At 64.3% G+C, this 56,516-nt stretch carries 59 protein-coding genes and 1 pseudogene (2 of these 60 only partly in view); 47 read left to right on the forward strand and 13 right to left on the reverse strand.

Annotated elements, in window-relative coordinates; translation table 11 throughout:
• Positions 1-16 carry the 5' end (the start) of an ATP-binding protein gene (locus BQ7471_RS05020; protein ID WP_076464698.1) on the reverse strand. The gene continues 1,328 nt to the left of window position 1, outside the view, so only the first 16 of its 1,344 coding nucleotides appear in the window; it begins with the start codon at positions 14-16; its stop codon lies off the left edge, out of view.
• A complete protein-coding gene (locus BQ7471_RS05025) occupies positions 16-726 on the reverse strand; it encodes a LytR/AlgR family response regulator transcription factor (protein ID WP_076464699.1) in 711 nt (236 codons plus the stop codon). The genes BQ7471_RS05020 and BQ7471_RS05025 overlap by 1 nt, the downstream gene beginning before the upstream one ends.
• 203 nt (positions 727-929) lie before the next feature.
• Between BQ7471_RS05025 and glf the strand changes: the two genes are divergently transcribed.
• The 4 genes from glf (at position 930) to BQ7471_RS11100 (ending at position 4,363) form a co-directional block, all read left to right on the forward strand.
• Positions 930-2,072, forward strand: coding sequence for a UDP-galactopyranose mutase (gene glf, locus BQ7471_RS05030; protein WP_076464700.1), 1,143 nt, complete (start codon positions 930-932; stop codon positions 2,070-2,072).
• 63 nt (positions 2,073-2,135) lie between these two features.
• Positions 2,136-2,345, forward strand: coding sequence for a hypothetical protein (locus BQ7471_RS05035; protein ID WP_076464701.1), 210 nt, complete (start codon positions 2,136-2,138; stop codon positions 2,343-2,345).
• Positions 2,346-2,603: 258 nt separating this feature from the next.
• A complete protein-coding gene (locus tag BQ7471_RS05040; protein ID WP_076464703.1) occupies positions 2,604-4,214 on the forward strand; it encodes a sodium-dependent transporter in 1,611 nt (536 codons plus the stop codon).
• Entirely contained in the window at positions 4,211-4,363 is a 153-nt protein-coding gene (locus BQ7471_RS11100) for a methionine/alanine import family NSS transporter small subunit (protein WP_076464705.1), read from the forward strand. Before BQ7471_RS05040 ends, BQ7471_RS11100 begins: the two co-directional genes overlap by 4 nt.
• A 29-nt stretch (positions 4,364-4,392) precedes the next feature.
• Here BQ7471_RS11100 and BQ7471_RS05050 read toward each other — a convergent pair whose 3' ends face one another.
• The 4 genes from BQ7471_RS05050 to BQ7471_RS05065 all read right to left on the reverse strand — a co-directional run bounded on the left by BQ7471_RS05050 (position 4,393) and on the right by BQ7471_RS05065 (position 7,678).
• Positions 4,393-5,268: a TrmH family RNA methyltransferase gene (locus tag BQ7471_RS05050; protein ID WP_076464707.1), complete on the reverse strand. Its 876-nt coding sequence runs from the start codon at positions 5,266-5,268 to the stop codon at positions 4,393-4,395.
• Entirely contained in the window at positions 5,265-6,323 is a 1,059-nt protein-coding gene (locus BQ7471_RS05055; RefSeq protein WP_076464708.1) for a quinone-dependent dihydroorotate dehydrogenase, read from the reverse strand. Before BQ7471_RS05055 ends, BQ7471_RS05050 begins: the two co-directional genes overlap by 4 nt.
• Positions 6,324-6,341: 18 nt before the next feature.
• Entirely contained in the window at positions 6,342-6,851 is a 510-nt protein-coding gene (locus tag BQ7471_RS05060; protein ID WP_076464710.1) for a hypothetical protein, read from the reverse strand.
• 230 nt (positions 6,852-7,081) lie between these two features.
• Positions 7,082-7,678 (reverse strand): DUF3043 domain-containing protein, encoded by a 597-nt coding sequence (locus BQ7471_RS05065; protein ID WP_235821242.1) that lies wholly within the window; start codon positions 7,676-7,678, stop codon positions 7,082-7,084.
• Between the two features lie 95 nt (positions 7,679-7,773).
• Here BQ7471_RS05065 and BQ7471_RS05070 point away from each other — a divergent pair, with 95 nt between their 5' ends.
• The 5 genes from BQ7471_RS05070 to BQ7471_RS05090 all read left to right on the forward strand — a co-directional run bounded on the left by BQ7471_RS05070 (position 7,774) and on the right by BQ7471_RS05090 (position 12,119).
• Positions 7,774-9,150, forward strand: a complete 1,377-nt coding sequence (locus BQ7471_RS05070; RefSeq protein ID WP_076466171.1) for a M20/M25/M40 family metallo-hydrolase — start codon at positions 7,774-7,776, stop codon at positions 9,148-9,150.
• Positions 9,147-10,130 carry a glycerate kinase gene (locus BQ7471_RS05075; RefSeq protein ID WP_083663272.1) on the forward strand — a complete coding sequence of 328 codons (984 nt, stop codon included), beginning with the start codon at positions 9,147-9,149 and terminating at the stop codon, positions 10,128-10,130. The genes BQ7471_RS05070 and BQ7471_RS05075 overlap by 4 nt, the downstream gene beginning before the upstream one ends.
• Positions 10,131-10,256: 126 nt before the next feature.
• Complete coding sequence (gene erpA, locus BQ7471_RS05080) at positions 10,257-10,610, forward strand: iron-sulfur cluster insertion protein ErpA (protein WP_076464713.1); 354 nt, start codon at positions 10,257-10,259, stop codon at positions 10,608-10,610.
• 4 nt (positions 10,611-10,614) lie between these two features.
• The gene (locus BQ7471_RS05085) at positions 10,615-11,598 is read left to right on the forward strand and encodes an FKBP-type peptidyl-prolyl cis-trans isomerase (RefSeq protein WP_076464715.1); all 984 of its coding nucleotides are present in this window, start codon (positions 10,615-10,617) and stop codon (positions 11,596-11,598) included.
• Positions 11,599-11,726: 128 nt separating this feature from the next.
• The gene (locus BQ7471_RS05090; RefSeq protein WP_076464716.1) at positions 11,727-12,119 is read left to right on the forward strand and encodes a response regulator; all 393 of its coding nucleotides are present in this window, start codon (positions 11,727-11,729) and stop codon (positions 12,117-12,119) included.
• On the opposite strand, the gene BQ7471_RS05095 is transcribed toward BQ7471_RS05090, so the two are convergent.
• A complete protein-coding gene (locus BQ7471_RS05095; RefSeq protein ID WP_205408256.1) occupies positions 12,073-12,816 on the reverse strand; it encodes a 3'-5' exonuclease in 744 nt (247 codons plus the stop codon). The genes BQ7471_RS05090 and BQ7471_RS05095 overlap by 47 nt on opposite strands.
• Positions 12,817-12,865: 49 nt before the next feature.
• Here BQ7471_RS05095 and BQ7471_RS05100 point away from each other — a divergent pair, with 49 nt between their 5' ends.
• The 3 genes from BQ7471_RS05100 (at position 12,866) to BQ7471_RS05110 (ending at position 16,449) form a co-directional block, all read left to right on the forward strand.
• The gene (locus BQ7471_RS05100) at positions 12,866-13,696 is read left to right on the forward strand and encodes a lysophospholipid acyltransferase family protein (protein WP_076464719.1); all 831 of its coding nucleotides are present in this window, start codon (positions 12,866-12,868) and stop codon (positions 13,694-13,696) included.
• A 111-nt stretch (positions 13,697-13,807) separates the two neighbouring features.
• Complete coding sequence (locus BQ7471_RS05105; protein WP_076464721.1) at positions 13,808-15,025, forward strand: pyrophosphate--fructose-6-phosphate 1-phosphotransferase; 1,218 nt, start codon at positions 13,808-13,810, stop codon at positions 15,023-15,025.
• Positions 15,022-16,449: a class II 3-deoxy-7-phosphoheptulonate synthase gene (locus BQ7471_RS05110; protein ID WP_076464722.1), complete on the forward strand. Its 1,428-nt coding sequence runs from the start codon at positions 15,022-15,024 to the stop codon at positions 16,447-16,449. Before BQ7471_RS05105 ends, BQ7471_RS05110 begins: the two co-directional genes overlap by 4 nt.
• 57 nt (positions 16,450-16,506) lie before the next feature.
• Here the strand turns inward: BQ7471_RS05110 and pknB are convergent, their stop codons facing one another.
• Positions 16,507-18,396 carry a Stk1 family PASTA domain-containing Ser/Thr kinase gene (gene pknB / locus BQ7471_RS05115; RefSeq protein WP_076464724.1) on the reverse strand — a complete coding sequence of 630 codons (1,890 nt, stop codon included), beginning with the start codon at positions 18,394-18,396 and terminating at the stop codon, positions 16,507-16,509.
• 250 nt (positions 18,397-18,646) lie between these two features.
• On the opposite strand from pknB, the gene BQ7471_RS05120 reads away from it, so the two are divergent.
• On the forward strand, positions 18,647-18,994 hold the full coding sequence (locus BQ7471_RS05120; protein WP_076464726.1) for an Rv2175c family DNA-binding protein: 348 nt from the start codon (positions 18,647-18,649) through the stop codon (positions 18,992-18,994).
• A gap of 30 nt (positions 18,995-19,024) precedes the next feature.
• Here the strand turns inward: BQ7471_RS05120 and BQ7471_RS05125 are convergent, their stop codons facing one another.
• The gene (locus tag BQ7471_RS05125; protein WP_076464727.1) at positions 19,025-20,119 is read right to left on the reverse strand and encodes a polyprenyl synthetase family protein; all 1,095 of its coding nucleotides are present in this window, start codon (positions 20,117-20,119) and stop codon (positions 19,025-19,027) included.
• Between the two features lie 205 nt (positions 20,120-20,324).
• On the opposite strand from BQ7471_RS05125, the gene BQ7471_RS05130 reads away from it, so the two are divergent.
• From BQ7471_RS05130 to BQ7471_RS05210, 17 genes are all read left to right on the forward strand, one after another.
• On the forward strand, positions 20,325-21,815 hold the full coding sequence (locus BQ7471_RS05130) for an RNA polymerase sigma factor (RefSeq protein WP_205408257.1): 1,491 nt from the start codon (positions 20,325-20,327) through the stop codon (positions 21,813-21,815).
• 81 nt (positions 21,816-21,896) lie between these two features.
• Positions 21,897-22,238, forward strand: a complete 342-nt coding sequence (locus BQ7471_RS05135) for a hypothetical protein (RefSeq protein ID WP_076464729.1) — start codon at positions 21,897-21,899, stop codon at positions 22,236-22,238.
• Between the two features lie 68 nt (positions 22,239-22,306).
• A complete protein-coding gene (gene ftsY / locus BQ7471_RS05140; RefSeq protein ID WP_083663274.1) occupies positions 22,307-23,572 on the forward strand; it encodes a signal recognition particle-docking protein FtsY in 1,266 nt (421 codons plus the stop codon).
• 98 nt (positions 23,573-23,670) lie between these two features.
• Positions 23,671-25,257 (forward strand): signal recognition particle protein, encoded by a 1,587-nt coding sequence (gene ffh / locus BQ7471_RS05145; protein WP_076464732.1) that lies wholly within the window; start codon positions 23,671-23,673, stop codon positions 25,255-25,257.
• On the forward strand, positions 25,254-26,363 hold the full coding sequence (locus BQ7471_RS05150; protein ID WP_076464733.1) for an amidohydrolase family protein: 1,110 nt from the start codon (positions 25,254-25,256) through the stop codon (positions 26,361-26,363). Before ffh ends, BQ7471_RS05150 begins: the two co-directional genes overlap by 4 nt.
• A gap of 201 nt (positions 26,364-26,564) precedes the next feature.
• The gene (gene rpsP, locus BQ7471_RS05155; protein WP_076464735.1) at positions 26,565-27,026 is read left to right on the forward strand and encodes a 30S ribosomal protein S16; all 462 of its coding nucleotides are present in this window, start codon (positions 26,565-26,567) and stop codon (positions 27,024-27,026) included.
• Positions 27,027-27,028: 2 nt separating this feature from the next.
• Positions 27,029-27,268: an RNA-binding protein gene (locus tag BQ7471_RS05160; protein ID WP_076464736.1), complete on the forward strand. Its 240-nt coding sequence runs from the start codon at positions 27,029-27,031 to the stop codon at positions 27,266-27,268.
• 122 nt (positions 27,269-27,390) lie between these two features.
• A complete protein-coding gene (gene rimM / locus BQ7471_RS05165; protein WP_076464738.1) occupies positions 27,391-27,915 on the forward strand; it encodes a ribosome maturation factor RimM in 525 nt (174 codons plus the stop codon).
• Positions 27,912-29,243 (forward strand): tRNA (guanosine(37)-N1)-methyltransferase TrmD, encoded by a 1,332-nt coding sequence (trmD, locus tag BQ7471_RS05170; RefSeq protein WP_076464739.1) that lies wholly within the window; start codon positions 27,912-27,914, stop codon positions 29,241-29,243. The genes rimM and trmD overlap by 4 nt, the downstream gene beginning before the upstream one ends.
• A 180-nt stretch (positions 29,244-29,423) precedes the next feature.
• Complete coding sequence (gene rplS, locus BQ7471_RS05175; RefSeq protein WP_076464741.1) at positions 29,424-29,780, forward strand: 50S ribosomal protein L19; 357 nt, start codon at positions 29,424-29,426, stop codon at positions 29,778-29,780.
• 90 nt (positions 29,781-29,870) lie between these two features.
• Entirely contained in the window at positions 29,871-30,617 is a 747-nt protein-coding gene (lepB, locus tag BQ7471_RS05180) for a signal peptidase I (protein WP_076466175.1), read from the forward strand.
• A 62-nt stretch (positions 30,618-30,679) separates the two neighbouring features.
• A complete protein-coding gene (locus tag BQ7471_RS05185; protein ID WP_083663387.1) occupies positions 30,680-31,273 on the forward strand; it encodes a ribonuclease HII in 594 nt (197 codons plus the stop codon).
• A gap of 58 nt (positions 31,274-31,331) precedes the next feature.
• A complete protein-coding gene (locus BQ7471_RS05190; protein ID WP_076464744.1) occupies positions 31,332-31,631 on the forward strand; it encodes a DUF2469 domain-containing protein in 300 nt (99 codons plus the stop codon).
• A gap of 96 nt (positions 31,632-31,727) precedes the next feature.
• Positions 31,728-32,141: a YraN family protein gene (locus BQ7471_RS05195; RefSeq protein WP_076464745.1), complete on the forward strand. Its 414-nt coding sequence runs from the start codon at positions 31,728-31,730 to the stop codon at positions 32,139-32,141.
• Complete coding sequence (locus BQ7471_RS05200) at positions 32,138-33,703, forward strand: YifB family Mg chelatase-like AAA ATPase (protein WP_083663275.1); 1,566 nt, start codon at positions 32,138-32,140, stop codon at positions 33,701-33,703. Before BQ7471_RS05195 ends, BQ7471_RS05200 begins: the two co-directional genes overlap by 4 nt.
• Positions 33,684-34,829 carry a DNA-processing protein DprA gene (gene dprA, locus BQ7471_RS05205; RefSeq protein ID WP_076464748.1) on the forward strand — a complete coding sequence of 382 codons (1,146 nt, stop codon included), beginning with the start codon at positions 33,684-33,686 and terminating at the stop codon, positions 34,827-34,829. The genes BQ7471_RS05200 and dprA overlap by 20 nt, the downstream gene beginning before the upstream one ends.
• A gap of 13 nt (positions 34,830-34,842) precedes the next feature.
• A complete protein-coding gene (locus BQ7471_RS05210) occupies positions 34,843-35,757 on the forward strand; it encodes a tyrosine recombinase XerC (RefSeq protein ID WP_076464750.1) in 915 nt (304 codons plus the stop codon).
• Positions 35,758-35,771: 14 nt separating this feature from the next.
• On the opposite strand, the gene BQ7471_RS05215 is transcribed toward BQ7471_RS05210, so the two are convergent.
• Positions 35,772-36,269 (reverse strand): murein hydrolase activator EnvC family protein, encoded by a 498-nt coding sequence (locus BQ7471_RS05215; protein WP_076464751.1) that lies wholly within the window; start codon positions 36,267-36,269, stop codon positions 35,772-35,774.
• Between the two features lie 353 nt (positions 36,270-36,622).
• Between BQ7471_RS05215 and rpsB the strand changes: the two genes are divergently transcribed.
• The 9 genes from rpsB to BQ7471_RS05260 all read left to right on the forward strand — a co-directional run bounded on the left by rpsB (position 36,623) and on the right by BQ7471_RS05260 (position 44,834).
• Entirely contained in the window at positions 36,623-37,474 is an 852-nt protein-coding gene (gene rpsB, locus BQ7471_RS05220; RefSeq protein ID WP_076464753.1) for a 30S ribosomal protein S2, read from the forward strand.
• A 29-nt stretch (positions 37,475-37,503) separates the two neighbouring features.
• A complete protein-coding gene (gene tsf, locus BQ7471_RS05225) occupies positions 37,504-38,331 on the forward strand; it encodes a translation elongation factor Ts (RefSeq protein ID WP_076464754.1) in 828 nt (275 codons plus the stop codon).
• An 80-nt stretch (positions 38,332-38,411) separates the two neighbouring features.
• A complete protein-coding gene (pyrH, locus tag BQ7471_RS05230; protein WP_076464756.1) occupies positions 38,412-39,128 on the forward strand; it encodes a UMP kinase in 717 nt (238 codons plus the stop codon).
• A 17-nt stretch (positions 39,129-39,145) separates the two neighbouring features.
• Entirely contained in the window at positions 39,146-39,703 is a 558-nt protein-coding gene (gene frr, locus BQ7471_RS05235; RefSeq protein WP_076464757.1) for a ribosome recycling factor, read from the forward strand.
• 5 nt (positions 39,704-39,708) lie between these two features.
• Positions 39,709-40,599, forward strand: a complete 891-nt coding sequence (locus BQ7471_RS05240) for a phosphatidate cytidylyltransferase (protein ID WP_076466178.1) — start codon at positions 39,709-39,711, stop codon at positions 40,597-40,599.
• Positions 40,596-41,813, forward strand: coding sequence for a dual-specificity RNA methyltransferase RlmN (rlmN, locus tag BQ7471_RS05245; RefSeq protein WP_076464759.1), 1,218 nt, complete (start codon positions 40,596-40,598; stop codon positions 41,811-41,813). The genes BQ7471_RS05240 and rlmN overlap by 4 nt, the downstream gene beginning before the upstream one ends.
• Entirely contained in the window at positions 41,810-42,361 is a 552-nt protein-coding gene (locus tag BQ7471_RS05250) for a DivIVA domain-containing protein (RefSeq protein ID WP_076464760.1), read from the forward strand. Before rlmN ends, BQ7471_RS05250 begins: the two co-directional genes overlap by 4 nt.
• An 8-nt stretch (positions 42,362-42,369) precedes the next feature.
• Complete coding sequence (dxr, locus tag BQ7471_RS05255; protein ID WP_076464762.1) at positions 42,370-43,596, forward strand: 1-deoxy-D-xylulose-5-phosphate reductoisomerase; 1,227 nt, start codon at positions 42,370-42,372, stop codon at positions 43,594-43,596.
• Positions 43,596-44,834: a M50 family metallopeptidase gene (locus BQ7471_RS05260; RefSeq protein ID WP_076466177.1), complete on the forward strand. Its 1,239-nt coding sequence runs from the start codon at positions 43,596-43,598 to the stop codon at positions 44,832-44,834. Before dxr ends, BQ7471_RS05260 begins: the two co-directional genes overlap by 1 nt.
• Before the next feature lie 52 nt (positions 44,835-44,886).
• Here the strand turns inward: BQ7471_RS05260 and BQ7471_RS05265 are convergent.
• Positions 44,887-46,245, reverse strand: a pseudogene (locus tag BQ7471_RS05265) (anaerobic C4-dicarboxylate transporter).
• A 369-nt stretch (positions 46,246-46,614) separates the two neighbouring features.
• Complete coding sequence (locus tag BQ7471_RS05270; RefSeq protein ID WP_076464763.1) at positions 46,615-47,610, reverse strand: aldo/keto reductase; 996 nt, start codon at positions 47,608-47,610, stop codon at positions 46,615-46,617.
• Between the two features lie 163 nt (positions 47,611-47,773).
• Here BQ7471_RS05270 and ispG point away from each other — a divergent pair, with 163 nt between their 5' ends.
• The 5 genes from ispG (at position 47,774) to def (ending at position 52,387) form a co-directional block, all read left to right on the forward strand.
• On the forward strand, positions 47,774-48,922 hold the full coding sequence (gene ispG / locus BQ7471_RS05275) for a flavodoxin-dependent (E)-4-hydroxy-3-methylbut-2-enyl-diphosphate synthase (protein WP_076466180.1): 1,149 nt from the start codon (positions 47,774-47,776) through the stop codon (positions 48,920-48,922).
• Between the two features lie 53 nt (positions 48,923-48,975).
• Positions 48,976-49,437, forward strand: a complete 462-nt coding sequence (locus BQ7471_RS05280; RefSeq protein WP_235821243.1) for a hypothetical protein — start codon at positions 48,976-48,978, stop codon at positions 49,435-49,437.
• 124 nt (positions 49,438-49,561) lie between these two features.
• Positions 49,562-50,026, forward strand: a complete 465-nt coding sequence (locus BQ7471_RS05285) for a hypothetical protein (RefSeq protein ID WP_076464766.1) — start codon at positions 49,562-49,564, stop codon at positions 50,024-50,026.
• 58 nt (positions 50,027-50,084) lie between these two features.
• Positions 50,085-51,893 carry a proline--tRNA ligase gene (locus BQ7471_RS05290; RefSeq protein WP_076464768.1) on the forward strand — a complete coding sequence of 603 codons (1,809 nt, stop codon included), beginning with the start codon at positions 50,085-50,087 and terminating at the stop codon, positions 51,891-51,893.
• A 2-nt stretch (positions 51,894-51,895) separates the two neighbouring features.
• A complete protein-coding gene (gene def / locus BQ7471_RS05295) occupies positions 51,896-52,387 on the forward strand; it encodes a peptide deformylase (protein ID WP_076464770.1) in 492 nt (163 codons plus the stop codon).
• A 5-nt stretch (positions 52,388-52,392) separates the two neighbouring features.
• Here the strand turns inward: def and BQ7471_RS05300 are convergent, their stop codons facing one another.
• On the reverse strand, positions 52,393-53,400 hold the full coding sequence (locus BQ7471_RS05300) for a LacI family DNA-binding transcriptional regulator (RefSeq protein WP_076464771.1): 1,008 nt from the start codon (positions 53,398-53,400) through the stop codon (positions 52,393-52,395).
• A gap of 290 nt (positions 53,401-53,690) precedes the next feature.
• Between BQ7471_RS05300 and BQ7471_RS05305 the strand changes: the two genes are divergently transcribed.
• The 3 genes in view from BQ7471_RS05305 to BQ7471_RS05315 are tightly spaced (at most 23 nt apart) and all read left to right on the forward strand, a layout consistent with a single transcriptional unit that may run on beyond the window.
• Entirely contained in the window at positions 53,691-55,199 is a 1,509-nt protein-coding gene (locus BQ7471_RS05305) for a sugar ABC transporter ATP-binding protein (RefSeq protein WP_076464773.1), read from the forward strand.
• Positions 55,199-56,179: an ABC transporter permease gene (locus tag BQ7471_RS05310; protein WP_076464774.1), complete on the forward strand. Its 981-nt coding sequence runs from the start codon at positions 55,199-55,201 to the stop codon at positions 56,177-56,179. Before BQ7471_RS05305 ends, BQ7471_RS05310 begins: the two co-directional genes overlap by 1 nt.
• A gap of 23 nt (positions 56,180-56,202) precedes the next feature.
• Positions 56,203-56,516, forward strand: the beginning of a protein-coding gene (locus BQ7471_RS05315; RefSeq protein WP_076464776.1) for a substrate-binding domain-containing protein. The gene runs 793 nt beyond the window's last position; 314 of the gene's 1,107 nt are visible here — the first part of the coding sequence; it begins with the start codon at positions 56,203-56,205; its stop codon lies off the right edge, out of view.

A 56,516-nucleotide genomic window follows, 5' to 3' on the forward strand; every position in this document is an offset into this window, starting at 1 on the left:
GGAGCGGCTCGTCCATCAGCGGATCCCGCCCGCGTAGGTGGCAAGGGCGGTCATGAAGAGCTTCTTACGAGGCCGGGAGATCCTCAGATCCATGCCACCGGTCATGATGCACGACTGATCGCGCACCCCCTGCACATGCGCGAGGTTGACGAGGTAGCAGGAGTTCGAACGGAAGAAGTCGTGTCCGTCGAGCTGGGCCTCCATGTCCTTGAGGGTCCCGGAAATCGAGTAGGCGCCATCAACCGTGTGGATCTCGAGACGGTGCTTGACGGATTCCACGTAGACGACGTCCTCGATGGATAAGCGGATGACGTCGGTGCCGGACTGGATGATGAGGGAGGAGTTCTTGCGCTTGCGGACGGTCGCGATGGCGCGGGTGAGTTCCTGCTCGAAGGCGAACCAGGGGAGGGGCTTGAGCAGGTAGGAGGTCGCGTCGACCTCGTACCCTTTGATGGCGAATTGGGGGGAGGAGGTGATGAAGACGAGGACGACCTGCTCATCGATGGAACGGATGTGCTTCGCCGCACTCATGCCGTCGACGTCGGGCATCTGGATGTCGAGGAGGATGATGTCGAAGCGGGGCCGGTAGTTCCGCACGATTTGCGAGCCGTCTTCGAAGACCGATACGTCGAAGGACTCGTCGTGCTCTGATTCATACCTGGTGAGGTAGTCAAGGATGAGTTTGCGACTGATAGCGTCGTCTTCAACAATGCCCACGCGGATCATGGATCCCCCTCGCTTCGGCTTCACGGTCAATCGCGATGCGACTCCCAGTGTATGCGAGGACAACGTTTTCACATGCTATAGCCGTTCTTGAGACGGTCGTAATGAGGCGAAAGGCTTACTCCGTAATGAGTCGCATGCCCTATTTCCATGAGAGCGCTGCCGCGTAGGATGGGGGAATTGTCACCGCAAGGAGAGGACTCGCAGTGGATCTCATCGTCGTCGGCTCAGGCTTTTTCGGATTGACCGTTGCGCGCCAGGCTGCAGAAGAATTCGGCATGGGCGTGACCGTCATCGAACGGCGCGACCACATCGGCGGCAACGCATGGTCGTCCATCGATCCCGACACGGGGGTCGAGGTCCACCGGTACGGCACCCACCTGTTCCACACCTCTAATGAGCGCGTGTGGGATTACGTCAACCGCTTCACCTCTTTCAACTCCTACCAGCATCGTGTCTACGCGAACTACCGTGGTGAGATCTATCCGCTGCCGATCAACCTCGGTACCATCAACCAGTTCTTCCGTGCCGCCTACTCGCCCGACGAAGCGCGCGCCCTCGTCGCCGAACAGGCTGCCGAGCTGGGCGGCAAAGAGCCCGCCAATCTCGAAGAGAAGGCGATCAGTCTCATTGGGCGCCCCCTCTATGAGGCGTTCATCAAGGGCTACACGGCGAAGCAGTGGCAGACTGACCCGACGCTGCTCGACCCTGCGATCATCTCCCGCCTGCCCGTGCGCCTCACCTACGACAACCGCTACTTCCGCGACACCTACGAGGGGCTTCCCATTGACGGCTACGGCGCCTGGCTCGAGCGTCTCGCCGACCACCCGAGGATCGAGGTGCACACCGGCCTCGACTTCTTCGACGACTCCCACGAGTTCTCCAAGTCGAGGACCGTCGGCCAGATCGGCGTCGTCTACACGGGCGCGGTGGACCGCTACTTCGGATACGAGGCGGGCCGCCTCAAGTGGCGCACCCTCGATTTCGAAACGAAAGTCGTGGAAACCCCCGACTACCAGGGTTGCTCCGTCATGAATTACTCCGACGAGGACGTGCCTTTCACCCGGATCCACGAATTCGCGCACCTCCATCCCGAGAGGGAGCGGCCCGGTGCGACGAACACCGTCATCATGCGCGAGTTCTCGCGATTCGCGACGGGCGACGACGAGCCCTACTACCCGGTGTCGGATCCCTCGGACCGCGAAATGCTCGCCGCATACCGCCAACTCGCGCAGGCGGAGGACAAGGTCCTCTTCGGAGGGCGCCTCGGATCGTACAAGTATCTCGATATGCACATGGCGATCGCCTCCGCCCTCAATCGAGCCGACGAGGTCGTCTCCACCTGGTGACCCACGAGGGCCGGGCTTCGAACGCGCCACCCGTGCCCGCGTGGATCCCGGTACTCTGCCCGCGTGGGCACCATTATCTGGAGAATCTGCGCGATCGGCATCGTCATTGCGATCGGATGGACGGTAAGACGCTCGGGCGTCGTCGCCGCCGGGTCGGGCATCGGATACGCCCTCGTCTCGATCATGACGACCGTCGTTCGCAACCCCATGGTCATCGCCGCAACGATCGCCTGCCCCATCGGAATCGCGCTCGATATGACGCCGAACTCATGACTGTCATGATCATGGCGGGCCTGTCGACCGCCTAGAATGCGCTCATCGCGGCGACGAGGGCGGGCAGCGGGATCCGCATCGCGTAGGGGACGGTTCTCGTCACGACGCTCGCATCACTGCTGTTGACGGTGGCCACCGCGTGGATCTTCCATGTCGTGTTGGGGCTCTGATCGGCGCGCTGTCTACGGTATGGACGGTCATTTGACATCCATTACCAGCCGATTACCCTGGGTGCGATTCCTGAGAAGGAGAAATCCCATGTCAACACTCACTGCAACGACCGAGCATCCCGGACGTTCCGATACATGGACCGGCCAGACGGGTTTCCTGCTCGCCGCGATCGGTTCTGCCATCGGTCTGGGAAATATCTGGCGCTTCCCCGGAGTCGCTTACTCTAACGGCGGCGGCGCCTTCCTCGTCCCGTACCTCGTCGCCATCCTCTTCGTGGGCATCCCCATGCTGTGGCTCGACTATGCACTGGGCCATAAATTCCGCGGGTCACCGCCGTGGGCGTTGCGGCGCCTCAAAGCCGGAGGCGAGTTCATCGGCTGGCTCCAAGTGTTCGTCTGCTTCGTCATCCTCATCTACTATGCCGCAGTCATCGCCTGGGGAGCGCAATACACCATCTTCTCAGTGAATCAGGTGTGGGGTTCAGACCCCATGGCCTTCTTCGTCTCCGACTTCCTCAAAACGGTCGACTCTGACACCTTCTCGTGGACGCCGGTCCTCGCAGTAATGATCCCCCTCGCCCTCATCTGGCTGTTCGTCCTTCTCATCATTGGGCGCGGCCTGTCGAAAGGTGTTGAAGCGGCGAACAAAGTCTTCCTGCCCCTGCTCGTCATCCTCTTCGTCATCATGGTCGTCCGAGCTATTTTCCTTGACGGAGCCGTCGACGGGCTCAACGCCTTCTTCACACCCCAGTGGAGTGCACTCGCCGACCCGAAGGTCTGGCTCGCCGCCTTCTCACAGGTCTTCTACTCGCTGTCCGTCGGTTTCGGTATCATGCTGACCTACGCATCCTATCTCAAACCGAAGACGAATCTCACGGGAACCGCACTCGTCGCAGGGTTCGCAAACTCCTCCTTTGAGATTCTTGCCGGTATCGGCGTCTTCTCGGCCCTCGGCTTCATGGCACACACTCAGGGCGTTGCCGTTGCAGATCTCGATGGCCTCACCGGTCCGATCCTCTCTTTCGTCACCTTCCCCCAGATCGTGTCGATGATGCCGGGCGGGTCGCTTTTCGGCGTCCTCTTCTTCGCTTCCCTTGTCCTCGCAGGGATCACATCGCTGCTCTCTCTCCTCCAAGTCGTCTCCGGCGGCCTGCAGGACAAGTTCGGTTTGAGTCCCGTCATGGCCGCCCTCGCTTTTGGTATTCCTGCAATGGTTTTGTCGCTGTCCCTGTTCGGAACCCGCTCGGGCCTGAACAATCTGGACATCATTGACAACTTCATCAATAACATCGGCGTCGTGTCGACGGCCGTGCTCATGGCGATCCTCGCAGGGCTGTACGCCCCGCGTTTGAAAGGGCTGCGAAACCATCTCAATGCCGTGTCCTCGGTGAAGGTGCCGCGCGCGTGGGACATCCTCATTGGCGTCGTCATCCCCGCGGTTCTCATTTTCATGCTGTTCTCCGCAGTCGTCGGATACATCACCGATGGTTACGGTGGTTTCAAGACGAGTTTCGTTGTCATCCTCGGCTGGGGCTCTGTCGCCTTCGCTATCATCGCATCGATCGTGTTCACCCTCATCCCGTGGCGCCATCATGCGGTATCGGCTGAGACTGTTGCCGCGATCATCGGCGATGACGCGAGTCCGGCATCTGATGCGCTCGACGCATCGACTGGAGTTGTGGAAGGAGAATACCGATGAGTGCAGCAGCCGTTGTGATGATGCTCGTGACGATCCTGCTCATCTGGGGCGGCCTGGTCGCCTCGGTCGTCCTCTTGAAGGTGCTGACAGTCCCCGGCGATGATGAGGACGCAGTTCCGGCTCCTCGCGTCGCAGACTCGCAAGAGTAGGATGCGCCGCCCCCGCGCATTTCGTGGCGTCAGGGGCGTGCGCCCCCTACGCCCCTGGTCGCCCAGAAGACGACTGCGGATGCGGCCGCGACATTGAGGGAGTCGACTCCACCGGACATGGGGATCTTCACGACCGCGTCGCACTCATGCACGGTCCTGCGATGCAGGCCATGGCCCTCGGTCCCCATGACGAAGGCGACTGCTGAGTCGGGCGAGGAGCACACCGGGGAGTTGACGAAGTCGTCGAGGCTGATGGAGTCATCCGATAGGGCGAGTGCAGTGACGATGAATCCCGCATCGTGCAGATCGTCGATCGCGGGCCAATAGGGGAGTCTCGTCCACGGCACTTGGAAGACGGTGCCCATGGAGACCCTCACGGAGCGTCGGTACAGGGGATCGGCACAGCTCGGTGTGACGAGGACGGCATCAACGCCGAGGGCGGCGGCGGAGCGGAACACTGCGCCGACATTCGTGTGATCGACGAGGTCCTCAAGGATGACAACCCTGCGCGCGGGGGCGCCGTCTCGCGCCGTCGCGAGCAGGTCGGCGAGCGCGGGCAATTCGGGGCGCTGCATCGCCGCTAACGCACCCCGGTGGAGATGGAAGCCGGTGATCTCTTGAAGCAGGGCCTCATTTGCGACAAAGATCGGCACATCAGCGCCATCCGCGGCGCCCGTCGACTCTTCAATGAGTGGAGCCAAGCCCTCCAGCCAGCGGGGAGCCATGAGGAAGGAGCGCGGACGGTGACCGATCTGGAGGGCGCGCATGATGACATTCGTGGATTCGGCCATGTAAAGGCCCCGCTCGGGTTCGAAAGCGGATCTCAGGGCGACGTCTTTGAGGGACGTGTAGTCCGCGAGGCGGGGATCGGAGGATAGATCCGACGTCTCAAGGGGGATGATCATGAGCGGATCCGTGCAAGAGCCCGATTGACGTGCCCCGGCCAGGAGGGGCCCTCAAAGACGAAAGCCGTGAACGCCTCCACCAAGTCTGCGCCCGCGTCGAGCATCCGCAGGGCGTCGTCCTCGGTGAAGACTCCGCCCGCTCCGATGAGGATCTGATCATCGTCGAGATGGTCGGCGACGAGTCGAACCACCTCAAGGGCCCGGGATGCCAGAGGCGCACCGGACACTCCGCCCTCGCCGAGCTCGTGGGCGATCGTCGTATTCGTCGCGACTATGCCTGCCAGGCGGAGCTCCTTCGTCAATTCGACGATCTCAATGATCTCCTCGTCGTCGAGATCCGGTGCGATCTTCACGAATAGTGGGATCTGCCGGTCGACGGCATCCTCGCATCCGCGCCGGGCGGCCTCCAGGATGGGGCGAAGGTGTTCGACCGATTGCAGGTCCCGAAGCCCGGGGGTATTCGGAGAGGAGACATTGACGACGACGAAATCGACCCACGGCGCGAGCGTACGCGCACAGTACTCGTAGTCTCCGGCGGCGTCCGCTTGTGGCGTCGTCTTATTCTTTCCGATATTCGTTCCGACGATCGCGCAGCGCCCCGCCTTCGACCGCCGCAGCTTCTCGAGGCGCTGAGCCGCCGCATCCGCGCCCTCGTTGTTGAACCCCATGCGGTTGCGCAGGCCCCGCGCTTCCATGAGCCGCCACAGGCGGGGCCGCTCATTGCCCGGCTGGGGGCGGGGCGTGATCGTTCCGACTTCGACGAAGCCGAAGCCGAGGGCGGTGAGTCCGAGCACCGCCTGAGCGTCTTTGTCCATCCCGGCTGCGAGGCCGAGTTTGCCGGTCACGAGCCGATTGCCGAGGAAGACCTGGCGGCGCTGGGCCAGTTCATGAGTCGGAATGGCATCGAGATGGCCGATCGTGGCGCGCATGAGGCCGCGGGACAGCGGGCAACGCCCGGCGGCGCTAATGGCCCCAAGCCCGACGTGATGAGCCACCTCCGGATCCGAGTAGTGGATGAGGTGCGTGAACAACCAGGAGTACGCTGCGCGGATCATGCTTCAAGAGTAGGCGCTCTAGTCCCACCAGAGCCACCATGCCAGGTCATCTGCATGTGTGGGCACTGCGATGATCTCGTCCGGCATTGCCCGTGCGCCTCTCAGAGGCAGCCCTTCTTTGAGGCGCGGCCACGCCAAATGTGCAACGGGCCCGTGGAGGCACGGAGCGGGCAGGCCATCTTGCGCGGGGATGAAACACCCGTCGATGCTCAGTCGCTCATCCCAGCGGGGACTTTTGACGATATAACCGGACAACAGGACGCCCGGCCGCTTGATGGCGAGTGTCAGCAGTTCGGCAACAGTCGGCCCGTTGTTCTGTCGATCCGCCAAGTTCCCCCGCGGCAGGATCTCAACGAGCGCTGCGGCCTCGTCGGCGCCGACCCCCTCGAATCTCGCGAAGTCATCGGCGAAGGACGGGGCGCACAGGCACGGGGCAATGAGGGAGGAGACTCCGCAGTCGTCGATCCACCCGGCGGGGCCGTACAGGCCCGGGGAGGAGGCGAGGGGGAGTGGTATGGCAGTGGACACGGCTTTTCCTTTCGACGCCTCCACTCCATCACCGGACCCTGCGGGTCGAGAACCCCGGGAGTGCGTTCCTGTGGATGCCCGCCGCACGCGGCCCGATCCTGTGAATGGGCAAGTATGGTGATAATGAACCGCAAGCGTCGTCGACTCGCACCGATCGGGCGCACGCCGTCTCACGCAGATGGGGGCCGCGCGAACTCGACCCCTCATCTAATGCGCCTGTATGTCGTGCGCTACTTCTTCGCCACTTTCGCCCCTGGGAACTCGCCGCGCTTGACCTGCGGCTTCGGGCTGCGCCAGCGCCTTGCCATGATCATCCGCGAATAGCAGTAGTACCAGGTGCCCTTGATGATCTCCTCATTGGGGAAGCGCTCGCGGATGCGGCGTTTGAGACGCTGCCACACGATGACGCCCTCGACGATGGAGATCCCGAACAGGGAGTAGAGGGCGAGAGTTACGCAGATCGTCGCATATGCGGACAGAGTCGACTGAGACGGGTCGAAGAGGGAGGCCGCCATCATCGCAACGAGGAAGAGGATCATGAGGGGGAGGAGGAACTCCGAGAATGACCAGCGCGCATCCACCCAGTCGCGCACATAGCGGCGCACCTTGCCCTTGTCGCGCAGCGGCAGGTAGCGCTCATCCCCGGTTTCGAGGGCGTGCTGCTCGCGCTGGAACTGCGCATCCCTTTTCGCACGTGCCTGCCTCTTCGCCTCTTTGCGATCTGCTGGCACGAGCGGGCGGGCATTACGCGCCTCGGCCTCCTTGCGTGTCGGCGTGGGGCGGCCCTTCTTGCCAGAGGCCGACGGCTGCGTGTCGTTGTTAGACACCTGGGATCTCCTCATGTCTGCGCGTGAGTCGGATTATCACCTTAGGCTAGCCGATGCGATCGCCGCCACCGGCGTTCGTCCACTACTCTGGCCCCATGTCCGTTCGTGAAACATCATCCCCATCCGCCCAGACACTGATCGCCAGACTCGATGAGTCCTTCGAATCACTCGTCGAAGAGCTTGCAGCCCTCGTCGCGATCCCCTCGGTGTCCTCCGACCCCGAACACGCCTCCGACCTCGACCGTTCCGCCCAACACGTCCGCTCGTCCTTCGAGGCCCTGGGACTGGATGCGGAGATCCTTCAGACCACCACTGACGACGGACTCATCGGCAAGCCCGCGATCGTGGCCCGCTCCAGGCGCATTGACGGGGCGCGCACCGTTCTTCTCTACGCCCACCACGACGTGCAGCCGGTCGGCGAGGCGGGGCGCTGGACATCCGATCCCTTCACCGCGACGATTCGCGGAGAGAGGATCTACGGGCGCGGCACTTCCGACGACGGCGCAGGAATCGTCGTCCACCTCGGTGCCCTGTCGATCCTCGGCGAGGACCTTCCCGTCAATGTCGTCGTCTTCATCGAGGGCGAAGAGGAGTTGGGCTCGCCGTCCTTCACGGCCTTTCTCGACGCGTACAGGGAGAGGCTGCGCGCGGATGTCATCGTCGTCGCCGACTCCGACAATTGGAAGGTCGGCGAGCCCGCCGTCACCTCCTCGCTTCGGGGCAACTGCGTCGCCACCGTTGACGTCATCATCGCGGACCATGCGGTCCACTCCGGGATGTTCGGCGGCCCCATCCTCGATTCAGTCACCGCTGCGGCCATGTTGATCTCCTCCATGTACGACGCCAATGGAGACCTCGCCATCGAAGGCTTGGGCGGCGACTCCACTGCGGATGTCGACTGGCCCGAAGAGGAGTTCAGGGCGGCGGCCGGACTCGTTGATGGCGTCGAACTCATCGGGACGGGAGACCTCGCCGCGCGGGTGTGGACGAAGCCCTCCGTCACGGTCATCGGTTTCGACGCGCGGCCAGTCGCCGAGGCCTCCAATACGATCAGCCCCCGCACTCGTTTCAAGCTGTCGCTTCGCACAGCGCCCGGGACGGACCCGCGTGAGTCGATGGATGCACTCGTGGCGTTCCTCGAATCGCACGCCCCCTTCGGCGCCCGCGTGATCGTGACTCCCGACGAGTACGGGCCCGGATATCGTGCGGATATGGACTCGCCCGTGACCGCTCTCGTCCACGAAGTCCTCAGCGAAGCCTGGGGCCGTCCGTCCGTTAATATCGGAGTCGGCGGCTCCATCCCCTTCATCTCCGACTTCCAACGATTCTTCCCCGACGCGCAGGTCGTTGTTACGGGAGTCGAGGATCCGATGACGAATGCGCATTCTGAAGATGAGTCGCAGTCGCTGACGGACCTTCGCGCCGCCATTCTCGCTGAGGCCCTCCTGTTGACGCGAGTCGCGCGGCTGTGACGCGAAGAGTCGCCATCCTCGGGCACTGGGAGTCGGCGGGCGGCGACCCGATCTGTCCGACCCGCGCCCTCGCTCGCATCGCACAGGGATTTACAGAGGCACGGCCCCACTGGGCTGCGGATATCATCCCCTTCGGGGTGGGGTCGGCCTTCGTGGAGGCGATGAATCAAGCGCCGGGGCACTCGTGGGCGCCGATCAGCGTGGAGCGCTCCGAGGATTCCACTGCGAGAGCCGGGCGGGAGGCGAAAGAAGCCCTCGATGCGGGCCTGACCCCTCTCGTCGAGGGCGGCCACTTGGACGATCCGGACTGCGGATTCGGATTCATCAACGCCTTCACCCCAGCGCCCCTGGGCGCTTCTCCCACGGTCGATGAACTCACCACGGCCCTCGAAGCGGTGCGTCGAGCGTTCACGGGGCGCGACGTCATTTGCGCGGCGTCGACCAGGCGCCCGCTCCTGGGAATGACCTCGGTCCTCGCTGTCGACCCCGATCTTGGGGCGCGTATGGGAACGGATAGGGATCGGCTCGCCGTGCTCGCGCGCTCACTAACGGTAAGAACCCGGGGCCTCCCTCTGGCGCCGGACCCCACCCGAAGCCGTGAGTCGAATAACTGGGGGAGAATCGACGGTTCGGGAGCCGCGGGGGGAGTGGGGGCTATCATCGCTGCCGCAGGAGGACGGATCATCCCCACCGGGCACTTCCTGCGCGCCGCGCTTGATCTCGACGCGCGCCTCGACGGCGCCGACCTCGTTATCGTCGCCGAGCCCCGTCTGCACTCGCCCGCCCTGGCTGATGCGCTCCTCGACGCCATAACGAGTGCTGCCGCCGATCTGGCTCTTCCCGTCGTCGCCGTAGGGGAGGAGTCCTCCCTGTCCGCCCACGAGCTCGCCGAATGGGGGATGCACGGACAGTTCGTCACCGGCACTGATATCCCGCTCGACGAGGCCGGGGCAAGGGTCGCCAAAACATGGGCGATATAGCCGAAACACAGCGTTCCTGATTGTTTCCTCGGTCTCATCTGCCGTGTCCGCTGTGGCCAGGATCGGCGAGTGGACGTAGGCTGACTACCCGTAACACGACTGTTTCATATCAATGAATGGAGCATCATGTCTGACGTTGACATCGAAGCGCCCACCCACGAGGTTCTGCTCACCGACGTCGCAGCTGCGAAGGTGAAGAGCCTGCTCGAACAGGAGGGCCGTGACGACCTGCGTCTGCGCATCGCCGTCCAGCCCGGCGGTTGTTCGGGTCTCATCTATCAGCTCTACTTTGATGACCGCATCCTTGACGGAGACGCCCTGCGCGACTTCGACGGCGTCGAGGTCGTCGTCGACCGCATGAGCGTCCCCTACCTCAATGGCGCCACCATCGACTTCGCGGATTCCATCGAGCGTCAGGGTTTCACTATCGACAATCCGAACGCCAAGAACACCTGTGCGTGTGGAGAGTCCTTCCACTGAGCCTATGAAGATCACATTGCGCACTGCCGCCGCAGTCATCGCCCTGTCCATGACCGTCACACTGGGGTCCTGCTCATCGACTGACCCCTCCCAATCCAGCGGGGCGCAGTCCCAGTCGCAGTCCTCGGCGTCCGCCCCCGAGGTCGATCGCTCTGGGAACGGGAACTTCCCCGAGGCCACCGGAGGGTTCGGCGATGACCCGGAGATCTCAGCGGGCAGCGGAGACACCCCTGAGAAGATCTTGGTCAAGACCCTCGTCAAGGGCTCGGGAGGCGAGATCCGAGCCGGCGACACCATCGCCGTCAATTACGAGTTGGCGCTGTGGGACGGCACGAAGATCGAGTCCTCATTCGAAAACGGTTCACCGTTGGTGACGCCTCTGGCGAATCTCATCCCCGGATGGACCCACGGGCTCGCCACCCAGCACGTGGGCGATCGGCTCATGCTCGTCATCCCCGCGCAATACGGCTACGGGGACAAGACGTCGGGCTCAATCCCCGCCGGGTCGACACTTGTCTTCGTCATCGACATCCTCAACTCCTCCAGCGCCGTCACCGTTGATGAGGAGCTCATGGGGCGGGGCGCCCCCACCGGTGAGTCCCTGCCCGATGGGATCACCGTCACCGGAGATCCCGGCACAGAGCCGACCATCGCATTCGCAGACGGCGTCGCCATCCCCGATGCGGATTCGCAGACCACGCTCATCACGGGCGCGGGCGCGCAAGCGCAATCCGGAGACTACATCGTCTATCAGGGGGTTGGAGCCCCCATCGGCGACGCATCGAAGGCCGTGTCGACATGGTCCGCTGAATCGCCGCAGGTGATCGCTGCAGATGCGCAGAACCTGGTCGGGACGACAGTCGGCTCGAGAGTCGCATTCATCCTCGGCACTCAATCGCAGCAGTCGGGATCCGCCTCCTCGGCGTCGCCGACGCTCATCGTCGTCGACGTCATCGGCATCATGAAGCTCGACGGCTCACAGGGCTGACGACGCACACTACGACTCGAGGGCGCTCCCCCGCACCGGCGGACCGCCCTCGAGTGCGTACGCGCGTACAATGGACCCGGTTCCAGTCCGATGGATCGTCGGTATCCGCATCACAGGAGGACATAACAGTGAGCGAATCATCTGCCCGCATCCTCGTCTTCAGCGGTGACGCCGCCAAGCGGCGGGCCGTTATCAAAGGCGTCGGCGTGCGCGCCTCCAAGAATTCCCCCACCATCGAGTGGTCCGAGGCGGCCACCCCCTTTGGGGCGAGGGAACTCGTGGAGAATACCGATTTCGCGCTCCTCATCCTCGATGCGGAGACCACAAAAGAGGGCGGCATGTCGCTCGCGCACGAGTTGGCGAACACGATCGACACTGTCCCCCCGATCGTCTTCCTCACCGCCCGTCAGCAGGACGACTGGTTGGCAACCTGGGCAGGAGGGGCTGCGGCGATTCCAGATCCCCTCGACCCCCTCACCCTTCAGGAGACGGTCGCGGACCTTCTGACGTCGGGGCGCTGAGACTGTGCATAAGGGCAGACGCACGGTGCCCGCCCTTATCGCTGCCCGAGCACCGCTCCTCGTTGATGAGGGCCAAGGCGAGGAGCACTTGCCACGTCGTATAGGCGTCCGATAGGGCGCGGTGCGCGTGGGGCTGGGCGATCTCGAAGTAATCGGCGAGGGTGGCGAGACGGTGGTTCGCAATGCGCGGTCTCGGCAGGAGAACGCGCGACAGGGCGAGGGTGTCGATGATGCCGACATTAGGGAATGGCCGGTTGCAGGCCAGTGCCGCCCTCGTGAGGAAGCCCATGTCGAAGGGCGCGTTATGAGCGACAAGTGTGGGGGCGGGGCCGTCCTCATCGATGCGGGACCAGTCGATGAAACGCGGGAAGACGACATCGATCGGGTCGGCGTCGGCGACCATCTCAGTCGTGATGCCCGTGAGTTCGGTGATGCGCCGGGGGATGGGGAGAGTCGGGTTCACCATCGAGTGGAATTCGTCGGCGATCCTCCCACTCATGACCAGCAGCGCCCCGATCTCGGTGATCGCAGAATCGGCCCCCAGACCCGTGGTTTCCACGTCGATGATGACGAAATCTGAATCGAGCAGTGAGGACAGGGTCGCTCGAGTGCTCACCTGTGCGCGAGCGGGCGCACGAGTGTCCGGACCTGGATGCCCGCTATCGCGGCTAACGGGCATCGGGGCAGACTTAGGCATAGAGTTGATTCTAATTCGTGAACTCGTCCTCTTTCCCCAAGGAGGGACCATGGCGTTCTACCAGGCACTCAAGGCTACGGGAGGCCCGATCCTCAAAGCGGCGTACAAGCCGTGGATCCGCGGCAAGGCGAATATCCCCGCCAAGGGTCCCGCCATTCTTGCCTCGAATCACAATGCCGTATGGGATTCCGTATTTCTGCCCATGATGCTCGACCGGGAAGTCGTCTTCATGGGGAAGGCCGACTACTTCACGGGGACTGGCGTCAAGGGCTGGGTGACGAAAGAATTCATGCGCGCAGTCGGTACCATCCCCGTCGACCGCTCCGGGGGGCGTGCTTCCGAGGGCGCACTCAAAGCAGGACTCAAGCGCCTGGGAGAGGGCGAGCTCTTCGGCATCTACCCCGAGGGGACCCGCTCCCCGGATGGACGCTTGTATCGTGGCAAGACGGGGGTCGCCAGGCTCGCGCTGTTGTCGGGAGCGCCCGTCATCCCCGTCGCAATGATCGGCACCCATACCGCCCAGCCCATCGGTCAGAAGATCCCATCGCGCACGAATATCGGGATGGTCATCGGCGAGCCCCTCGACTTCAGCCGCTACAAGGGCCTCCACAAGGACCGCTTCGTGTTGCGGGCCATCACCGACGAGATCATGTACAACCTCATGCTGTTGTCCGGGCAGGAGTATGTCGACCTCTACGCGGCGGATGTCAAGGCGAAGCTCGCTGCCGAGGGCAATTTCGACGGCCCCGTGCCGACCAATGGAAGGGCCGCACCGGGCGGCCGCACAGCCCCCGTCGTCGACGTGCCCCAGCGTCCCGATGATCAGCCGCCCGTCCCCCTCACCGAGGAGGAACTGCGCTTCATCGACCCATCGGCGTGACCCATCCCATGGGACGGGCGCCCTCTCGCCCGAACGTCATCTGACGCTAAGATGAGCACGTTGCGTGCGCGCCGTCCGGCCGCACGAAATATTGGTTGAAAGGTGTCATCCATGTCGGTTCGCCGCGTCGCTCTGCTCACCGCCGGCGGTTTCGCCCCGTGCCTCTCCTCCGCTGTCGGAGGCCTCATCGAGCGCTACAACGAGATCGATCCCTCTGTTGAGATCATCGCCTACCAGAACGGCTACCACGGCCTGCTCACCGGTAACTACGTCGTCGTCGACGAAGAGGCCCGCACGCACGCAGCCGTCCTCCACCGCTACGGCGGTTCCCCGATCGGGAACTCCCGCGTGAAGCTCACCAATGCGAAGAACCTCGTCGAGCGAGGCCTCGTCGCCGAGGGCGAGGACCCCCTTGAGAAGGCTGCCGAGCAGCTCCGCAAGGACGGCGTCGACGTGCTCCACACCATCGGTGGTGACGATACGAACACCACCGCCGCCGACCTGGCCGCCTACCTCGAAGAGCACGACTACCACCTCACCGTTGTCGGCCTTCCCAAGACCATCGATAACGACGTCATCCCGATCCGCCAGTCCCTCGGCGCATGGACCGCCGCCGAAGAAGTCTCCGAGTACGCTCAGAACATCATCGGCGAGCACCGCTCCAACCCCCGCATGCTCATCATCCATGAGATCATGGGCCGCCATTGCGGTTGGCTCACCGCCGCGGGCTCAAAGGAATACCACGAATGGCTTAAGACCCAGCAGTGGGTCCCCTCCATCGGATTGTCGAAGGAGCGCTGGGACATCCACGCCGTGTTCCTGCCCGAAATGGCCCTCGACATCGATGCCGAGGCCAAACGCCTCAAGGCGATCATGGATGAGCAGGGCAATGTCAACATCTTCTTGTCCGAGGGCGCCGGCGTTCCCGAGATCATCGCCGAGATGGAGGCCGCGGGCGTCGAGGTCCAGCGCGACCCCTTCGGCCATGTCAAGCTCGATACGATCAACCCCGGCCAGTGGTTCGCGAAGCAGTTCGCCTCGAAGATCGAGGCCGAGAAGGTCATGGTTCAAAAGTCCGGCTATTTCTCGCGCTCCTCGCGCGCGAATGCCGACGATCTGCGCCTCATCAAGTCGATGACCGACCTCGCCGTTGAATGCGCCCTCAAGGGAGAGTCCGGCGTCATTGGACACGACGAGGAGAACGGCGACCGCCTCTGTGCCATCGCCTTCCCGCGCATCGCCGGGGGCAAGCCCTTCGACATCACGCAGGAGTGGTTCACCGACATGATGGCCGAGATCGGCCAGAGCGTGAAGCCTGCTGCCAATTGAATCTCCCCGTTCAGCCGGGTCGCGGCGCCAGCAGATTCTCATCGGATCCGCGGCGCCGCGACCCGGAACAACTGTGGTCCCCCGAGGGCGGTGCTGAAGCCCCCTGGGACTCCTGGCGCTCCCGCGAAGCACTTCAGCAGCCGCAGTACCCCGACGAGGACGCTCTCGTCGACGTGACCGCACAGCTGCGCAAACAACCGCCCCTCGTCTTCGCGGGCGAGGTCGACGACCTGCGGGCATGGATGGGCGCGGCAGGTCGGGGCGAAGCATTCATCCTCACCGGCGGTGACTGTGCGGAGACATTCGCGGAGGCGACTGCGGACCACCTGCGCCTGAAGATCCAGACGATCCTTCAGATGGCGGTCGTCCTCACCTATGGCGCGTCGCTGCCCGTCGTGAAAATCGGAAGGATCGCCGGCCAGTATGCGAAGCCGCGGTCCTCCGACCTGGAGACGCGGGACGGGGTGACGCTCCCGTCCTATCGGGGCGACGCCGTGAACTCTTTCGAATTCACCGAAGAGGCTCGCACCCCCGACCCGATGCGCCTCATGGAGACGTACCATCACGCATCGTCGACGCTCAACCTCATCCGCGCCTTCACGAAGGGCGGGTATGCGGACCTGCGGCTCGTGCACCATTGGAACCGCGGATTCACCTCGAATCCCGCCTATGCGCGTTATGAGTCCCTCGCCGAGGAGATCCACCGCGCCGTTAAGTTCATGGCCGCCGCTGGCGCCGACTTCGATTCGCTGCGCGAGGTGGACCTGTATTCAGCGCACGAGGCGCTGCTGCTCGAATATGAGTCGGCGATGACGCGCATCGACTCGCGCACGAGTCTTCCCTACGACACCTCAGGCCACTTCCTGTGGATCGGGGAGCGCACCCGTGACCTCGACGGCGCCCATATCGAACTTCTGGCGCGCGTGCGAAACCCCGTCGGAGTCAAACTCGGCCCCACCACCTCGGTCGAGCAGATGCTCGGCCTCATTGAGCGCCTCAACCCCGATGGTGAGGGGGGTCGCCTGACTTTCATCACCCGCATGGGTGCCGACCGCGTCACGGATACCCTTATCCCGCTGCTTGAAGCGTCGAAGGCCGATGGGCGGCCCGTCACGTGGGTCACCGACCCCATGCATGGCAACACGATCACCTCTTCGACGGGCTACAAGACGCGCCGCTTCGAGACGATCATGGATGAGGTGCGCGGCTTCTTCGAGTCGCACAACGAGGTCGGGACGGTGCCCGGCGGGATTCACGTCGAGCTGACAGGCGATGACGTTACGGAAGTAGTCGGAGGGTCGCTCCACCTCGACGATGAGTCACTCGAGTCGCGGTATGAGACTCTCGTCGATCCGAGGCTCAATCATCAGCAGTCCCTCGAAATGGCGTTCCAGGTCGCCGAATACCTCAGGCGCGACGCCTGATCGCTCACCCGTACAGCCCCCGCCCGATAATGATGGTCGGCTGTACGGATCAATGGATCACACGACGTAGAGAGTGATGATCGACCCCTTCCTCGCTGATGAACCTGCTTCGGGATCCGTGTAGCGCGCCGTCCCGAAGACCCCTCCGAGGACGCGCGCCACCCGCACCTCGAAACCGGTGGATTCCAGGATCGATGTCGCCTCCGACTCCGACTTGCCCGTCACATCGGGGACCTGCACCATCTCAGGTCCCTTCGACACGGTGTAGGTGACCTCGTCGCCCTTGTGGAGGACCGTATCGGCGGCCGTCTCCTGGGAGATGACCGAGCCCGCGGCGATGGAATCCGAAAACGCCTCAGTCGGCTTGGCGATGAGGCCGAGGGCCTCGATCGCCGCGCGCGCCCTCTCCGCCGTCATCTCCGACAGGTCGGGCGCCTTCAAGGGCTCGCGCCCCTTCGACACGACGATGTCGACGCGAGTGTCATGGGGGACCGACTCGTCGGCGTCGATCGACTGGGAGATGACGAGCCCCTCTCCGACCTCTTCCGAGTATTCGGTGCTCGTCGTCCCTATGGCGAGTTTCTCCGCCGTCAGCACTCGCACCGCCTCGTCCTTGGCCATGCCCACCAGTGAGGGTACGGTGCGCATGTCGACGCCGAGGGAGACGATGAGGCGCACGTCGGCATCCCGGTGGACGAGTTCGCCCCCTGCGGGATCCGTCTCGATCACCACCCCCTTGGCAACGGTGTCCGAGAAGTCCTCTTCGATGAGGACTTCCAGGCCCATCGCCTTGAGGTCGGATTCCACGGCATTGGCGGAGCGCCCGGTGGTCTGCGGCATGGTGAGGTAGGAGCCCGGTCCGTATGCGTTCCACCACCAGTACGCGGATAGGCCGCCCGCGATGAGGAGCAGCGCGATGAGGGCGAGTATCTTGCCGACTTTGGATTTCGTCTTGGAGGGGTGCTCCATCGGCGCGGGGACGTGGCCCGATGCGTGGACGATGGTTTCAGAGGTGGCGGGGATGCGCGCGGGAAGTGCGGTTGTGGCGCCGCGGGAGTTCCATGCGACGGTCTGGGTTCCAGACTCCTGGGGTTCGACCTCGGCGCGCATGGCGCCCACATCCGCGGGGATCGCTGCAATGACCCTCGCCACGAGGTCGAGAGCGTGATCGGCGTCCTGGGGGCGCTCATCGGGGTTGCGCGCGGCGAGGGAGGCGATGAGGTCGTCGACCTCGCGGGGGATCCACGGTTCAGATTCGGAGGGCAGGGGGATCGAATCGTTGACGTGGTGCTGGGCGATCTGCAGGGCATTCTCACTCTCCCAGGGGACGTGGCCCGTGAGCATCTCGTAGGCCATGATACCGACCGCGTACAGGTCGGTCCGCGCGTCGATTCCACCCGATGAGGCGACTTCCGGCGCTATATAGGCGATGGTGCCGAGCATGGTCCCGGTCGTCGACATCGACACTTCGGATGCTGCGCGGGCCAGGCCGAAGTCGGTGACCCTCACCGGGGGGTCTGCGGGAACGAGGACGTTCTCGGGTTTGATATCACGGTGGACTACACCGACGCGGTGCGCTGCACGCAGGGCGTCGAGGACATCGCGGGTGTAACGAAGGCTCTGTTCGAGTGTGAAGGCGCCCTGTCGGCGCAACAGTGTGCGCAGGTTGGGACCGTCGACGAGCTCCATGACGAGGAATCCCTGACCGTGGACGACTCCCTGATCGAAGACGGAGACGACGCCGGGGTGGAGGATACGAGCGGCTGAGCGCGCCTCGCGGCGGAAACGCTGCACGAAGTCCGCGGACTCTGCGAGGTGGGGGTGCATGAGTTTGAGGGCGACTGGACGCTCGAGGCGCTCGTCGTGGGCGACGTACACGGTCGCCATCCCGCCTCGGGCGAGGCGGCGTTCGATCCGGTAGCGCGAATCTACGACGAGCCCGATCATGGGGTCGATCGGCTGGAAAGCGGGAGCCGATTCATCCGCATCCGGGGCATCGGGCAGCGGCGGAAGAGCCGATAGGGGAACGGTCTGCCGCGTTGAGATCTCATCGCCTGTCGGCTCTAAGTCGTGTTCTGCCACGTCTGGGATTGTAGGGGAGGGGAGTGCCGCGGGCGCGTCTGGCACTCGGCGCGCCCGCGGCTCCGGCGGCGCTCTCCCGCTCGATCGCACATCGGCAGTGGTTTAGGCTGACTCCATGACTGTTTTCCCCGAGACCTACTCCGTCGAAGAGGCGGCGCGCCTCTTGGGCGTTGACCCCCGTCGGATCAAGCAGCTGATCCGAGATCGTATCCTCTTCACTATGCCCGCTGAATCGGGAGGAGGAATCCCTCGGGAGATACTCGTCAAGGGCGAGAACGGGTGGGAGCCCCTGGTGAACCTGCAGGGCACCCTCACGCTGCTCGCCGACGACGGGTACTCGCCGGAGGAAGCGGCTCATTGGCTGTACACGATGCAGGACGAGTTGGAGGAGACGCCGATGGAGGCTCTGCTCAAGGGGCGACACCACCGGGTCAACGCCATCGCCTCCGCCCTCGCGTTCTGAATCCCGCGCACCGGTCGCGAATCGTCGCGGCTAAGCGGAGCGCGCGGTAATGATGGCGGCGAGTTCGCCGAGCAGCTCGCGGTGCTCCTCGGTGAAGGGATGGTGCTCCATGGCTGCGGTTCCCTCATTGACGAGGGAATCGATGAGCCCTTCATGGGCGGCTCGGCCGCGTTGGTCAATGACGTCGGTCGCGTCGGCGATATCGGGCCCGCCGACCGAGGCACCCATGAGGACGCGGGCGAGGAGTGTGCGTTCGTCCTCGTCGGCGCGTTTCCACGTGAGAGCGAGAAGGACCGTGCGCTTGCCCTCACGCAGGTCGTCCCCGGCTGGCTTTCCCGTGGTCTCCGGATCGCCGAAGACTCCGAGGTCGTCGTCGCGCAACTGGAAGGCGATTCCCCACGGCGTGAGCACCTCGGACAGGGATGCGAGAAGCTCGTCCTCCCCTCCCGCTGCGATCGCCCCGAGCAGTGCCGGGTAGACGATCGAATAATGCGCGGATTTGTGGACGATGACCTTCATCGCATCGTCGGCCCTCAAGGAATCGGGGTCATCGGCATCGAGGGGGAGATGCTCCGCTCGCACATCGAGGTACTGACCGAGGGCGACCTCAGCGTGCATCATCGTGTAGCGGTCGAGAAGCCGTGTCGCGGTTAGCGCGTCGAGTGCCGCGCATTGGCGGCCCATCGCGTATTCGGCGGCGGAGAAGAGCATGTCACCGACGAGGACGGCCCCTGCAGCGCCGAAATTCGTTGAGGACCCGATCCAACCGTGGTCCCGGTGGATGCCGGTGAGCCGGACGTGGGGGGTGGGGGCGCCTCGGCGCGTCAGTGCATGATCGATGAGGTCATCATGGGCGAGTGCACTGGCCTGGTAGAGTTCAAGCGCCGCCGCAAGGTCGGCGACGGGCGCCTCCTCCACAGCGTAGCCGCCCGCCAGGCTCGCCCCGACGTGGGCGAGCAGGCCCCTGAAGCGCTTGCCCGAACGGGTCGCGCGGATGCACGTGTCGATGAAGTCGTCGCAACCGATCGACGGGTCGAGCCTGCGGACCAGGGAGGCGAGGGCGTCATCGGTGGCCGCATCGATACGGGGGCGCAGTACGGTGAGCCTCTCCTTGAGATCAGTCATGTGCCCCAGCCTAGGGGTACGGGGCGACCATGTGGCGACTCTCACCGCGCGAGTGGGCCGTGAAGGTGACATGAGCCACCTGCTCGGTGATGGGCCTGGGTTCTTCGTCGGGAAAACTGGGCGGACTCGACTATAATTGTTCGCAGTGCGTGCCAAGCGTCCGGCGCTCGGTCTATTGTTCCCGTCTTCTGAGAAAGGCACAGGTGTGGTTGCATCAAGCACTGCCAAAGGTTCATCCCGTAGGAAGAAGACAGTAGAGGCCGATGCATCAGCCGAGGTCGTTGAAGCCGCCAGGCCCGCCCGCAAGAGGGCTGCGTCGCGCAAGAAGACAGCCGTAAAGGAAAGGGCCGCACAGACGACTACGGGTGTCGATGCCGCTGAGGAGACGTCCGCCGCTCCGCGTCGCACGAAGAAGAAGGACGCTGCAGCGGAGCCCGCCGAACCCGTGAAGAAGAAGCCGGCTCGAAAGAAGCGGACGGCGAAGGCCTCGAAGGCAGCGGAAGTGGCTCCCGCAGAGGACGCCATCGAGCCGACTGACGAGCAGGATGCCCCCGACGAGGACATCGAGCCCACGGACGAGGACATCACGCAGAGCGAAGAGGTCGAAGCCGCTGAGGAAGAGAACGACTCCGGCGAGGAGGAGTCCGAAGAAGAGGCCGACGAGGCGAAGAACGCTGCGGCTCTGCGCGAGCGCACCTCCGCCGGGATCCAAGTCAAGGGCGGCTTCGTCGTCTCCGATTCCGATGAGACGGACGAGCCCGTCCAACAAGTCACCGTTGCCGGTGCGACAGCTGACCCGGTCAAGGACTACCTCAAGCAGATCGGCAAGGTATCGCTGCTGAACGCCGAGCAGGAGGTCGACCTCGCCCGTCGCATTGAGGCCGGACTCTACGCCGAGTACAAGCTCAAGAACGAAGCCGAGACGATGACCTCCAAGGAGCGTCGCGAACTGCACTTCCTCGCTCAGGACGGCCAGCAGGCGAAGAACCACCTCCTCGAGGCCAACCTGCGACTCGTCGTCTCTCTCGCCAAGCGCTACACGGGCCGGGGAATGCAGTTCCTCGACCTCATCCAAGAGGGCAACCTCGGCCTCATCCGCGCGGTTGAGAAGTTCGACTACACGAAGGGTTACAAGTTCTCCACCTACGCGACGTGGTGGATCCGCCAGGCGATCACCCGCGCCATGGCCGACCAGGCCCGCACCATCCGCATCCCCGTGCATATGGTCGAGGTCATCAATAAACTCGCCCGCGTCCAACGGCAGATGCTGCAGGACCTCGGGCGCGAGCCCACCCCGGAGGAGCTTGCCAAGGAGCTCGATATGACCGCGGAGAAGGTCGTCGAGGTCCAGAAGTACGGGCGCGAGCCGATTTCCTTGCACACGCCGCTGGGCGAGGACGGCGACTCCGAGTTCGGCGACCTCATCGAGGATTCCGAAGCGATCGTCCCCGCGGACGCGGTCTCCTTCACACTGCTGCAGGAGCAGCTCCACCACGTGCTCGACACCCTGTCCGAGCGCGAGGCGGGCGTCGTGTCGATGCGCTTCGGCCTGGGGGACGGCCAGCCCAAAACCCTCGACGAGATCGGCAAGGTGTATGGCGTCACCCGTGAGCGGATCCGTCAGATCGAGTCGAAGACCATGTCGAAGCTGCGCCACCCCTCGCGGTCCCAGGTGCTGCGCGACTATCTCGACTAAGTCTGTCCGACATCTCTCACGATATGGGCAACGCACTGGGCGCTGCTAGCGGATCGATGCACGAGGATGGACGATAGACACATGGTCGAGGGATTCGCAGTCATGTTCTTCCTACTGATCGTCATCGTCCTCTTGGCGATCGGCGTCATCGTCGTGCTCGCACTCATGCGCAGGCCCGCACAGGCATGGCAGACCCACCTGCGCGAGCAGAACGAGCAACTCACCGCGCCACAGCCGACGGATGGGGAACCCGAGGTCAGCCCCACTGAGGCCTCCCTCGAGACTCTCATGAGTGAAGCCACGACGACCATGTCCGCCTACTTCGATGCGGACCGCCTGCCGGGCGTCGATCGCATTGAAATCGTCACCGACAAGATCGAAGCCCTCCAAGACAAGCGCGCCTCATCATCGGAGAGGCAATGAGGCCGGTGTGACGAGCCGCTCCGGCTCTCGCTGGCATCGCAATGCGTCCATGGGGGATGATGAACCCCATGGACGCATTCGTTTCCCTCTTCTCAGACCCGCTCGTACTGGCGGCATCGATCGTCGTTCTCCTCGCCCTCGTTGCGGCAGTCGTGTGGGCAGTGCACAGGTCGAAGACGCCCTCGGCCCCCACCCCCACGGCCATGCCATCCGCGCCCGTCGAGGCCGCGCCCGACGCTGCGGAAGACCTTGAGCCGACCAGTGCGGGCCCCGCCGACGAGCCCGCCGAATCCATCGAGGAGCCCGAAGAACCAACCGGCGAATCGGTCGAAGAGGCTGAGGCGCCCGCCGGACCCGTCGAAGAAGGCGCCCCCGAAGAACCCTCCCGAGACGTCCCCGAATCACTGCCGTCGCGCATGCGGCGCCTCAGGTCGCGCCTTGCGGGCTCCGGAGCCCTTGGCCGCGCCATTGTCCGAGTCCTGTCGCGCGGCGACCTCGAAGCCGCGGACTGGGAGGAGATCGAGGACTCCCTCCTCATCGCCGACCTCGGACTCGACGCCACCGACACCCTCATGGAGTCGCTGAAGAATCGAGTCGCCATCGAGGGCACACGCGATGGCGCGAAAATCCGTGAGCTCCTTGCTGACGAGCTCCTTGCCCTCGTCGACGAGTCGATGGACCGCTCGCTCCACCTCGACCCCCACGAGGAGAATGGGCGCCGCCTACCGGCGACCGTCCTCATGGTCGGTGTCAACGGTACCGGCAAGACGACCACGGTCGGCAAGCTCGCCCGCGTCCTCGTCGCGCAGGATAAGACTGTCCTGCTCGGCGCGGCGGACACGTTCCGCGCCGCCGCAGCCGATCAGCTGTGCACGTGGGGCGAAAGGGTCGGCGTCGATGTCGTCCGATCCGAGCGCGAGGGCGCGGATCCCGCGTCGGTCGCATTCGACGCTGTGCGCGAGGGCGCTGAGCGCGGCGTTGACGTCGTCCTCGTCGACACCGCCGGCAGGCTCCAGACGAAGTCCACTCTCATGGACGAGCTCGGCAAGGTCAAGCGCGTCATGGAGAAGCAGGCGTCGGTCGATGAGGTTCTCCTCGTCCTCGACGCCACCACTGGCCAGAACGGCCTCAAGCAGGCGGAGGTTTTCGCCGAGGTCGCCGGTGTGACGGGCATCGTACTGACGAAACTCGACGGTTCGGCCAAGGGCGGGATCGTCGTGTCCGTGCAGCGCGCACTCAAAGTCCCCGTGAAGTTCGTCGGCTTGGGCGAAGGCCCCGATGACCTCGCGCCCTTCGACCCCGCTGGTTTCGTCGACGCCATCGTCAACGCCTGATCGCTCCGGGCCGCTCACACAGGGGAGGTCGATCCTGCGATAGGCTGGTGACAGTCCCCAGGGGCGCGCCCCTCATCCACACACCACGGGAGTCCTCAGTGTTCGGGAATCTATCCGATCGGTTGACCCAGTCCTTCAAGCAGCTTCGCAGCCGCGGCGTCCTGACAGAATCCGATGTCGACCAGACGATCTCCGAGATCCGTCGCGCCCTCATTGACGCCGACGTTGCGCTGCCCGTGGTCCGCCAGTTCACGAACGAGGTCCGTGAGAAGGCCTACGGAGCCGCCCGCTCGAAGGCGCTCAATCCCGGCCAGCAGGTCATCCGCATCGTCCACGACGAGCTCGTCGAGATCCTCGGCGGCCAGACCCGTGAACTCCACTTCGCGGACCGCGGACCCACGGTGTTCATGCTCGCGGGCCTCCAAGGCGCCGGTAAGACGACGCTGGCCGGGAAACTCGGCAAGTGGTTGCGCGAAGAGGGCAAGACCGTTCTGCTCGTGGCGTCGGACCTCCAGCGCCCCAATGCTGTCCAACAGCTGCAGGTCGTTGCACAGAGGGCGGGCGTCCAGGTGTGGGCGCCCGAGCCCGGCAATGGTATCGGAGACCCGGTTGCGGTGGCGCGTTCGGGCCTCGCGCGCGCCATCGAGACCGGCACGAATGTGGTCATCGTCGATACCGCCGGGCGCCTCGGCATCGACGAGGAGATGATGACGCAGGCGAGGAACATCCGCGACGCCGTCAACCCCCACGAAGTGATGTTCGTCCTCGACGCCATGGTCGGTCAGGACGCGGTGAGCACCTCAACGGCATTCCGCGACGGAGTCGGCTTCACCGGTGTCGTGTTGTCCAAACTCGACGGCGATGCGCGCGGCGGTGCCGCGCTGTCGGTGCGCGGCGTGACGGGCGCACCCATTCTCTTCGCCTCCACCGGTGAGGGCGTTGACGACTTCGAGCGCTTCCACGCCGACCGGATGGCGGGCCGGATCCTCGACATGGGAGACGTCCTCACACTCATCGAACAGGCCGAAAAGCGTCTCGACGCCGAAGAGGCGGAGAAGATGGCCGCCAAGGTCATGTCCGGTGAACTCACGCTGGCCGACTTCCTCTCCCAACTCCAGCAGGTCAAGAAACTCGGCTCGATGAAGAAGATGCTCGGGATGATTCCGGGGGCTGCGCAGATGCGCGAGCAGATCGAGAACTTCGACGAGCGGGAAGTGGATCGAGTCGAAGCGATCGTCCGCTCCATGACCCCCGCCGAGCGCGAAGACGTGTCCATCCTCAACGGCTCGCGCCGCATGCGCATTGCGAAGGGATCGGGAACGACCGTCGCTGAGGTCAACGGACTCGTCAAACGCTTCGAAGCGGCGAAGACGATGATGGGGCAGATGGGCCAAATGGGCGGCATGCCCGGGATGGGGGCCCTCCCCGGTCAGGGAGGTCGCGCAAAGCAGAAGGCGAACGCCCGCAAGGCACAGTCCGACCGCAGGAAGATGAAGAAGGCCGGCAAATCGGGTAATCCTGCGAAGAGGCGCCAACAGGAACTCGAAGCCCTCCTTCCCCCCGAGCAGCGCAAGGGGACAGCGCCCGGATCCGCCTTTTCAGCCGAGCCCGCCGCCTCTGCGGCACGCCCCACCATGGATGACCTGCCCGACGACATCAAGCGCATGCTCGGCGGCATGAGGTGATCTTCACCGGCCGCCTGTTGTGGGCCGAAGCCCCCGATGCCGACTCGTCATGGGTGGAGGGCGCGTGGCGCATCGACGAGGGGATCATCCGCCGCGCAAACGGAAATGAAACGGCTGATATGTCGGGTTACGCGATCCCGGGCCTCGCCGATTCTCATGCGCATATCGCGATCGGAGCTGACGGCCCGGTCGATCGTGCCCAACAGGAGCGCCACCTGCTGGCACAGCGCCGCACCGGCGTCCTTGCGTTGCGCGACTGCGGATCGCCGCTGGACACATCATGGGCGGATCAGCGCGACGACCTCCCGCGCGTCGTGAGGTCGGGCGCCCATATCGCCCGCCCCATGCGCTACCTGCGAGGACTGCCCGTCGAGGTGGAGGATCCGCGCGACCTCCCGGACGAGGTCGCGCGCCAAGCGGAGGATTCGAATGGGTGGGTGAAACTCGTCGGAGACTGGATCGACCGCTCGAAGGGCGCCGACTCCGACCTCGATCCGCTGTGGCCCGGAGAGGCTCTCACGGATGCGGTCGCAGCGGCTCACGAGGCCGGGGCGCGCGTCGCCGTGCACGCCTTCGGACACGGCGTCATCGACTCGCTCCTCGAGGCGGGAGTCGACGACATCGAACACGGGACGGGGATGGATGAGGATCAGGCGCTCGAGGCCGCACGCCGGGGCATCATCGTGACCCCCACTGCACTGCAGGCGGAACTCTTCTCCGGATTCGCCGCACAGGCCGGGCGCAAGTACCCCGCGTATGCGTCGACGATGATGCGCATGTACGAGGGGCGACGCGAGCATTTCGCAATGCTGCGCGATGCGGGCGTCACCCTCGTCATGGGCACCGACTCGGGAGGCTATCAAGCACACGGGACGATGGGCTCAGAACTCGCCCTGTGGTCGCAGCTCGGAGTGCCCGCCTCTGAGATCATCGATATCGCCACATGGCGCACCCGCCGCGCCCTCGACCTGCCCTCCCTCTTCGAAGGGGCGCCCGCCGATCTCCTCATCTACTGGGAGGATCCCCGGGGCGATGCGTCGCTCATCGCCTCGCCTTCCCGGATCATCCTCGCGGGACGCGAAACAGGCAGCGTCGACGTTTCGTGACCGATTCCACGGGCATCGTCGCGGGATAGTTCACGATGAATTGGGGAGGACTCGTCGTTTCATGGCAGAATGTATGGCTGTACCCGGTCATTCGAGGACCCTCTCGCCTCCCATGGTCGTGTCCCGGAGCAATCGCAGACCCGTGTTCCCACCGGTGATGCCTGCGCTCCACACCGTTGAGAATCAGGAGTGACCACTCAAGTGGCAGTTCGTATCCGTTTGAAGCGCGTGGGCAAGACCCATGCCGCCGCCTACCGCGTCGTCGTCGTCGATTCGCGCAAGAAGCGCGATGGTCGCGTCATTGAGGAACTGGGCATCTACGATCCCCAGCCGAACCCCTCGGTTATCCGTATCGACTCCGAGCGCGCACTGTACTGGCTCGGCGTGGGGGCCCAGCCCTCCGACCCGGTCCGTAACCTTCTCGTGCTGACCGGCGACATCGCCAAGTTCCACGGCAAGAAGGACGCGGTGTCCCGCGTCGAGGTGTCCGAGGCCGACAAGGCTGTGCAGGCCGCTGAGGCGGTGAAGGCCGCTGAGGCTGAGGCCGAGAAGTCCAAGGCGAGCCAGGCAGCGGCCAAGGCCGAGGCGAAGGCCGTTGCTGAGGCGAAGGCTGCTGAAGAAGCCGTCGAACCCGCAGCCGACGGGGCCGACGAGGAAGCCTGATCATGCTCGCAGATGCGCTCGAACACTTGGTCGGCGGCATTGTGGACCACCCGGAGGACGTGTCGGTGACGGCGCGTTCACTCCGCAGGGGACGGCTTCTCGAGGTCCGGGTCAACCCCGATGACCTCGGTCGCGTCATCGGACGCAATGGCCGCACCGCTAGATCGCTGCGCACCGTCATGGGCGCCTTGTCCACGCGGGGTCCGGTTCGCATCGACGTCGTCGACACCGACCGCGAATAAGACCGTGTAGACGGACGCGCAGGGGGCCCGGGCATCCGGGCCCCCTGCGCACGTCACAGCGCCGTATGCGCCAATGCGGCGCCTGTGGTGAAATGGGCGCGACACGTCGAGGAGGCACACGAATGAAGATGACGGCCGGAATCATCGGACCCGCGCATGGCTTGCGAGGCGAAGTGATCGTGGATATCCGATCCGATGATCCGGACGTCTGGAGTCCGGGCAGCGCCATTGAAGCCGATACCCGGCCCCCTCGAGAATTGACCGTGAGCAGAACACGCGTCCACAAAGACAGGGTCTTCGTCTCCTTTTGCGAAGTAACGACGCGTGAAGAGGCGGAGGCGCTTCGCGGCGCCGCCCTGCTTGTTGACGCGCACGATGAGCATGACGCCTGGTACCCGCATCAACTTGATGGATGCATGGCCGTCACCGTCTCGGGAGAAACTCTGGGGACGGTTGTAGGGCTCCGATTCGGCGCCGCACAGGACCTCCTCGTCGTGTCGACCGACCGCGGTAGGGTCCTCGTGCCATTCGTGTACGCCCTCGTCCCTGACGTCGATGTCGACGCCGGCACCGTGACCATCGACGCACCCCCGGGACTTTTCGACGATTCCTACATCGATGCGGACGACCGTGGGGAAGAGCAATGAGGATCGACCTCGTCTCCATATTCCCCGCATACTTCCAGCCTCTTGAACTGTCCCTCCTCGGCAAGGCGCACGACGTCGGCCTCGTTGACGTCCATATTCACGACTTGCGGGACTGGACCCACGACCGCCACCGCACCGTCGACGACACGCCCTACGGCGGCGGCGCCGGAATGGTGATGAAGCCCGATATTTGGGGCGCCGCCCTCGACGAGATCCTTGCAGCTGATATCGGGTTGCAAGGCGAGCGTGTCCTCGCGATCCCCACCCCCTCGGGCGTTCCACTCACCCAGGCGATCGCGGAGGATCTCGCCAGGGAGTCGGACCATCTCGTCATCGCCTGTGGGCGCTACGAGGGCATCGATCAGCGGGTGGCGGACCATTATCGAAACCGCGGCATCCGCGTTCTCGAATATTCCATCGGCGATTACGTCCTCAATGGGGGAGAGGCGGCGGCCCTCGTGCTCGTCGAAGCGGTGAGCCGACTCCTCGACGGTTTCATGGGCAACCCCGACTCCCTCGCGGAAGAATCCCACTCCGACGGGCTCCTCGAGTACCCGGCCTACACCAGGCCCCGCTCCTGGCGCGGCCACGACGTTCCGGACGTGCTGCTCGGGGGCAATCACAAGGAGATCGAGCGCTGGCGGCGCAACCGCTCCCTCGAGCGAACCGCGGCCCGCAGGCCCGACCTCGTCGCCGCCCTGAAGCACGACCGGCTCGATATGGCCGATCGGGAGGCTCTCGTCAGGTGCGGATGGATCCTCACCGACACTGGTGCGAGCCGCATCGATATCCGCCCGGCGAGGATCGACGATGCCCCCGCGCTCGCCGAACTCGCCGCGAGGACCTTCCCCGACGCCTGCCCCGACTGCATCGACCCCGAGGCGATCGCCGCCTTCATCGCTGAAGAACTCAGCGTCGAGGCCTTCACCCGCTATATCGGAGATCCCGCCGGATGCCGCGTGCTCGTCGCCGGAATCGCGGGTCGGCTCGGGGGATACACCCTCACCCTCGTCTCAGGCGCCGACCTGCCCGAGGACATGATCCGCCTGCGCTCGATCGACGAGAACGCAGCGTACCTGTCGAAGTGCTACGCGGACTCGCACTGGCGGGGGAGCGGATTGGCGGGCGCGCTCCTCGAGGCGGCCGTCGAGGACGCTCAGGCGGCCACGGATGCGGCGCAGATCGTCCTGGGAACGCATATCTCCAATACGCGGGCGCAGCGCTTCTACAAGCGGCACGGTTTCAAAAGGGGGGGGCAGCGGCACTTCCAGGTTGGCGGGGTCGACAATGTCGATGTCGTCCTCGTGCGCAAATTCACCGTCGATTGAGCGGACGATCCCCCCAACGGGCTTGGTGGCAGAGCCCGATTATGGGACACTGGGGCGTTGATGCCGCTGGGCGGAACCTGCCGCAGGGGGACGCCGGAGGGCGGCATCGCAGTCAACCCGCAGGCGCTGCCTGCCGAATGAGACGCGACTGACCTGCGGCGGGTGCGTCAAGGAGTAACCATGCAGAAGATGGACGCAGTCGACGCTGCTTCCCTTCGTACTGACATCCCGGCGTTCCGCGCCGGCGACACCGTCAAGGTGCACGTGAAGGTCATCGAGGGCAGCCACTCCCGTATCCAGGTTTTCCAGGGCGTCGTCATCGCCCGCCGCGGACATGGCGTGTCGGAGACATTCACCGTCCGCAAGGTGTCCTTCGGCGTCGGCGTGGAGCGCACCTTCCCGCTGCATGCTCCGACCATCGACCGCATCGAGATTGTCACCAAGGGTGACGTCCGTCGTGCCAAGCTCTACTACTTGCGTAAGCTGCACGGCAAGGCTGCGAAGATCAAGGAGTACCGTTCCAGCAAGGCTGAGTGACACTCCCGGCATGACCGAAGTGAGCCCGGTACCCCAGGCGCCGGGCTCACTTTCAATGAAGGCCCTCTGGAGAGGATGAACGGAGAGACCATGGCCGACTCGGGATCAGCTCCCGCGCATGCGCGATCCATCGGTCCTACGCACCTGCCGTCGAGGCGCGACGGCGAAGCGGACGCACCGCAAGGGCTGTGGGGTTGGTTCAAGGAGCTGGCACTCATCATCGTCATCGCCCTCATCATCTCCTCGCTTCTGCGCGCCTTCATCGTCCAGGTCTTCTGGATCCCCTCCCCGTCGATGCACGACACTCTCGTCGAGAAGGACAAGATCGCGGTATCTAGGATCCACGCTTTGACGGGTGACATCCAACGCGGCGATGTCGTCGTCTTCCACGACGATCTCGGGTGGCTCTCCTCCTCTGCGACCCAATCGTCGAACCCCCTTGCCAAAGCCGGGGAATTCCTCGGCGTCGTCCCGGCGGGCGGTGAACAGACCCTCGTCAAGCGCGTCATCGGCGTCGGCGGCGACCGCGTCGAATGCTGCACCGCAGACGGGCGCCTGACGGTCAACGACACCCCAATCACAGAGACCTATCTCGCGGCGGGACAGGTGCCCTCCACCATCTCCTTCTCCGCCACCGTCCCCGAGGGCTTCTTGTGGGTGATGGGCGACAATCGCGGGAATTCCGCGGACTCGCGTTACCACATGGGAGAGGGAGAGACCCCCTATGTGTCCGTCGATTCCGTCGTCGGAACGGTGGCGGCGGTGATCCTCCCCGTCAACAGATTCCGGTTCGGCATATCCGCGCCCGACGTATTCGCATCGGTTCCGAACCCGTGACACCGGTCGCGACTCGGGAGAGGGAACTCGAACTGGTGCGCACCCACGGCATCGTCGCCGGCATGGACGAGGTGGGGCGCGGCGCCCTCGCCGGCCCCGTCGCAGTCGGCGTATGCATAGTTTCGGGCGGCGAGGGCGACCCTCCTCAAGGCCTCACCGATTCGAAAGCCCTGACTGTGAAGAAGCGAGAGGCCCTGTATCCGCTGGTCGAGCAGTGGGGCATGGACTGTACGGTCGGCTATTCGAGCGCGGAGGAAATCGACCGCTGGGGGATCACCGCGGCCCTGCGGCTGGCGGGCATGCGTGCCCTGGGGAGCGTGATTGAGCGGGGGATCCGTCCCGGCGTCGTCCTCCTCGACGGAACGTACGACTGGCTCACCCCTCCTGACGACCTCTTCGCCGCCTTCGACGGCCCCGAGGCTCCCCAGATCCCCGCATTAGAAGTCGTCACCCAGGTGAAGGCGGACGCCTCCTGCTCGGTAGTCGCGGCAGCATCAGTGCGGGCGAAAGTGGAGCGCGATGCCTTCATGGCATCGCTCAACGACCCGGGCTACGGATGGGCGTCGAATAAGGGATACTCGTCACCCGCCCATATCGACGCCCTGCACCGACTCGGCCCGAGTCGGTGGCACAGGCGCTCGTGGCGCCTGCCCTAGCAGTGGCGCGCCGCGCCGAGCGCATGCCGAAATCCGTGCGACCGTGCATGATGTCCCTGTGAGTGACGATATCGAAAGCTACGAGAACACACTGGAGTTGGAGCTGTTCCGCGAGTACCGGGATGTCATCGGGCTCTTCACGTACGTTGTGGAGACCGAGAGGCGTTTCTACCTGTGTAATCAAGTCGATGTGCAGGCCAGACCCGTCGGCGGTGATGTCTTCTTCGAGTTGACGCTGACGGATGCATGGGTGTGGGACATCTACCGCTCCTCGCGCTTCGTCAGGTCCGTGCGCGTCATCACCTACAAGGACGTCAACGTCGAGGAGCTGTCCAAGCCGGAACTCAATATTCCCTGACGCGCGTCGTCCACAGTCGCTAGCGCCCCCGTGATCCATCCACAGATCACGGGGGAGGCACTGTTGCACGGGGACGACAACAGCGACCCTGGGGCCATGCACGCAACACGTCACCGCGCAATGCTCGGTCGCTCCGGCGAATATACTGCCGCCCGCATCCTGGAAGAACACGGGTTGCGCATCATCGATCAGAACTGGCGCAATGGCAGACACGGTGAGATCGATCTGGTCGCGACCGATGGGTGCACCGCCATCATCGTCGAAGTGAGGACCCGCACCGGCGTCTTCCACGGAACACCCCTCGAATCCATCGACCCCGTCAAGGTCGCGAAGCTGCGTCGACTCGCGGGCGCATGGTGCGCGGCACACCCGCTCGGCTTGCGGCCGCGACTCGATGCCATCACGATCCTCGCGCCCGCCAGGGTGCGAGAGCCACTCGCCCGGGCCGCTGATCCCCTGGACCTGCGCACGATGGGAGCGAGCGTCGACTGGACGAAGGCGATCTCATGACGCAATCGCGCCTGGCGGCCACATCAGGCATCGCCCTCGTCGGATTGGACGGGCACATCGTCACGGTGGAGACCCATGTCGGACGCGGCCTCGTATCCCTTACCCTCGTCGGACTGCCCGACGCATCGCTGCGAGAATCGAAGGACCGGGTGCGTTCCGCCGTCCAGGCATGCGGCCTCGAGGTCCTCGACTCTCGCATCACCGTCAACCTGTCACCCGCAGGACTGCCGAAATCAGGTTCGGGCTTCGATCTCGCCATCGCACTGTCCCTGCTCGTCGCATCCGGGGCTATCCCCGCTCAGCCCCTCGAGGCGACAGTCCTCATCTCCGAACTCGGGCTCGACGGCGGATTACGCGCCGTGCGCGGAGTACTGCCTGCAGTCGCAGCTGCGAGAAGGCTCGGCATGCGCCGAGCGATCGTCGCCTCCGCGAGCGAGGACGAGGCGCGCCTCGTCACCGGGATTGACGTCCTCGGCTTCGACCACCTCGCCGATGTCGTCGAATGGGCGGGCGGACGCGCCCGGCGCCCGGCGCCTCTGATGGCTCAGTCCCCGCCGCATTCCGAGAAGGCGCCTGTCGGTGCAGCCCCGCACTACGCTCACGACCTCGCCGACGTGCGCGGCCAGAGGGAGGCGATCGAGGCACTCGAAGTGGCGGCAGCTGGCGGCCACCACCTGTTCCTCATCGGTGAACCCGGATCGGGCAAGACGATGCTCGCCTCCCGGATGCCGACGATCCTACCGCCCCTGGATGACGAGACCGCGCTGACTGCCAGCGCCCTTCACTCAATCGCGGGGATGCTGCCCGACAAGGGCGGCCTGCTGCGCACCCCGCCCTTCCAGGCGCCGCACCACTCGATTACCGCGCCCGCGCTCATCGGGGGAGGCAATGGCATTGCGACTCCGGGGGCCGTGTCTCTCGCACACGGCGGAGTGCTCTTCCTCGACGAGGCCGCCGAGTTCTCACCGAGCGTTCTCGACTCCTTGCGCCAGCCCCTTGAAGAGGGGTGGATATACATCCACCGCTCCCGCGCGCACGCTGCCTATCCCGCCCGCTTCCAACTCCTCCTCGCATCGAATCCATGTCCGTGCGGGGCGATGGGCGGATATGCGGCATGTCGCTGCTCGTCGATTCAGAAGAGGCGCTACATGTCCCGCCTATCGGGCCCCCTCCTCGATCGCATCGACATCACCGTCGCCGTGAAGACCCCCAGTCGCGCATTGACGCGCTCGGAAGCGACCATCACCTCTGCGCAGGTCCGCGACAGGGTTGCAGAGGCTCGGGCCCGTCAGTGCCGCCGCCTCTCCGGAAGTGGGTGGACGCTCAACGCCGAACTCCCTGGACCGTGGATCCGCGCGCAGTCCGGAATCGATGCGGGACTCGTCGAAAGAATCGACTCCGCAGTGGAGGCGCATGTCCTCACCATGCGCGGAGCCGACAGAGTCCTGCGACTCATGTGGACCCTCGCCGACCTCGCCGGTCGGGCCGCTCCCGACGGTGAGGACCTCGCGCGAGCACTCGCCCTGCGAACAGGAGGACCCCATGCTCAGATCGGCGCGTAACGCCCGCGAGGCTGCGATGTGGTGGGCGGCGGTGATCGAGCCTGAAGACGTCCACCAGGTCGCGATCCGAGAAGCACTGGGTGACGACGAGGCGTGCCGGTGGGCACTCGCACCATCGCCCGGCCCGCTGCCCGATTCCTTGGGCGGTCGCGAGCGCGGATGGGATGCCGCGTGGGAGCGCTGGCATCCGCGCGCCACAGCCGTCGACATCGATGAACTCATCGCCCTCACCGAGCAGATCGGAGCCCGCTTCATCATTCCCGCCGATCCCGAGTGGCCCGATGAATTGCGCCTGCTCGCAGCCCACGAGCCGGTGGGACTGTGGCTCCTCGGGACCATGCCCACCCGCCGGGGCATCTCCCTCGTCGGAGCACGGGCGTGCACCCCGTCGGGTGCGAGGATCGCTTTCGACATGGGTGCCGAACTTGCCCAATCGGGAGTCCCCATCATCTCGGGCGGAGCCTTCGGCATCGATATCGCCGCCCATCGGGGCGCACTCGCGGCGGGAGGGAGCACTCTTGCCATCATGGCGGGAGGACTCGCCCACCTGTATCCGGCCAGTCATGACGAGGAGTTCCACAGGATCATCGAGGCCGGGGGAGCACTCATCTCAGAATTACCGCCGTTGTGGAGGCCAGCGAAATGGCGCTTCCTCGGGCGCAACCGAATCATTGCAGCACTGGGCCATGCGAGCATCGTCGTTGAGGCGGGCATGAGATCCGGAGCCCTGGCGACGGCCAGACGCGCCTTCGACGTATCCCGACCGGTCGGAGCAGTCCCCGGGCCCGTCCACTCGGCGGCATCAGCGGGATGCCACGACCTCATCCGCAATGGGGCCACACTGATCCGAGACAGTCGTGACGCATTCGAACTGATCCGCAGTGGGTTCATCCCCGATGAGGAGACGCTCTTCGGCGCGCCCCATGAGGAGGACACCGGCGTCGCGGCCCTCGATCCTCTCATGCGACGAGTATGGGAGGCGATGCCCAAGTCCAGGGGGACGGGCCTGGACCGCATCACTCGTGCATCCGGGATGGGCCGACGCGACTGCCTCATCGCCCTGGGGCAGCTCGAACTGCTCGGACACGTCAGAGCGGACCCTGACGGATGGAGGCGGGCGCACTGACTACGATGAGGCCATGTCTCAACGCGCGCCACTTGCCGAGTGGGTGAACTCGCTCCGGCACCTCAGAAGGCTGTCCGATCACACCGTGCGCGCCTACCGCGCAGATGTGCGCTCCTGTTTCGCCTTCCTCGAACTCGATGACGATGCCGAGGCCGCCCGGATCCGCACAGCGCTGACGACCAGGCGCATCAGGCTGTGGCTCGGACACCAGGCGAATAATGGGGCGTCGCGATCCACACTGTCACGCCGCACCGCGTCCATCCGGAGTTTTTGCGCATGGGCGCTCGAACATGGGGTCCTTGCGCACGATCCCGCACTCACCCTCGTTTCAGCGCATGCGGACCAGCGTCTGCCGCGTGTGCTGGCTGCGGATGATGCCGAGACCCTCATGGAATACGCGAGGGCATCGTGCACGCCGGACTCGCCGGTCACGATCCGCGACTGGGCGATCCTAGAGACGATCTACGCAACGGGAATCCGAGTATCGGAATTATGCGGGCTCGATCTGGACTCGGTGGACCACTCGGCGATGACGCTGCGCGTCCTCGGCAAGGGCGATAAAGAACGGGTCGTGCCATTTACCCGCATCTGCGGTCAGGCGATCAACCAATGGGCGGAGATCGGACGCCCTGCCTTCATCTCCGACCCGGGACTGCGCGCGCTCTTCCTGGGGGAGAAGGGCGCCAGGATCGACCCGAAGATCGTGCGATCAATGATCCACCGGATGACTGCGCGCGCCGGAGTCCCTGATATGGCGCCCCACGCGCTGCGTCACACCGCAGCGACGCACATGCTCCTGGGAGGCGCGGATCTGCGCAGCGTCCAGGAAATGCTCGGACACGCATCCTTGCAGACGACTCAGCGCTACACCCACGTGGATGCGCGCAGACTTTCCGCGGTCTACCTCCAGGCCCATCCGAGGGCGTAACGCGGCTGCATGCCTCACACGCTGTCCCAGGGTTTGAGGACGGTCCGCCCGATGAGCATCCGAAGAGGGTCGACATAGTCCGCCCGGCTTCGCTTGACCCCCCAGTGGAGAGAGCCGGGGGAGTGGCCCTCAACGACGATGCCGATCGGGTCTCCCTCGGCGAGGGTATCGCCGACGCGGACGAGGGGCTCGACGGGTTCGAATGCCGAGCGGAGGGAGCCGTGGTCAATGGCGACGACTCCCCGGTCGACGATCTGTCCCGCTACGACCACCCGACCGTCTGCGGGTGCGCGCACGATCGTTCCGGTATCGACATCGAGGTCGACGCCGCGATGCCCGGGCATCCAGTCGCGGATGGGGGGATCGAAGGGGCGGGCGACGGCGACTGGATACTCCGTCGGCCACGACCATCTGCGCTGCGTTGACGAGTCGCCCAACGCGGGCTCGGCACCCGTAAGCGCTAGGACGGTGAGGGCTGGTACGAGGATTATAAGCAGACGGGGGAGGGCCATGGGGTCAAGCGTGCTCCAACGGTGCTCGGAGCGCCTCCTCCTATGAGCCGGGCTGTGGACGGGACGGGTGCGGGGCGCGGGCTGTGGACGGGACGGGCGATGAGGGTCACAGCCGTGGCTTTTCGGCTGCGTTTATCCGATGGTCTAAACTACTTGTGCGCATGCTGTGCATGTGACTTCGCGTGCCATTTCGCGTCGGGCGCCGACCCGGGCGGGCGCGATTGCCACGGTCCCTGCGGGGAGGCGATCGGTCATGGCACTAGGGCTCACCCGGAACCGCCGGGACTGAGCATGAACCGAAACCGGGGGCGCCGCCCCCCAGATCCCGCCTCGAGCGGGGGAAGGACGATGTAATGGCAGTCGTCACTATGCGTCAACTCCTCGAGTCCGGTGTGCATTTCGGCCACCAGACCCGCCGTTGGAACCCGAAGATGAAGCGCTTCATCCTCACTGAGCGCAATGGCATTTACATCATCGATCTCCAGCAGACCATCGCCGATATCGATATCGCTTACGACTTCGTGAAGCAGACCGTCGCCCACGGCGGCTCCATCCTCTTCGTCGGAACGAAGAAGCAGGCTCAGGAAGCGGTTGCCGAACAGGCACTGCGAGTCGGAATGCCCTACGTCAACCACCGTTGGCTCGGCGGTATGCTCACCAACTTCTCGACCGTCGCCAAGCGCCTCCAACGCCTCAAGGAGCTCGAACAGGTCGACTTCACCGATGTCGCCGCCTCCGGCCACACCAAAAAGGAACTGCTCATGATGAGTCGCGAGAAGGACAAGCTCTCGCGCACTCTCGGCGGCATCCGCGACATGGCCAAGGTCCCCTCCGCACTGTGGGTCGTCGACCCGAAGAAGGAGCACCTCGCGGTCTCCGAGGCCCGCAAGCTCAACATTCCGATCGTTGCGATCCTCGACACGAATGCCGACCCGGATGAGGTCGACTACCGCATCCCGGGCAATGACGACGCCATCCGCGCAGTCGCGCTGCTCACCCGCGTCATGGCCGACGCCGTTGCCGACGGCTTGCTCGCCCGCTCCGAGACTCGCAAATCCCAGGATTCCTCCGAGACCGTCGCCGAGCCCCTGGCCGAGTGGGAGCGCGAACTCCTCGAGGGCGAGACCCCTGCGGCTGAGGCTGCCCCCGCGGCTGAAGAGGCCGCAGAAGCGCCCGCCGCTGAAGAAGCACCCGCACAGGACTGACCACAACACCCCAGAGAGGAAAGACATCAATGGCGAATTTCACCGCTGCTGACGTCAAGGCGCTGCGCGAGCAGACCGGCGCCGGAATGATGGACGTGAAGAAGGCTCTCACTGAGGCCGACGGCGACGTTGAGAAGGCCCTCGAGATCATCCGTCTCAAGGGCTTGAAGTCTCTGTCCAAGCGCGAGGGCCGCCAGGCGTCTGCCGGTCTCATCGCCGCTCAATGCGAGAACGGCGTGGGCGTTCTCGTCGAGGTGAACTCCGAGACCGACTTCGTGGCCAAGAACCAGAAGTTCATCGACTTCGCCAACGAGGTCCTCGCCTCCGCGGTCGCTTCCAAGGCTGCGGACGTCGAGTCCCTCCTCGCGGCCCCCATGGGCGATGAGACGGTTCAGGACAAGCTCAACGGCATGGCCGCGATCATCGGCGAGAAGCTTGAGATCCGCCGCGTTGTCCGCGTTGAGGGCGAGAACGTCGATCTCTACCTGCATCAGACCAGCCCCGATCTGCCCCCGCAGGTCGGCGTGTTCGTCGTGACCGACGCCGCCGGGGCAGAGGTCGCGCACGATATCGCGATGCACGTCGCCGCCTACATGCCGACGTACCTCGATCGTGATCACGTCCCCGCCGACGTCCTCGACAAGGAGCGCGCAACGCTCGAGAAGATCACCCTCGAAGAGGGCAAGCCCGAGCACATCGTTCCGAAGATCGTCGCCGGGCGCCTCGAGGCTTATTACAAGGACAACTGCCTTGTCGACCAGGCCTTTGCGCGCGATCCGCAGAAGACCGTCGGCCAGGTGCTCGCATCCGCGGGTGCGACGGTGACCGAATTCGTTCGCGTCCACGTCGGAGCCTGAGCCCGGTGATGGCCCCGCCCGCCTGGGCGGGGCCATCACACTGTCCGCCCCATTCCACGCCTCCATAGGAGATCCTCCCAATGACTCAACCACGTCGTGTTCTTCTCAAACTTTCCGGAGAAGCCTTCGGAGGCGGCTCCGTCGGCCTCGACCCGACCGTCGTGCGCGACATCGCGCAGCAGATCGCCACCGCAGTGAACGGGGGAGTTCAGGTCGCCGTCGTCGTCGGCGGCGGTAACTTCTTCCGCGGCGCGCAACTCGCCTCGGCGGGCATGGACCGCTCTCGCGCCGACTACATGGGCATGCTCGGCACTGTCATGAACGCGCTCGCCCTGCAAGACTTCATCGAGCAGTCGTGCGTTGCAGCGCGCGTTCAGTCCGCGATCACCATGACGCAGGTCGCCGAGCCGTACATCCCGCTGCGGGCCATCCGCCACCTCGACAAGGGGCGCGTCGTCATCTTCGGCGCCGGCGCTGGAATGCCCTTCTTCTCCACCGACACCGTGTCCGCCCAGCGCGCTCTCGAGACTCACTGCGATGAACTTCTCGTCGCCAAGAACGGCGTGGACGGCGTGTACGATTCCGACCCGCGGACGAATCCCGAGGCGAAGCGCCTCGACTTCGTCACCTACTCCGATGCGCTCGCACGCGAACTCAAGGTCGTCGATGCGACGGCGCTGGCCCTGTGCCGCGATAATGGACTCACCACGCGAATCTTCGGAATGTCGGAGCCCGGCAATGTGACCGCTGCACTCATGGGCGAGAGAATCGGTACTCTTGTCACGACAGAAGACTGACCAGTAAAGGAGCTTCAGTGATAGACGAGATTCTCCTCGAAGCAGAGGACAAGATGGATCGCGCAGTGGATTCTGCGCGAAACGAATTCGCCAATATCCGCACCGGTCGCGTGAACTCTGCGATGTTCAACCAGCTTCTCGTGGACTACTACGGGGCGCCGACTCCGATGCAGCAACTCGCCTCCTTCCAGATCCCTGAAGCGCGCACAGTCCTCATCTCGCCCTTCGACCGAACGGCGACCGCTGAGATCCTGCGGACTCTGCGCGAATCAGACCTGGGCGTCAACCCCACCGACGACGGAAACGTCATCCGTGTCGTCCTGCCCGCCCTCACCGAGGAGCGTCGCCGCGACTACGTCAAGCAGGCAAAGACGAAGGCCGAAGAGGGGCGCGTCTCGGTTCGCAGCATTCGCCGCAAGGCGAAGGAGAGCCTCGATCGTCTCAAGAAGGACGGCGAGGTCGGCGAGGACGAGGTCGATCGCGCAGAGAAGTCTCTAGAATCGGTGACGAAGAGCCACGTCGACCAGATCGACAAGATGCTCGCAACGAAGGAAAGCGAACTGCTGACCCTGTGACGACGATGGATTCCTCCTCTCAGCGCTTGCGCAGGGTCTTCCATCCGGGTCCGACCCGCGAGGGGGAGCCCCTCGCCGCGACGGGGCGTGCGGGGCGCAATCTTCCCGCTGCGGTGGCGACGGCGGTGGTCCTCGTGGTTGGCGTCGGCCTCCCGCTCTTCTTCTACAGGCCCGCCTTCGTGGCGGTCGTCATCATCCTCATGTGGGGTGCCCTGTGGGAGCTCGCCGGAGCCTTCGCCAGGCTCGGCTCCCGTCTCACTCTCGCTCCGCTCTACGTCGGAGCGGCGGGCATGGCGACATGCGCGTGGACTCTCGGTCCCGAAGCGCTTCTCTTCGCGCTCTACGCGACCGTGTTCGCTGCGATCTCGTGGAAGATCCTCGATGCGGAACCCAAGGGGCGGGTACACGATGTCGTGGCTTCGGTCTTCGCGGCGCTCTACGTGCCCTTCCTCGGTTCCTTCATCGTTCTCATCGCTCACGACTTCGCTTCGCCATGGGTCCTTCTTACCTATATCGCTCTCGTCGTCGCTTCCGACACCGGCGGCTGGGCGGCGGGAGTCCTCTTCGGGAAGCATCCGATGGCGCCGCGACTGTCGCCGAAGAAGTCATGGGAGGGCTTTTCGGGTTCCCTCATCGCAGCCCTGACAGTGGGCGTTGGAGCATTCATGCTTCTCGACACCCACTGGGCGTGGGGACTGGTCGCAGGCATCGGCACATGCATTGTCGGCACGCTCGGAGATTTGACGGAGTCGCTCATCAAGCGTGAAGCGGGTCTCAAAGACATGTCTCAGATCTTGCCCGGGCATGGGGGACTCCTCGACCGCGTCGACGCCCTCGTCATGGTGGCGCCCCTCATGTACATGATCTTCTCGTGGTCAGTGAGTGGGGGAAGATGAGCAACACGCATGACAAGCGCGAGGTCCGACCGACGGACCAGCCGCCCGAGGGCGCTGCCTCGCCGGACGCCGTACCGGTCCTGTCCTTCGCGCCCAAGCGCAAGGGTAAGCCCCTCGCCCACCTCGCCGATCTCGATGCGGCGGGGCGCAAGCAGGTGCTGCGCGACGCGGGGTTCTCCGCATTCCGCGCCGATCAGCTCTCCCGTCATTACTTCGAGCGCTTCACGGCGGATCCATCGCAGATGAGCAATATTCCCCGGGCGATGCACGACCAGATCCGCACGGCGCTGCTTCCCGACCTCGTCGAGGAGGTCGTCGCCCAGCGCGCCGACGGCGGACTGACGATCAAACACCTGTGGCAACTCTTCGACGGCGCGCGCGTCGAGTCGGTCCTCATGCGTTATCCGGAGCGGACGACGTTGTGCATCTCATCCCAGGCGGGGTGCGGCATGGCGTGTCCCTTCTGCGCGACCGGTCAGATGGGTCTCACGCGCAACCTGTCGACCGCTGAGATCGTTGACCAGGTCCGTCACGCGCAGGCCGCATGTCGTGACGGTGCCCTCAACGGCCCCACCCGCCTGTCGAATGTCGTCTTCATGGGCATGGGCGAGCCGTTGGCGAACTACCGGGCGGTCGTCAATGCGCTGCACCGCATCATCGATCCCCCGCCCGAAGGTTTCGGGCTATCCGCCCGCAATGTCACCGTGTCAACGGTCGGCCTGGTTCCGGCGATCGACAAGCTCGCCGCTGAGGGGCTCCCGGTGACTCTCGCCGTGTCGCTCCATGCGCCCGATGATGATCTTCGCGACGAACTGATCCCGATCAACTCGCGATGGAAGGTGGGTGCACTCCTCGATGCTGCGCGGCGCTACTTCGTGGCGACGGGCAGGCGCGTGTCGATCGAATACGCGCTCATCAAGGACATGAACGATCAGGAGTACCGCGCCCGCATGCTCGCCGACGAACTCAATAGGCGCGGGCACGGGTGGGCGCATGTCAATCCGATTCCGCTCAATCCGACGCCCGGAACGATATGGACTGCCTCCACACGGCGCGCACAAGATGTTTTTGTCGCGACGCTGCGCAACAATGGATTATCGACAACTATCCGCGATACTCGCGGATCCGACATCGATGGAGCCTGTGGTCAGCTGGCCACGGTCGTCCGCGATGGACATGCCACAACGACAACTTTGACGCAGGAGACTCGATGAGTGACGCTTTCCCGAAGGTGGGCTTCTTCAAGCACGGCTACACCCCGGACCGTGTCGACACCTTCTTCGACGATGCCCGTCGCGCCTACGAGGGGGGCGTTCCGGCTGAACAGTTCTCAGCTCAGCAAGTGCGTCAGGCGACTTTCCCGCTCAAACGGGGCGGCTACCGCATCGACGCCGTCGACGCTGCGATGAACAGGCTCGAAGCGGCATTCGTGCAGCGCGATCGCGCCGATCACGTCGCAGTCAATGGCGAGGCCGCGTGGCTCGAGCGAGTCGCGGATCGTGCGACCACGCTCTATGACCGCCTCCTGCGTCCCCGAGGTAGTCGATTCGCCCACCCCGACTCCGGACGCGGCTACGAAGCGACGGCCGTCGACGACCTCCTCGACCGTCTCGCCGCATACTTCGACGAGGGCAGCCCCCTGCGCGTCGATGACGTGCGGCTCGCCATCTTCAAACCCGCCCGCGGGAAGAAGGCCTACGCCGAGGGGCCCGTCGACGCCTACCTGGGTCGCGCCGTCGAGATCCTCCTCGCAGTCGAGTGAGCGCCTCCATGGCAGCTTCCGCACCCACGCCGGTCGTCATCCTCGGGTCCACGGGCTCCATCGGTACCCAGGCGCTCAACGTCATCAGCGCGCACCCCGAACAATTCGAGGTCCGCGCACTCGCAGCCGGGGGCGCCCACATCGATCTTCTGGCCCGCCAGATCATCGACTACAATCCCGAGGCCGTCGCGATCGCGAGAACGAATGCGGACGCCCTCGTCGAAGTGCTCGGCGCACTCGCCCCCGCACACCCCATGCCCCAGATCCTCACGGGTGCTAATGCGGCTGCACAGGTCGCACTCCTCGCCCCCGAGGGGGTCGTCCTCAACGGCATCACCGGGGGAGTGGGGCTCGCCCCCACACTTGCGGCTCTGTCATCGGGTGCGACACTCGCTCTCGCCAATAAGGAGTCCCTCGTCGTGGGCGGCCACCTCGTGCAAGGAGCGACCGTCCGCCCTGGTCAGATCGTCCCCGTCGACTCCGAGCACTCGGCCATCGCCCAAGCGCTCGCCTCCGGCGTCCATGAGGCGGGTCTGACTTCTCCCGTGGTCACCGGCCGCTCCGAGGTCGCCGACCTCGTTCTGACGGCCTCCGGAGGACCCTTCCGGGGGAAGAGTCGTGCCGAACTCGCCGATGTCACACCTGCTCAAGCGCTCGCCCATCCGACGTGGGATATGGGGCCGGTGGTCACCATCAACTCCTCCACTCTCGTCAACAAGGGATTGGAGTTGATCGAGGCTCACCTGCTCTTCGATGTCGCTCCAGAACACGTCCTCACGACGGTGCACCCCCAGTCGATCGTTCATTCCATGGTGACGTGGATCGACGGGGCGACGACACTGCAGGCCTCGCCCCCCGATATGCGGCTGCCGATCGCCCTGGGGCTGACATGGCCGCGCAGACTCGCCCATGTGGAGGAGCCCCTGTCGTGGCAGACGGCGCAGTCGTGGACCTTCGAGCCGATCGATGACGAGACCTTCCCCGCCGTCGCCCTCGCACGGCGAGCGGTGGCCGCCTCAGCGACGCACCCGGCGGTGATGAACGCCGCGAATGAGGTGCTCGTCGACGCCTTCGTCCGAGCAGATCTCAGCTGGCTCGGCATTGTCGATACCCTGCGCGGCATCGTCGAGGATCATGATGGGATCGCAGAGCCCGATCTTGAGGACATCATGGGCGTAGAGGAATGGGCACGCGACGAGGCGAGGGCGCGGATTCTGCGTACGACGGTGCACTGATGGGTTCGGGTTGGGGAATTCTCGTCATCGTCGTCGGTCTCGTCGCCTCGATCGGGCTGCACGAAATCGGTCATCTCATACCGGCGAAGCGTTTCGGCGCCCTCGTGCCCGAATATGCGATCGGATTCGGACCGACACTGGTCAAAAAGCGGATCGGGGAGACGACCTACGCCTTCAAGCTCCTTCCACTCGGCGGGTTCGTGCGGATTCTTGGAATGTTTGCGCCCGCGCGCGCCGGAACGCGCCTGACGAATCGGAGGGGGCGCATCACGCTCGCCGAGGAGGCGCGCAGGACTTCCTCGGAGGAACTCCCCGAAGGCTCCGAGCACCGCGCTTTCTACAGGCTCGCTTGGTGGAAGAAGCTCATCGTCATGATGGGGGGACCAGCGATGAATCTCGCACTGTCCTTCCTCCTCATCTCGTCCGCGCTCGTCGGCATCGGGGTCGCCTCTCCCTCCCTTACCCTGTCGGCGGTCTCGGAAACGGTGCAGACCCCTGCGGGTGAGGTCGCGTCCCCGGCGGCGGAGTCGGGCATCATGGCCGGGGATACGATCATCGCTGTCAACGGCGCCCCGGTCGCCGAATGGTCCGAATTCCCCGGGCTCGTCGCTGACTCCGCGGGCGCGCCCATCGTTATCGAGGTCGAACGCGGGGGAGTCACCCACTCCCATTCCCTCTCCGCGGTGAGAAATACCAATGATTCCTGGGTGATCGGCGTGGCGGCGGGCGTCGAATACGCTCCCGCCTCGTGGGGCGCCACCTGGGATGTCTTCACTGCGATGTTCACCGGCACGGCGTCGGCGATCGTCCGACTGCCCGTTGCAGTCTGGGATGTGGGCGTCTCCCTGGTAACGGGAGCCCCCCGCGACGTCAACGGCATCATGTCGGTCGTCGGCGTGGGCCGCATTGCGGGCGAGGCTACCCAGGAGGCGTCTGCGGGCGGTACTGCGAATTGGCGCGGCACCATCGCCTTCCTCCTGTCGCTATTGGCATCGCTCAATATGGCGCTGTGCGTGTTCAATCTCATTCCGCTGCCCCCGCTCGACGGCGGGCACATCGTGGGAGCGGCCTGGGAGGGGATGCGGCGCGGGTGGGCACGCCTTCGTTCGCTCTCCGATCCGGGTCCGGCCGATACCGCTCGCCTCGTTCCACTGACATGGGCAGTGGGCGCCCTGCTCCTCATTATGAGCGCCTTCCTTGTTGTCGCGGATATTGTTCGCCCCCTCACCCTGATGTAGAGGAGGGGGCATAACGATTTGTTCTCCACCCGGACGCGGGTGCGTCCGGGGATCAGAGGAGGAGCCGGGCGAGACCGGTTCCGACTAGACAGCCGACGCCGACGCAGATCAGTCCGGGGATGATGAAGGAGTGGTTGATGATGTACTTGCCGATGTGCGTGGTCCCCGTTCGGTCGAAGCCGATGGCCGCGAGGTCTGAGGGGTAGGTCGGCAGGACGAAATATCCGTAGGCGGCCGACGCAAAACCAACCATGGTCACCGGATCGACGCCGATCGCCAAACCGATCGGAGCCATTGCTGCGATCGCCGCCCCTTGCGAGTTGACGAGTTTCGATACGAGGAACAGCGCAATGGCGTAGGTCCACGAGTAAGATTCAACCATGCCTGATAGCGTCTCCTTCAGGCCATCGACGTGGGCGCCGAAGTAGGTCTCACTCATCCAAGCGACGCCGAACACGGACACCAGGGCGACCATGCCCGCGCTGAAGACATTCATTTTCGGCACTTTTTTGGTCGGAACCTTGCAGATGATGAGGATGAGGGCTCCGGCAACGAGCATGAGCATCTGGATGACAAGGTTCATCGACAGGCGCGAGGCCTCTCCGTTGTCGCCGAGGATCAGCGGACGGAGCTGCTCGAAGGCGCCCATGAGGACGACGACGCCGATGGTCGTGAAGAAGATACCAGTCGCGATGTACGCGCTGCGCGGGAACACCCTGTCAAGCAGTGTCGCATCATCACCGCCCTGGTAGATGTAGCTGCGCTGCTCAGGGTCGGCGAGCTTCGCCTGGAACAGTGGATCTTTATCGAGGTCCTTTCCACGGCGCAGGCTCCACAGAGCAGCGGCGAGAACGCCGCACAGGGTTGCGGGAATGGAAACCTGAAGAACTTGCGGGATCGAAATCGCAGTCCCTCCCGTCGACTCTGCGTGCTCGGAAAGGACCGACACGAGGGTGACGGTGGCGACGGAAACGGGCGACGCCATGATGCCGACCTGGGCGGAGACCGAGGAGACGGCCATGGGCCGCTCGGGGCGGATGTTCTTCGACAGAGCAATGTCTTCAATGATCGGGAACATCGTGTAGACGACGTGACCGGTGCCGCAAAGCATCGTGAGGGTTCATGTCGTCAACGGCGCGAGGAGGGTGATGCGCGAAGGGTGTTTGCGCAGGATCCTTTCCGCGAAGCGCATGAGGACGTCGAGGCCGCCCGCTGCTTGGAGGATCGACGCGCAGGAGATGACCGCAAGGATTGTGAGCATCACCGAAACCGGCGGGCTCCCAGGGGACAGACGGAAGAGGAAGACGAGTATGACGAGGCCGAACCCGGAGATGACGCCGAGTCCGAGGCCGCCATAGCGCGTACCGAGGACGAGACATGCCAGGACGACCAGAAGCTGTATCCACACCATGAGGGTGCCTTTCACTCAGGGGGTGATGCGTGGAGGCACGGTGATCGTAAACGTTGCTAACGGCATCGTCGGCACAGCTTCTGGGTCACAATTCAATAATGTTTTTCTATTATGTTGTGACCTGCGCAACAATGATTCGGCATCCGTTTCATCGGATGTCAAGCGGCGACTTCATTATGAGATGACCATCGATGGGCATCCTCGAGCGCTCCTCAATAAAGTGATGTCAGCGTTGTGTTATGCAATCGGCGCGGTGGTGTCACGGCGGTCCGGCGTCATCTTTCGGTACTGCCGTATCGATCCGTTGATCGGGGCCGGGTTGGGGCGGCGAATGGTCGAATCGTCGCTTTGCCGCCGCTGGTGCGGCCCTCACCAGCGGTGGTGGATGTACTCGCGCACCTTCGAGTCGTACAGGTCTGAAAGCGCCCCGGTGAGCTCGGGGGACAGGGGATCCACATCCGCTGCTCGCGCGTTGGAAAGGACCTGCTCGCCATTGCGCGCGCCCGGGATGACCGTCGTTACTCCGGGGGCGTCGAGAATCCACCGCAATGCGATCTGCGTGGGTGAGGCGCCCTCGGGCCCGAGGCTCTCGCACAGTGCGACGAACTCCTGGGCGACGTCGACTCCCAGATCGTAGGGAACGCCGGAGAAGGTCTCTCCGATGTCGAAGGCGGAACCGTCGCGGTTATATGTGCGGTGGTCTTGAGCGGAGAAAACAGTGTTGTGGCGGTATCTGCCCGACAATAGTCCGGAGGCGAGGGGTACGCGGGCGATGATGCCCACTCCCTGTTCGAATGCCCGAGGGAGCACCTCTTCGAGAGGCTTGGGGCGCAGGACGTTGATGATGATCTGAATCGTCTGGGCTCCGTGGTCCATCGCGATGAGTGCCTGCTTGCATGTCTCCACTGACGCTCCGAAGGCGCGGATTCTGGAGGCGTCGACCATTTCGCGCAGGATGTCCCACGTTGCGGGGTTGGCGAGGACTTCGGTGGGCGGGCAATGCAGTTGAACGAGGTCGAGCATCTCGACGCCGAGGTTCGCCCGGGATCGGTCGTTCCAGGCGAGCATGGCCTCTCGGGTGTAGTTCTCGGGCCTCTGGTCGACTCGACGCCCCATCTTCGTAGCGATGAAGGGGCGCTGCTTATCATCCATGTTCGCGCAATAGCCTCCGATGAGGGTCTCGGATCGCCCGTCGCCGTAGACGTCGGCGGTGTCGACGAAGTTGATGCCGACACTCAGCGCCGTATCGAGTACCTGTGTGGCCTGTTCGGTGCTGACATTGCCCCAGTCGGTTCCTAACTGCCAGGTGCCGATTCCGATGACCGAGGTTGAATGACCGGTTGATCCCAAGGTGCGGTGTTCCACGATTCTCCTTCGAATTGGCGGGTGCTCAGTGGAGCTACACAATTGTTTTGTAGCTATTCTATATCGGTGGCGTGTGCCACTCAGGACGCTCTCAGCTGAAGATCACCACGACCGGATGCGACTTGTGGGCAATAATGAAACAGTGAATGAGATCCCCTTGGGCATGCCCACTGTGAAGGCGTCCGTCTTCCCTCGTAAGCAGACCCGCCAGATCATGGTCGGACGGCTCCCCGTCGGCGGTGATGCTCCGGTGTCGGTCCAATCGATGACGACGACCAAGACCCACGACATCGGTGCGACGCTCCAGCAGATCGCGGAACTGACTGCAGCGGGATGCGACATCGTTCGCGTCGCCTGTCCGACCGACAAGGACGCCGAGGCCCTCTCGATCATTGCGAAGCAGTCGCGTATCCCGGTCATTGCCGACATCCATTTCAATCCGAAGTATGTGTTCCAAGCGATCGAGGCCGGATGCGGCGCGGTGAGGGTTAACCCCGGCAATATCCGAAAATTCGATGACCAGGTGAAGGAGATCTGTAAGGCGGCCTCCGATGCGGGGGTCTCTTTGCGCATCGGAGTCAACGCAGGATCACTGGATCCGCGCCTGCTGAAGAAATACGGGCGAGCGACCCCCGAGGCACTCGTCGAATCGGCCGTCTGGGAGGCCTCTCTCTTCGAGGAGAATGACTTCCACGATTTCAAGATCTCCGTCAAACACCATGACGTCCTCACCATGGTGGAGGCTTACCGCCAGCTCTGCGAACACGGCGACTGGCCGCTCCACCTGGGCGTGACCGAAGCGGGACCTGCATTTCAGGGGACGATCAAGTCGGTATCGGCATTCTCGATCCTGCTCGCCGAGGGAATCGGTGACACGATCAGGGTCTCTCTGTCAGCGCCTCCCGTCGAAGAGGTCAAGGTCGGCACTAAGCTTCTCGAATACATGGGACTGAGGGAGCGCACCCTCGAAATCGTGTCGTGCCCGTCATGCGGACGCGCCCAAGTCGATGTGTGGACCCTTGCCGAGAGTGTCACCGAGGGTCTCAAGGATCTCACGGTCCCGTTGCGCGTCGCCGTCATGGGATGCGTCGTCAACGGTCCCGGGGAGGCTCGCGAGGCCGACCTCGGTGTCGCCTCGGGCAATGGTAAGGGACAGATCTTCATCCAGGGCAAGGTTGTCGAGACCGTTCCCGAGGATCAGATCGTCGAAACCCTCATCCGTCGCGCCAATATCCTCGCCGAGGAAATGGGCTTGGCAGCGGGGGAGGGCTCCGTTGAGGTGATCCCCGTCACTGCTGGCCCGAGCCGCTGAGAGGGGCATCGATTATGCGCATTCGTTGTGCCGCTGCACTCTCAGCGAGCGCGTTGGCGGTTGCCGTTTGGGCGACCGGGTTCCCCAAGCGCATCGGGTTGACGGCGTCTGAAGCCGCAGTCTCCCTTCCCGGCGACCTTATCATCGCTGCAGCGGATGTCGTCGTCGACCGCGGAATCCGCATCGACGCCGACGCCCGGACCGTGTGGTCCGTCCTCGTGGGCGCATTCGAAGACGACGAAGCTTCGCGGGTGATCGCCCGCGAAGAGGAGGAGGCGCTCATTTTGGCGGTGCCCACCCCCGGTCTCGAGGACGAGGACGATCTGCCCGGCACCTGCGTGTTCGCGCTCCTGCCGCTGACAAATGGGCGAACGCTGCTCCACCTGCGCGAACGGCACCAGTCCTGCGAGCCCGATGCGCCAAAAGCCGCTCTGTGGACGGGGCTCGCGCTCGAATCCGTGACCGCAATGATGCTGCTGCATGACATCAAGAAGGCGGCGGAACTCGCATCCTAGTGGGCGAGCGACTCGACGGGCATAAAGGATCGTCCCTAACGGCGAGGACGGCGGCCGCATCGCTACACTGACCGGGGCGGCAATCGGCGCTCATAACGGCGCACCATGTGAAGGAGGGCGGTTCATGGCTCAATGGGGCGGAGTCGCCATGCTGGTCCTCACCGGGCTCGGCATCCTCCTCACGTGGCTGTGGATCTGGGCGGGTTTGTCCCCGCGTATGCGCCGGATCAGCGCAGAGCGGCTCTATCCGCTGGCGGATCGCCCGACGATCGGGCAGCTCCAGGCGATCATCTGGCCGATCGTCCCCCTCGTTGGCCTCGCATGGATCGCCACGGGCGCCCTCGTAGCCAGGACCATCATCGGCAGAGGCGCCTCCTATGAAGCGTCTACGGTGATCGCCCTATTCATTGCGATCGCGCTGGTCGCACTGTGGTGCGCCTTCGATGAGCCGATGCCGCAGTGGGCGTACCCGGGGTGGATGACCCGCCGATTCTACGAGCACCATCCGGACAGGATCGACTCCGAGCTGCCTGCACCGTGCGCCAGACGGATGGCTAACGCCGTGGGCGCACAGCGGCGATCGCGCTGACGCCCAGGGCCTGCGGGCGAAGTGGCCCCGTATCGCCCCGGTGCACTAATCTGGAACGGTGCTGAGAAACCTATCCTCTTTCTTCCTGCGCACATTGCGCGAAGACCCCGCCGATGCCGAGGTCGATTCCCACAGGCTCCTCGTCCGCGCCGGATACATCAGGCGCACCGCTCCGGGCATCTACACATGGCTGCCCCTCGGCCTGAGGGTCCTGCGCAGGATTGAAAACATCGTCCGCGAGGAGATGGACCGCATGGGTGCGCAGGAAGTTCTCTTCCCCGCTCTGCTCCCCGCAGACCCCTATAAGGCGACGAACCGCTGGGATGAATACGGTCCCACATTGTTCAAGCTGGAGGATCGCAAGTCCGGGGACTATCTCCTCGCGCCGACGCATGAGGAGATGTTCACCCTCCTCGTCAAGGACATGTACTCCTCGTACAAGGATCTTCCGACGACGCTTTATCAGATCCAGACGAAGTACCGCGACGAGGCCAGACCCCGCGCCGGCGTCATCCGCGGCCGTGAATTCGTCATGAAGGACGCCTACAGCTTCGACCTCACTGACGAGGGACTCGACGCGTCCTACCTCCAAGAGCGCGCCGCCTACCAGCGCATCTTCACCCGCCTCGGCCTCGACTACGTCATCGTGTCCGCGAAGTCGGGACCGATGGGGGGGTCACGCTCCGAAGAATTCCTCCACCCCAGCCCGATCGGCGAGGACACCTTTGTGCGTTCGCCGGGGGGGTATGCGGCCAATGCGGAGGCGGTGACGACCCCTGTTCCCGATCTGGTCACCGCCTCGGGGACAAGACCCGCGCGCGTGGTCCCCACCCCCGACTGCCCGACGATCGACACGCTCGTCGAACTCGTCAACGCCGAGTATCCCCGCGAGGATCGGCCCTGGACAGCAGCAGACACCCTCAAGAACGTCGTGGTCGCGCTCACGCACCCCGATGGCACCCGCGAGTTGCTCATCGTCGGTATCCCCGGCGATCGAGATGTTGACATGAAGCGCCTCGAAGCCTCCGTCGCCCCCGCCGAGGTCGAAATGGCGAGCGACGCGGATTTCGAGGAGCATCCTGAACTCGTCCGCGGCTACATCGGTCCGACGGCTATCGGCCCGAACTCCCCGAATCGCACGGTTGATGAGAACGGCGACTCGGTCGGCTCGGTCCGTTACCTCGTCGATCCGCGCATCGTCGATGGCACGGCCTGGGTGACGGGCGCGAACAAGGATCGTCACCACGTCCTCGATCTCGTCATGGGACGAGACTTCACCGCCGACGGCACCATCGAGGCGGCTGAGGTGCGCGAGGGTGATCCCGCCCCCGACGGCTCGGGCCCCCTCCACCTGGAACGGGGCATCGAAGTAGGCCACATCTTCGCCCTCGGACGCAAGTATGCGAAGGCCCTCGGACTGACGGTCCTCGATGAGAATGGAAAGTCCCAGGTCGTCACCATGGGCTCCTACGGCATCGGCATTTCCCGGGTCCTCGCGGCCATAGCCGAGTCAACATGCGATGACAAGGGTCTTGCGTGGCCGGCACAGGTCGCGCCCTTCGACGTTCACGTCTTGGCAACGGGCAAGGGCGATGACGTCTTCGATGCGGCGCGCGAAATCGCCGAACACCTCGATGCCGCGGGCTTGGACGTCCTCTTCGACGATCGGCGCAAGGTATCCGCGGGGGTGAAATTCGCCGACTGCGAACTCGTCGGCATCCCCCTCGGGCTCGTCGTCGGGCGCGGCCTAGCCGACGGAAACGTGGAGATCCGCGAACGAGTCGGCGGGCAGCGACGCGACGTTCGCGTTGACGAGGCCGTCCATCAGATCATGGACGCCCACCGGCGACTGATGGAAGGCAAGTGACAATGACGATTCGCGATATTCGAATCATTGGCGATCCGATTCTTCGCACCCCGTGCGACCCGATCACCACGATTGACGCATCGGTGAAGGCCCTCGTCGAGGATCTCGTCGAGGGCGTCGACATGGAGGGGCGTGCGGGACTCGCCGCCAACCAGATCGGCGTCGGATTGCGGGCGTTCTCCTGGAATATCGACGGGGAGATCGGCTACATCCTCAACCCGAGAATCGTTGAGGTGAGCGACGACGAGTACCAGGACGGCGATGAGGGATGTTTGTCGGTCCCCGACCTGTGGTACCCGACGAAGCGCGCCTGGTACGCCCGCGTCGAGGGCATCGACCTCGACGGGAAGAAGAAGATCATCGAGGGCGAAGAACTCATGGCCCGATGCCTTCAGCACGAATGCGATCACCTCGACGGTTTCATCTACATCGACCGCCTCGATCGCGCCACCCGCAAGAAGGCGTTGCGCGATATCCGCAATTCGAGTTTCTGAGCCTTTCAAGAGGCCGCTGAACCCGGCCTGATCTCCCCGGATCCACGGATGATGAGCCGGGTGGGGATATCGATGTGATGTGATATCGGTTCCTCGCTGTCTAACAAGGAGAACAACTGCCGGGCGACGGTGCGGCCGATCAGCGTCGGGTCTTGGCGGATCACGGTCAGCGGGGGATCGAGCAGCTCCGCCAGGGGGATGTCGTCGAATCCGACGAGGGCGATGTCGTGCTGGCGGTGTGCGGCGTGAAGGGCTCGAAGAGCACCGATCGTGAGCATATTCTGCGAACTGAAAACAGCAGTCGGTACATTCGGTGAATCGAAGAGCGCGGTGATGGCCTCTTCAGCCGCCCGGGTCGTCGAACCCACTTCAATGACGGGGCAGTCGGTGGCGGCGATACCGGCATCGGCGAGCGCGTCGAGGAATCCGAGGTAGCGCTGTGCGGCCGTCGGGATGGATGAGCGCTCCATGAGGAAGGCGATGCGGCGGTGGCCGTGGGAGATGAGGTGCGCGGTGCCGCGCCGGGCGCCCTCGCGGTTATCGCTCGTGACGGAATGCGCCTTGTCGTATGAGGGCTTGCGGTCGACGAAGACCGTGGGGATCTCCATTGTGGAGACGGCCGCTTGATGGGTGATGGCATCCGTCGTCGTCGCGAGGATGATCCCATCGACGTGGCGGGCGCGAAGATCGCGCAGCACAGCCACTTCACGCTCGGGATCCTCATCGAGGCTTGCTGCGAGGACGACGATGCCCCGGCGCCGAGCCTCGTCTTCAACGCCGCGCTGCATCTCGCCGGCGAAGGGATTGTCAACGCTCGAGACGAGGACGGCGATAGTTCTTGTCCGCCCGTCGGCCCGCCTCAGTGAGCCTGCTCGCATATCGGGGTGGTAATCGAGTGCCTCGATGGCAGCCCACACCCGCTCTGCCGTTGACGCGGAAACATTGGGTTCGGCGTTGATGACGCGGGAAACGGTCTTGATACCAACACGGGCGAGCGTGGCGACCTCTCGCATCGTCACCCGGGAAGCACCGTGCCGTCGCAGTGATCGGGTGCCAGAGGGCGGCGGCTCAGGTCCGGGATGTGAGTCGGTCGCCATTGTTACCAGTCCGATATCTGTCGGGAGTTGATTCATCGTCATCTGGAGCATAATCTTAACAACAGGTTGACAACGTTGTCAGTTGATGAGTGTTTCGCTCATTCAATCGATTACGACAGTCGTTGCAGACTACAGAGCCGTACGGACAAGCCCTCGTCAACCATGCCGTGCGGGCGTGAGCTCATTGCACACAGAAAGGGGACAGCATGGGAAGTGAAGACCTGCGCCTGCGGATGCGCTCCGTAACGAAGACCTTCCCGGGCGTCACAGCTCTCGATCAAGTGGACTTCGACCTTCGTCCGGGCGAGGTGCACGCAATCGTCGGTGAGAACGGCGCCGGAAAGTCCACTCTGATCAAGATCATGACCGGGATGTACACGGATTTCGACGGAATCTATGAATTCAATGGAGTCAACGCCGATTTCCACTCGATCAGGGACGCCCAGAACAAGGGCATCTCGATCGTTCACCAGGAACTCAATATGATGGCGGACCTCACGGTCGCCCAGAACATCTTCATCGGACGCGAAGGGGACGGCCTCGTCATTTCCGATACCGAACTCAACGAGAGGGCGCAAGCGCTCATCGACGAGTTTGACATCGGTGTCAAAGCGACCGATCAGCTCCGCGAGCTCACCGTCGGCAAGACGCAGCTGGTGGAGATCGCCCGCGCGATGTCCTTCCCGGCGACGACGGTGCTTATCCTCGATGAGCCCACCGCAGCCCTCTCGGAGACCGAGTCGGTCGAACTCCTCAACAAGATCCGCGTCATGCGCGATGCCGGGGTCGCGATCGTCTACATCTCCCACCGCATGCACGAAGTGATGGACGTATCCGACAGAATCACCGTGTTCCGCGATGGCACGCACGTCGGGACCCGCGACACCGCAGCATGCACCGTCGACGACATAATCGAGATGATGGTGGGGCGCGCGGTCGTCAATGCGAAGAAGGAGACATCGACGGTGTCCGCCAACGCGCCCGTCGTCCTCGAAGCGACCGGTCTCAACTCGACGCGCGTGCACGACGTGTCCTTCACCCTCAAGAAAGGTGAGATCCTCGGCTTTGCGGGTCTCGTCGGCGCCGGGCGCACCGAGACGATGGAGATCCTTTTCGGTGCCGACCCGGCGTCGAGCGGATCGATCACCGTCAATGGACGATCCATGTGCTTCTCCCATCCCAGGGACGCCGTCAACGCCGGTATCGCCTACCTCTCCGAGGATCGCAAGCGCTATGGGCTCGTCACCAATCTGACGATCCAGGACAACATCGAATTGCCCTCCTACGATCTGCTCTCCCGGGCAATGGTCGTCAAGGACAAGGAGAGCTCCTCACAGGCGAAGCGCTTCGTCGACCTGCTCAGGATCAAAACCCCCTCGATCCGCCAGCGCGTGCGCAATCTGTCCGGTGGGAACCAGCAGAAGGTCGTCCTCGCGAAGTGGCTGCTGCGCGACATGGATATCCTCATCTTCGACGAGCCGACCCGCGGCATCGACATCGGTGCTCGCGCTGAGATCTATGCGCTCATGAACTCCTTGGTCGACGAGGGCAAGTCGATCATCCTCGTATCCAGCGACCTCGACGAGGTGCTTCACCTGTCAGATCGGATCCTCGTCATGTGCGAGGGCCGCAAGACGGGCGAACTCGACATCGCCGACGCCACTCCAGTCCGCATCATGGCTCTCGCCACTGCTCAAGAAAAGAAGGAAGACTGATGGTCAAGAAGAATCTGTCGCTCCCATCCCTATCAGGCCCGGCCATGCAACAGGTCATGGCGCTCGTCGCCCTGGTGATCCTCTACGCGTTCTTCGCGGTCTTCGGCAATCGATTCGCCACTGCCGACACCTTCGTCTCCATCCTCGACTCCTCGTACTACATCGGCTTCCTCGCCATCGGAATGACCTTCGTCATCATCACCGCAGGAATCGATCTGTCATCGGGCACAGTCATGGTCGGAGCGGCACTCGTCGGTGGTGTCGCCTACAACGTCTGGCATTTGCCAATCGCCGTTTCACTGTTGATCGTCCTGCTCGTCGGAGTGCTCTTCGGCGTCGGCAACGGCATCCTCGTCGGATACCTCCACCTGCCGCCATTCATCGCGACCCTCGGCATGCAATTCGTCTCCCTCGGTCTGTGCGCAGTCGTCGCCAATGTCCAGACTCAGACCTACCCCGCCCTCGGTAGCCCCGACGGTTGGTTCAAGCAGGTCATCTACAAGTCCCACTCCCTGCCCGTCGGAGTCTTGTGGCTAGCGGCCTTCTTCGCCATGGCGTGGTTCCTCCTCAAGAGGACGAAACTCGGGCGCTATACCTACGCCATCGGCTCGAATGAAGAGGCCGTCGAACTCTCGGGCGTTGTCGTCAAGCACTGGAAGTTCTGGGTGTACGTCATCAACGGCTTCTTCTGCGGTCTGGCAGGCGTCATCTACGCGGCGACCTTCTCCTCGATCACCCCGCAGACCGGTAATGGTCAAGAGATGTACGCGATTGCGGCCTGCGTCATCGGCGGCACATCTCTCGCAGGCGGAATCGGTTCCCTGTGGGGCACCCTCATCGGCGTCTTCGTTATCTCCGTCCTCAAGACGGGCTTGCTCTCCATGGGGCTGCCCGTCCAATGGCAACAGGTTCTTATCGGCGTCGTCGTGGTCCTCGCCGTCCTCCTCGACGTCGTCCGCACACGCAGCCGTCGCGGCTGACACCCCCAATGAAAGGAACTCCCATGAAACATCGAATCCTCGCAGCGGTATGCGCGCTCAGCGTCGCATCCACCCTCGCGGCGTGCGCCGACGGATCGGGTTCTGATTCCACCGCCTCCTCCGGAGGCGCCCAGCAGGTCATCATTATCTCGAAGTCGTATCAGAACCAGTTCTACCAGGCAGCGTTCAAGGGCGCCCAAGCCGCTGCCGATGAATTGGGCGTCGAACTGACGACGAATGGACCGGACGCCGAGTCCAATGTCTCCCAGCAGGTCGAACAACTCGCCGCGGCCGTCAACCAGCGCCCCTCCGCAATCGCCCTCGCGGCGAGCCAGCC

This window comes from Actinomyces mediterranea, assembly GCF_900155595.1.
GTDB lineage: Bacteria > Actinomycetota > Actinomycetes > Actinomycetales > Actinomycetaceae > Pauljensenia > Pauljensenia mediterranea.

Coding starts and splice junctions, on each gene's coding strand:
- BQ7471_RS05025 (WP_076464699.1), bottom strand. CDS start 726: ATGATCCGCGTGGGCATTGTTGAAGACGACGCTATCAGTCGCAAACTC.
- BQ7471_RS05040 (WP_076464703.1), top strand. CDS start 2,604: ATGTCAACACTCACTGCAACGACCGAGCATCCCGGACGTTCCGATACA.
- BQ7471_RS11100 (WP_076464705.1), top strand. CDS start 4,211: ATGAGTGCAGCAGCCGTTGTGATGATGCTCGTGACGATCCTGCTCATC.
- BQ7471_RS05050 (WP_076464707.1), bottom strand. CDS start 5,268: ATGATCATCCCCCTTGAGACGTCGGATCTATCCTCCGATCCCCGCCTC.
- BQ7471_RS05055 (WP_076464708.1), bottom strand. CDS start 6,323: ATGATCCGCGCAGCGTACTCCTGGTTGTTCACGCACCTCATCCACTAC.
- BQ7471_RS05070 (WP_076466171.1), top strand. CDS start 7,774: ATGTCCGTTCGTGAAACATCATCCCCATCCGCCCAGACACTGATCGCC.
- erpA (WP_076464713.1), top strand. CDS start 10,257: ATGTCTGACGTTGACATCGAAGCGCCCACCCACGAGGTTCTGCTCACC.
- BQ7471_RS05085 (WP_076464715.1), top strand. CDS start 10,615: ATGAAGATCACATTGCGCACTGCCGCCGCAGTCATCGCCCTGTCCATG.
- BQ7471_RS05095 (WP_205408256.1), bottom strand. CDS start 12,816: ATGCCTAAGTCTGCCCCGATGCCCGTTAGCCGCGATAGCGGGCATCCA.
- BQ7471_RS05100 (WP_076464719.1), top strand. CDS start 12,866: ATGGCGTTCTACCAGGCACTCAAGGCTACGGGAGGCCCGATCCTCAAA.
- BQ7471_RS05105 (WP_076464721.1), top strand. CDS start 13,808: ATGTCGGTTCGCCGCGTCGCTCTGCTCACCGCCGGCGGTTTCGCCCCG.
- pknB (WP_076464724.1), bottom strand. CDS start 18,396: ATGATCGGGCTCGTCGTAGATTCGCGCTACCGGATCGAACGCCGCCTC.
- BQ7471_RS05120 (WP_076464726.1), top strand. CDS start 18,647: ATGACTGTTTTCCCCGAGACCTACTCCGTCGAAGAGGCGGCGCGCCTC.
- BQ7471_RS05125 (WP_076464727.1), bottom strand. CDS start 20,119: ATGACTGATCTCAAGGAGAGGCTCACCGTACTGCGCCCCCGTATCGAT.
- BQ7471_RS05135 (WP_076464729.1), top strand. CDS start 21,897: ATGGTCGAGGGATTCGCAGTCATGTTCTTCCTACTGATCGTCATCGTC.
- ftsY (WP_083663274.1), top strand. CDS start 22,307: ATGGACGCATTCGTTTCCCTCTTCTCAGACCCGCTCGTACTGGCGGCA.
- BQ7471_RS05160 (WP_076464736.1), top strand. CDS start 27,029: ATGCTCGCAGATGCGCTCGAACACTTGGTCGGCGGCATTGTGGACCAC.
- rimM (WP_076464738.1), top strand. CDS start 27,391: ATGAAGATGACGGCCGGAATCATCGGACCCGCGCATGGCTTGCGAGGC.
- trmD (WP_076464739.1), top strand. CDS start 27,912: ATGAGGATCGACCTCGTCTCCATATTCCCCGCATACTTCCAGCCTCTT.
- rplS (WP_076464741.1), top strand. CDS start 29,424: ATGCAGAAGATGGACGCAGTCGACGCTGCTTCCCTTCGTACTGACATC.
- lepB (WP_076466175.1), top strand. CDS start 29,871: ATGGCCGACTCGGGATCAGCTCCCGCGCATGCGCGATCCATCGGTCCT.
- BQ7471_RS05185 (WP_083663387.1), top strand. CDS start 30,680: ATGGACGAGGTGGGGCGCGGCGCCCTCGCCGGCCCCGTCGCAGTCGGC.
- BQ7471_RS05195 (WP_076464745.1), top strand. CDS start 31,728: ATGCACGCAACACGTCACCGCGCAATGCTCGGTCGCTCCGGCGAATAT.
- BQ7471_RS05200 (WP_083663275.1), top strand. CDS start 32,138: ATGACGCAATCGCGCCTGGCGGCCACATCAGGCATCGCCCTCGTCGGA.
- dprA (WP_076464748.1), top strand. CDS start 33,684: ATGCTCAGATCGGCGCGTAACGCCCGCGAGGCTGCGATGTGGTGGGCG.
- BQ7471_RS05210 (WP_076464750.1), top strand. CDS start 34,843: ATGTCTCAACGCGCGCCACTTGCCGAGTGGGTGAACTCGCTCCGGCAC.
- BQ7471_RS05215 (WP_076464751.1), bottom strand. CDS start 36,269: ATGGCCCTCCCCCGTCTGCTTATAATCCTCGTACCAGCCCTCACCGTC.
- rpsB (WP_076464753.1), top strand. CDS start 36,623: ATGGCAGTCGTCACTATGCGTCAACTCCTCGAGTCCGGTGTGCATTTC.
- tsf (WP_076464754.1), top strand. CDS start 37,504: ATGGCGAATTTCACCGCTGCTGACGTCAAGGCGCTGCGCGAGCAGACC.
- pyrH (WP_076464756.1), top strand. CDS start 38,412: ATGACTCAACCACGTCGTGTTCTTCTCAAACTTTCCGGAGAAGCCTTC.
- BQ7471_RS05240 (WP_076466178.1), top strand. CDS start 39,709: ATGGATTCCTCCTCTCAGCGCTTGCGCAGGGTCTTCCATCCGGGTCCG.
- rlmN (WP_076464759.1), top strand. CDS start 40,596: ATGAGCAACACGCATGACAAGCGCGAGGTCCGACCGACGGACCAGCCG.
- BQ7471_RS05250 (WP_076464760.1), top strand. CDS start 41,810: ATGAGTGACGCTTTCCCGAAGGTGGGCTTCTTCAAGCACGGCTACACC.
- dxr (WP_076464762.1), top strand. CDS start 42,370: ATGGCAGCTTCCGCACCCACGCCGGTCGTCATCCTCGGGTCCACGGGC.
- BQ7471_RS05260 (WP_076466177.1), top strand. CDS start 43,596: ATGGGTTCGGGTTGGGGAATTCTCGTCATCGTCGTCGGTCTCGTCGCC.
- ispG (WP_076466180.1), top strand. CDS start 47,774: ATGCCCACTGTGAAGGCGTCCGTCTTCCCTCGTAAGCAGACCCGCCAG.
- BQ7471_RS05285 (WP_076464766.1), top strand. CDS start 49,562: ATGGCTCAATGGGGCGGAGTCGCCATGCTGGTCCTCACCGGGCTCGGC.
- def (WP_076464770.1), top strand. CDS start 51,896: ATGACGATTCGCGATATTCGAATCATTGGCGATCCGATTCTTCGCACC.
- BQ7471_RS05300 (WP_076464771.1), bottom strand. CDS start 53,400: ATGCGAGAGGTCGCCACGCTCGCCCGTGTTGGTATCAAGACCGTTTCC.
- BQ7471_RS05305 (WP_076464773.1), top strand. CDS start 53,691: ATGGGAAGTGAAGACCTGCGCCTGCGGATGCGCTCCGTAACGAAGACC.
- BQ7471_RS05310 (WP_076464774.1), top strand. CDS start 55,199: ATGGTCAAGAAGAATCTGTCGCTCCCATCCCTATCAGGCCCGGCCATG.